This is a genomic window from Micromonospora parastrephiae, from assembly GCF_016802865.1.
GTDB classification, from domain to species: domain Bacteria; phylum Actinomycetota; class Actinomycetes; order Mycobacteriales; family Micromonosporaceae; genus Micromonospora; species Micromonospora parastrephiae.
Map to the genome: position 1 here is coordinate 57,083 of NZ_JAEVHM010000002.1, position 57,277 is coordinate 114,359.

General features: G+C 69.0%; 53 protein-coding genes, 1 tRNA gene and 3 pseudogenes (1 of these 57 only partly in view). 23 read left to right on the plus strand and 34 right to left on the minus strand.

Annotation, left to right across the window (positions count from 1 at the left end; genetic code table 11):
* The first annotated feature begins 209 nt into the window (after positions 1-209).
* Both JNW91_RS01130 and JNW91_RS01135 read left to right on the plus strand, forming a co-directional pair.
* Positions 210-431 carry a hypothetical protein gene (locus JNW91_RS01130; protein ID WP_203173089.1) on the plus strand — a complete coding sequence of 74 codons (222 nt, stop codon included), beginning with the start codon at positions 210-212 and terminating at the stop codon, positions 429-431.
* Between the two features lie 438 nt (positions 432-869).
* Positions 870-1,103, plus strand: a complete 234-nt coding sequence (locus tag JNW91_RS01135; RefSeq protein ID WP_203173090.1) for a holin — start codon at positions 870-872, stop codon at positions 1,101-1,103.
* 62 nt (positions 1,104-1,165) lie between these two features.
* On the opposite strand, the pseudogene JNW91_RS32970 reads toward JNW91_RS01135, so the two are convergent.
* The 4 genes and pseudogenes from JNW91_RS32970 to JNW91_RS01155 form a co-directional block, all read right to left on the minus strand.
* Positions 1,166-1,372, minus strand: a pseudogene (locus tag JNW91_RS32970) (ATP-binding cassette domain-containing protein); the annotation flags it as partial.
* Positions 1,373-1,488: 116 nt separating this feature from the next.
* Positions 1,489-7,677 (minus strand): S8 family serine peptidase, encoded by a 6,189-nt coding sequence (locus JNW91_RS01145; RefSeq protein WP_203173091.1) that lies wholly within the window; start codon positions 7,675-7,677, stop codon positions 1,489-1,491.
* Positions 7,678-7,691: 14 nt separating this feature from the next.
* A complete protein-coding gene (locus JNW91_RS01150; protein ID WP_203173092.1) occupies positions 7,692-7,838 on the minus strand; it encodes a hypothetical protein in 147 nt (48 codons plus the stop codon).
* Positions 7,839-7,919: 81 nt separating this feature from the next.
* Positions 7,920-10,874, minus strand: a complete 2,955-nt coding sequence (locus tag JNW91_RS01155) for an ATP-binding protein (RefSeq protein WP_203173093.1) — start codon at positions 10,872-10,874, stop codon at positions 7,920-7,922.
* A 194-nt stretch (positions 10,875-11,068) separates the two neighbouring features.
* Here JNW91_RS01155 and JNW91_RS01160 point away from each other — a divergent pair, with 194 nt between their 5' ends.
* On the plus strand, positions 11,069-12,334 hold the full coding sequence (locus JNW91_RS01160; protein ID WP_203173094.1) for a prolyl oligopeptidase family serine peptidase: 1,266 nt from the start codon (positions 11,069-11,071) through the stop codon (positions 12,332-12,334).
* Between the two features lie 54 nt (positions 12,335-12,388).
* On the plus strand, positions 12,389-12,913 hold the full coding sequence (gene pyrE, locus JNW91_RS01165; protein WP_203173095.1) for an orotate phosphoribosyltransferase: 525 nt from the start codon (positions 12,389-12,391) through the stop codon (positions 12,911-12,913).
* On the opposite strand, the gene JNW91_RS01170 is transcribed toward pyrE, so the two are convergent.
* The 5 genes from JNW91_RS01170 to JNW91_RS01190 all read right to left on the minus strand — a co-directional run bounded on the left by JNW91_RS01170 (position 12,857) and on the right by JNW91_RS01190 (position 17,703).
* The gene (locus JNW91_RS01170) at positions 12,857-14,122 is read right to left on the minus strand and encodes a DUF418 domain-containing protein (protein WP_203173096.1); all 1,266 of its coding nucleotides are present in this window, start codon (positions 14,120-14,122) and stop codon (positions 12,857-12,859) included. The two genes, pyrE and JNW91_RS01170, sit on opposite strands and share 57 nt — an antisense overlap.
* A 303-nt stretch (positions 14,123-14,425) precedes the next feature.
* Complete coding sequence (locus tag JNW91_RS01175; protein WP_203173097.1) at positions 14,426-14,695, minus strand: hypothetical protein; 270 nt, start codon at positions 14,693-14,695, stop codon at positions 14,426-14,428.
* A gap of 210 nt (positions 14,696-14,905) precedes the next feature.
* Positions 14,906-15,133, minus strand: a complete 228-nt coding sequence (locus tag JNW91_RS01180) for a ferredoxin (RefSeq protein ID WP_203173098.1) — start codon at positions 15,131-15,133, stop codon at positions 14,906-14,908.
* Entirely contained in the window at positions 15,130-16,359 is a 1,230-nt protein-coding gene (locus JNW91_RS01185; RefSeq protein WP_203173099.1) for a cytochrome P450, read from the minus strand. Before JNW91_RS01185 ends, JNW91_RS01180 begins: the two co-directional genes overlap by 4 nt.
* Before the next feature lie 426 nt (positions 16,360-16,785).
* Positions 16,786-17,703 carry an NADP-dependent oxidoreductase gene (locus tag JNW91_RS01190; protein WP_203173100.1) on the minus strand — a complete coding sequence of 306 codons (918 nt, stop codon included), beginning with the start codon at positions 17,701-17,703 and terminating at the stop codon, positions 16,786-16,788.
* A gap of 126 nt (positions 17,704-17,829) precedes the next feature.
* On the opposite strand from JNW91_RS01190, the gene JNW91_RS01195 reads away from it, so the two are divergent.
* Positions 17,830-18,660, plus strand: coding sequence for a TetR family transcriptional regulator (locus JNW91_RS01195; protein ID WP_203173101.1), 831 nt, complete (start codon positions 17,830-17,832; stop codon positions 18,658-18,660).
* Between the two features lie 52 nt (positions 18,661-18,712).
* Here the strand turns inward: JNW91_RS01195 and JNW91_RS01200 are convergent, their stop codons facing one another.
* Together JNW91_RS01200 and JNW91_RS01205 are read right to left on the minus strand one after the other, a co-directional pair.
* The gene (locus JNW91_RS01200; protein ID WP_309244172.1) at positions 18,713-19,318 is read right to left on the minus strand and encodes a GNAT family N-acetyltransferase; all 606 of its coding nucleotides are present in this window, start codon (positions 19,316-19,318) and stop codon (positions 18,713-18,715) included.
* Between the two features lie 269 nt (positions 19,319-19,587).
* Positions 19,588-20,361 carry a hypothetical protein gene (locus tag JNW91_RS01205; RefSeq protein WP_203173102.1) on the minus strand — a complete coding sequence of 258 codons (774 nt, stop codon included), beginning with the start codon at positions 20,359-20,361 and terminating at the stop codon, positions 19,588-19,590.
* 237 nt (positions 20,362-20,598) lie between these two features.
* On the opposite strand from JNW91_RS01205, the pseudogene JNW91_RS34150 reads away from it, so the two are divergent.
* Together JNW91_RS34150 and JNW91_RS01210 are read left to right on the plus strand one after the other, a co-directional pair.
* Positions 20,599-20,676: pseudogene (locus JNW91_RS34150) on the plus strand (HD domain-containing protein); the annotation flags it as partial.
* Between the two features lie 219 nt (positions 20,677-20,895).
* A complete protein-coding gene (locus JNW91_RS01210; RefSeq protein WP_203173152.1) occupies positions 20,896-21,435 on the plus strand; it encodes a hypothetical protein in 540 nt (179 codons plus the stop codon).
* Between the two features lie 422 nt (positions 21,436-21,857).
* Here JNW91_RS01210 and JNW91_RS01215 read toward each other — a convergent pair whose 3' ends face one another.
* Entirely contained in the window at positions 21,858-22,031 is a 174-nt protein-coding gene (locus JNW91_RS01215) for a hypothetical protein (RefSeq protein ID WP_203173147.1), read from the minus strand.
* Between the two features lie 26 nt (positions 22,032-22,057).
* Between JNW91_RS01215 and JNW91_RS01220 the strand changes: the two genes are divergently transcribed.
* Positions 22,058-23,086, plus strand: a complete 1,029-nt coding sequence (locus tag JNW91_RS01220) for a sulfatase-like hydrolase/transferase (protein ID WP_255544912.1) — start codon at positions 22,058-22,060, stop codon at positions 23,084-23,086.
* A gap of 223 nt (positions 23,087-23,309) precedes the next feature.
* Positions 23,310-24,299: a hypothetical protein gene (locus JNW91_RS01225; RefSeq protein WP_203173103.1), complete on the plus strand. Its 990-nt coding sequence runs from the start codon at positions 23,310-23,312 to the stop codon at positions 24,297-24,299.
* An 80-nt stretch (positions 24,300-24,379) separates the two neighbouring features.
* Here the strand turns inward: JNW91_RS01225 and JNW91_RS01230 are convergent, their stop codons facing one another.
* The 13 genes from JNW91_RS01230 to JNW91_RS01280 form a co-directional block, all read right to left on the minus strand.
* Positions 24,380-24,853 carry a DUF305 domain-containing protein gene (locus JNW91_RS01230; protein WP_203173104.1) on the minus strand — a complete coding sequence of 158 codons (474 nt, stop codon included), beginning with the start codon at positions 24,851-24,853 and terminating at the stop codon, positions 24,380-24,382.
* Positions 24,854-24,988: 135 nt separating this feature from the next.
* Positions 24,989-25,465 (minus strand): DUF1996 domain-containing protein, encoded by a 477-nt coding sequence (locus JNW91_RS01235; RefSeq protein WP_309244180.1) that lies wholly within the window; start codon positions 25,463-25,465, stop codon positions 24,989-24,991.
* Positions 25,466-25,500: 35 nt separating this feature from the next.
* Positions 25,501-26,499, minus strand: a complete 999-nt coding sequence (locus JNW91_RS33390; RefSeq protein WP_309244173.1) for a family 16 glycosylhydrolase — start codon at positions 26,497-26,499, stop codon at positions 25,501-25,503.
* Positions 26,496-27,257, minus strand: a complete 762-nt coding sequence (locus tag JNW91_RS33395) for a discoidin domain-containing protein (RefSeq protein WP_309244174.1) — start codon at positions 27,255-27,257, stop codon at positions 26,496-26,498. Before JNW91_RS33395 ends, JNW91_RS33390 begins: the two co-directional genes overlap by 4 nt.
* A 262-nt stretch (positions 27,258-27,519) precedes the next feature.
* On the minus strand, positions 27,520-28,329 hold the full coding sequence (locus JNW91_RS01245) for a DUF1996 domain-containing protein (protein WP_203173105.1): 810 nt from the start codon (positions 28,327-28,329) through the stop codon (positions 27,520-27,522).
* Between the two features lie 259 nt (positions 28,330-28,588).
* A complete protein-coding gene (locus JNW91_RS01250) occupies positions 28,589-30,817 on the minus strand; it encodes a discoidin domain-containing protein (protein ID WP_203173106.1) in 2,229 nt (742 codons plus the stop codon).
* Between the two features lie 229 nt (positions 30,818-31,046).
* A complete protein-coding gene (locus tag JNW91_RS01255) occupies positions 31,047-31,913 on the minus strand; it encodes a sugar phosphate isomerase/epimerase family protein (protein WP_203151169.1) in 867 nt (288 codons plus the stop codon).
* On the minus strand, positions 31,910-32,617 hold the full coding sequence (locus JNW91_RS31595; protein ID WP_309244181.1) for a Gfo/Idh/MocA family oxidoreductase: 708 nt from the start codon (positions 32,615-32,617) through the stop codon (positions 31,910-31,912). Before JNW91_RS31595 ends, JNW91_RS01255 begins: the two co-directional genes overlap by 4 nt.
* Positions 32,524-33,087, minus strand: coding sequence for a Gfo/Idh/MocA family protein (locus tag JNW91_RS31600; protein ID WP_238424055.1), 564 nt, complete (start codon positions 33,085-33,087; stop codon positions 32,524-32,526). Before JNW91_RS31600 ends, JNW91_RS31595 begins: the two co-directional genes overlap by 94 nt.
* Complete coding sequence (locus tag JNW91_RS01265; protein WP_203173107.1) at positions 33,084-33,917, minus strand: sugar phosphate isomerase/epimerase family protein; 834 nt, start codon at positions 33,915-33,917, stop codon at positions 33,084-33,086. The genes JNW91_RS31600 and JNW91_RS01265 overlap by 4 nt, the downstream gene beginning before the upstream one ends.
* Complete coding sequence (locus tag JNW91_RS01270; protein WP_203173108.1) at positions 33,914-34,768, minus strand: carbohydrate ABC transporter permease; 855 nt, start codon at positions 34,766-34,768, stop codon at positions 33,914-33,916. Before JNW91_RS01270 ends, JNW91_RS01265 begins: the two co-directional genes overlap by 4 nt.
* A complete protein-coding gene (locus JNW91_RS01275; RefSeq protein WP_203173109.1) occupies positions 34,765-35,697 on the minus strand; it encodes a carbohydrate ABC transporter permease in 933 nt (310 codons plus the stop codon). Before JNW91_RS01275 ends, JNW91_RS01270 begins: the two co-directional genes overlap by 4 nt.
* A gap of 46 nt (positions 35,698-35,743) precedes the next feature.
* Positions 35,744-37,066 carry an ABC transporter substrate-binding protein gene (locus JNW91_RS01280; protein WP_203173110.1) on the minus strand — a complete coding sequence of 441 codons (1,323 nt, stop codon included), beginning with the start codon at positions 37,064-37,066 and terminating at the stop codon, positions 35,744-35,746.
* A 223-nt stretch (positions 37,067-37,289) separates the two neighbouring features.
* Here JNW91_RS01280 and JNW91_RS01285 point away from each other — a divergent pair, with 223 nt between their 5' ends.
* From JNW91_RS01285 to JNW91_RS33400, 6 genes are all read left to right on the plus strand, one after another.
* Positions 37,290-38,276: a LacI family DNA-binding transcriptional regulator gene (locus JNW91_RS01285; RefSeq protein WP_309244175.1), complete on the plus strand. Its 987-nt coding sequence runs from the start codon at positions 37,290-37,292 to the stop codon at positions 38,274-38,276.
* A 272-nt stretch (positions 38,277-38,548) separates the two neighbouring features.
* Positions 38,549-38,896: an ArsR/SmtB family transcription factor gene (locus tag JNW91_RS01290; RefSeq protein ID WP_203173112.1), complete on the plus strand. Its 348-nt coding sequence runs from the start codon at positions 38,549-38,551 to the stop codon at positions 38,894-38,896.
* Complete coding sequence (locus JNW91_RS01295; RefSeq protein ID WP_203173113.1) at positions 38,893-39,390, plus strand: SRPBCC family protein; 498 nt, start codon at positions 38,893-38,895, stop codon at positions 39,388-39,390. Before JNW91_RS01290 ends, JNW91_RS01295 begins: the two co-directional genes overlap by 4 nt.
* 154 nt (positions 39,391-39,544) lie before the next feature.
* Positions 39,545-40,099, plus strand: a complete 555-nt coding sequence (locus tag JNW91_RS01300) for a dihydrofolate reductase family protein (protein WP_203173114.1) — start codon at positions 39,545-39,547, stop codon at positions 40,097-40,099.
* Between the two features lie 13 nt (positions 40,100-40,112).
* On the plus strand, positions 40,113-40,715 hold the full coding sequence (locus JNW91_RS01305) for a dihydrofolate reductase family protein (protein WP_203173115.1): 603 nt from the start codon (positions 40,113-40,115) through the stop codon (positions 40,713-40,715).
* Between the two features lie 41 nt (positions 40,716-40,756).
* Complete coding sequence (locus JNW91_RS33400; RefSeq protein ID WP_309244176.1) at positions 40,757-40,891, plus strand: hypothetical protein; 135 nt, start codon at positions 40,757-40,759, stop codon at positions 40,889-40,891.
* A 591-nt stretch (positions 40,892-41,482) separates the two neighbouring features.
* Here the strand turns inward: JNW91_RS33400 and JNW91_RS31605 are convergent.
* The 3 genes and pseudogenes from JNW91_RS31605 to JNW91_RS01320 form a co-directional block, all read right to left on the minus strand.
* Positions 41,483-42,202 (minus strand): hypothetical protein, encoded by a 720-nt coding sequence (locus tag JNW91_RS31605; protein ID WP_238424056.1) that lies wholly within the window; start codon positions 42,200-42,202, stop codon positions 41,483-41,485.
* 211 nt (positions 42,203-42,413) lie between these two features.
* Positions 42,414-42,593, minus strand: a pseudogene (locus tag JNW91_RS34155) (helix-turn-helix domain-containing protein); the annotation flags it as partial.
* Complete coding sequence (locus JNW91_RS01320; protein ID WP_203173116.1) at positions 42,583-42,744, minus strand: hypothetical protein; 162 nt, start codon at positions 42,742-42,744, stop codon at positions 42,583-42,585. The gene JNW91_RS01320 and the pseudogene JNW91_RS34155, both read right to left, overlap by 11 nt.
* Positions 42,745-42,855: 111 nt before the next feature.
* On the opposite strand from JNW91_RS01320, the gene JNW91_RS01325 reads away from it, so the two are divergent.
* Positions 42,856-43,935: a helix-turn-helix domain-containing protein gene (locus JNW91_RS01325; protein ID WP_203173117.1), complete on the plus strand. Its 1,080-nt coding sequence runs from the start codon at positions 42,856-42,858 to the stop codon at positions 43,933-43,935.
* Between the two features lie 490 nt (positions 43,936-44,425).
* On the opposite strand, the gene JNW91_RS01330 is transcribed toward JNW91_RS01325, so the two are convergent.
* Positions 44,426-45,553: an FG-GAP repeat domain-containing protein gene (locus tag JNW91_RS01330; protein ID WP_203173118.1), complete on the minus strand. Its 1,128-nt coding sequence runs from the start codon at positions 45,551-45,553 to the stop codon at positions 44,426-44,428.
* 685 nt (positions 45,554-46,238) lie between these two features.
* Here JNW91_RS01330 and JNW91_RS32975 point away from each other — a divergent pair.
* Positions 46,239-46,367 (plus strand): hypothetical protein, encoded by a 129-nt coding sequence (locus JNW91_RS32975; protein ID WP_255544905.1) that lies wholly within the window; start codon positions 46,239-46,241, stop codon positions 46,365-46,367.
* Positions 46,368-46,837: 470 nt separating this feature from the next.
* On the opposite strand, the gene JNW91_RS01335 is transcribed toward JNW91_RS32975, so the two are convergent.
* Entirely contained in the window at positions 46,838-48,037 is a 1,200-nt protein-coding gene (locus JNW91_RS01335; protein ID WP_309244178.1) for a helix-turn-helix domain-containing protein, read from the minus strand.
* 328 nt (positions 48,038-48,365) lie between these two features.
* Between JNW91_RS01335 and JNW91_RS01340 the strand changes: the two genes are divergently transcribed.
* Entirely contained in the window at positions 48,366-49,787 is a 1,422-nt protein-coding gene (locus tag JNW91_RS01340) for a helix-turn-helix domain-containing protein (protein ID WP_203173148.1), read from the plus strand.
* Between the two features lie 3 nt (positions 49,788-49,790).
* Here JNW91_RS01340 and JNW91_RS01345 read toward each other — a convergent pair whose 3' ends face one another.
* Positions 49,791-50,357 (minus strand): NUDIX hydrolase, encoded by a 567-nt coding sequence (locus JNW91_RS01345; protein WP_203173120.1) that lies wholly within the window; start codon positions 50,355-50,357, stop codon positions 49,791-49,793.
* Positions 50,358-50,585: 228 nt separating this feature from the next.
* Between JNW91_RS01345 and JNW91_RS01350 the strand changes: the two genes are divergently transcribed.
* The 3 genes from JNW91_RS01350 (at position 50,586) to JNW91_RS01365 (ending at position 53,287) form a co-directional block, all read left to right on the plus strand.
* Positions 50,586-50,972, plus strand: coding sequence for a hypothetical protein (locus JNW91_RS01350; RefSeq protein WP_203173121.1), 387 nt, complete (start codon positions 50,586-50,588; stop codon positions 50,970-50,972).
* Between the two features lie 1,071 nt (positions 50,973-52,043).
* On the plus strand, positions 52,044-52,400 hold the full coding sequence (locus JNW91_RS01355; RefSeq protein ID WP_203173122.1) for a hypothetical protein: 357 nt from the start codon (positions 52,044-52,046) through the stop codon (positions 52,398-52,400).
* Positions 52,401-53,107: 707 nt separating this feature from the next.
* The gene (locus JNW91_RS01365; protein ID WP_203173154.1) at positions 53,108-53,287 is read left to right on the plus strand and encodes a hypothetical protein; all 180 of its coding nucleotides are present in this window, start codon (positions 53,108-53,110) and stop codon (positions 53,285-53,287) included.
* A gap of 64 nt (positions 53,288-53,351) precedes the next feature.
* Here JNW91_RS01365 and JNW91_RS01370 read toward each other — a convergent pair whose 3' ends face one another.
* Positions 53,352-54,569 (minus strand): COG1361 family protein, encoded by a 1,218-nt coding sequence (locus tag JNW91_RS01370; RefSeq protein ID WP_203173124.1) that lies wholly within the window; start codon positions 54,567-54,569, stop codon positions 53,352-53,354.
* A 260-nt stretch (positions 54,570-54,829) separates the two neighbouring features.
* On the opposite strand from JNW91_RS01370, the gene JNW91_RS01375 reads away from it, so the two are divergent.
* Together JNW91_RS01375 and JNW91_RS01380 are read left to right on the plus strand one after the other, a co-directional pair.
* Entirely contained in the window at positions 54,830-55,744 is a 915-nt protein-coding gene (locus JNW91_RS01375) for an NADP-dependent oxidoreductase (protein ID WP_203173125.1), read from the plus strand.
* Positions 55,745-55,749: 5 nt separating this feature from the next.
* Positions 55,750-56,430, plus strand: coding sequence for a DsbA family oxidoreductase (locus JNW91_RS01380; protein ID WP_203173126.1), 681 nt, complete (start codon positions 55,750-55,752; stop codon positions 56,428-56,430).
* Between the two features lie 684 nt (positions 56,431-57,114).
* Here the strand turns inward: JNW91_RS01380 and JNW91_RS01385 are convergent.
* Both JNW91_RS01385 and JNW91_RS01390 read right to left on the minus strand, forming a co-directional pair.
* A tRNA-Val gene (locus JNW91_RS01385) sits at positions 57,115-57,186 on the minus strand.
* A gap of 50 nt (positions 57,187-57,236) precedes the next feature.
* Positions 57,237-57,277 carry the 3' end of a TIGR02611 family protein gene (locus tag JNW91_RS01390; protein ID WP_203173127.1) on the minus strand. 517 nt of this gene lie beyond the right edge of the window, so only the last 41 of its 558 coding nucleotides appear in the window; its start codon lies off the right edge, out of view; the stop codon is at positions 57,237-57,239.

Consider the following 57,277-nt stretch of genomic DNA (forward strand, 5'->3'; position numbering starts at 1 on the left):
ATCGACAGGGCAAGGCCCCAGAGCCTGTCCTGTCGATCTTGCACTGACGCTGCTCGGACCAGGTGCCCGGACGGCGACGGATGGGGGCGATTCTGCGCGACGATATTGGTCACGCCTGCCGCCGTTTGGGCGACGATCTGTCGATCACATGGAATCTGGCGGACGTGACACTGGCGCCGATGTGACCAACGTCGGATGCCTCTCATCTGGTGTGGCGTGAGGACGTCCCCGCCGTGTTGGCTGCTCGACGCGGGCAGCGTCTTGAGGCGGTCGAACTTTTTGAGTGGGCCGGTGGCGACCTGGCGGACGGCAGCGTCGCTGTTGCTCTGCAATTCCGGGACGGCTGGCTGACCATCTACAACGCCCTAAACGAGAACGGGCTTTCGTTCGGCCACCTTGAGCCTGAATACCGCCGACTCCGTCTGGGATAGTGCGCGCTCCGGCTGCCCGGATTGCAACTCGCCTGCTCGGGCCTTGCTGCCCGTCAACGGTGGTTCCGTATCGGAGGAAACCGGAAGGCACCGCATCTGCGTCGGGACATACGTGGCTGGCCGATGGGACGGCCGCACAGTTTCTCGGTGAACGGGTCTTCCGCGATGGTGCACACCCTCAAGGCGCTGAACACCCTCTCCCGGGCCCGGGCGTGTCGTACGGCGCTGTGAACCTGTCGATGCCGTCCTGCCGAACGCCACGCCGGTCGGCGGACACCTCGCGCACTGCGGCGACTACCTCCTCGCCGGGGCGTCTCGGTCGCTAGCCGGTGCCGTACTGGCCGGCCTCGCCGGACAACGAGGCAAGCACCAACCCCTCCTGAGCAGGCACTCTTGGCACATGGACCATTCCACGAACCTACCCCCGGAGGTATCAACATGTTCACCACGAAGTTCTGGAAGGCCGCCGCCGAGCGGGCGGTGAAGAGCGCCGCGCAGGGTCTGCTGCTCTACTGGGGCGCCGACGTGGTGTTCAACGCCTGGCAGGCGGACTGGGCGGCCGCCGGTGGCATCGCGTCCGGTGCGGCCGTGCTGTCGGTGCTCACCTCGCTGGTCAGCGCGAAGGTGTCCGGGGAGCCGGACTCGCCGAGTCTGGTTCCGGCCGAGCAGTAGCCCGTACGACGGAGCGCCCCCGCTGGCTCCGGCCAACGGGGGCGCCTCGTGACGTCACAGACGGTGGCGCCGGGCACGAATCCAGCATCCTGCAGCATCGCGGCGACCCGGCCGGCGCGGACAGCGTCAGCGGCCAGCTGACCGATCAGGGTCACGGTGCCCGTGTCCGGCGGGGCGAGTCCCAGCATGATCGAAATGGCGGTGGTCGTACCGGCGCCGTTGGGGCCGAGCAGGGCGACGAGGTCACCTGCCTCGATCGTGGGGTCCAGGTGGTCGACGGCCGGGACGGAGCCGGCTCAACAGAGTGGTGTAGTCGCGGTCAGAGCCTCCACGGCAATCCTTTCCGTGGAGGCTCTGACCACTGTTGGCGGATGGGTTGGCTATCTCATAGGCGCGGGTCCTGCTGGACCTTGAGGGCGTTGAGGATCGGGTCGCCCTCGCCGTTCTCGCGGCGAAGCTCGATCTTCAGGTCGCCACCGGCGTGTTCGACGGTGACCGCGTTCATGTCCGCGGTCAGCGCACCCACCTTCGCCTGTACGTCGTGGTCGTAGAGCACGACCTTGCCGTCGGCCAGGACATCGAAGGCACGCTTGCCGGCCTTGACCTTGTCGATCTCCGCGAAGTCGAGGCCGATCCGGTACGTCCCGGCGGGGGCGTTCTTGAACACGTAGCTGAACGTCTCGCCGGTCCGCTGGGTGCGGAACAGCGCGTCGTCCTCGGTGCCGGCGATGTCGGCCCTGGTGGTGGCTGCCTTGCCGCCGACGTAACCCCACGGCCGCGAGCCGAGCCCCTGGTCGGGTGACCAGACGAAGCCGTCGGTGCCGACGTACCCGGATCCGCCGGCGTCGACGCCCTTCCAGTAGGCCGAGGTCGCCAGCCGGACCGGCTTGAGCTGGGCTTCGCCCTTGCCGGCGTTCGACGCCACGAGCAGGTCCCCGACGAGCACGCCGGGCGCGACGCCGGCGTTGTCGGCGATCGCCGTGACCGTGGTGGACTGGCCGACCGCGAGCGTGACCGTGCCGGTTGCGGCCGCGCCCGTGAGGGTCAGCCACGGAAGGTCGGCGGCCTCGTGCCCGCCGTCGCTGGTGCGCTTCTGCTCGCTGACCCGTACCTCGAGCGGGGCGGAGCCGCTGTTGGTCACGGTCACGTCGGCCGTCGCCCTCTGGTCCTTGTCGAGGAGCCAGTCGAGGTCACCTCCGCTGATGGTGGCGACGCCCGTGGTCAACGCCGTGTTGACCACCTCGGCCTGATCCTTCTTGGCGATGGTCACGGGGTGGCTGGCGGTGACGTAGTTCGGCGCCGAGACCTGCACGGTGTTCTCGCCGACCAGCGCCTGGGCCTTCCACCGGCCCTTCTCGTCGGCGGTGATGACCCGTTCACCGCTCGGCCCGCTGAGCGTGACGATCGCGCCCGCGATCGGCTTGCTGTCGTTCGCGTCGGTGACCGTGCCCTCGATCGTGCCCGCGGCCGGGAGGGTGTACTCCAGCCCCAGGCCAGCCTTCAGAATGGGCTGGTCGAAGGAGTACTGGCTCGCGGGGTTGCGGTTCAGGCTCTCCAGGCCGACCGTCGCCGACGACCCTCGGGTGAGGGGGTTGTCGCCGCCGACGCCGTCGCCGTACCCGATCTGGACCCGTCCGTCCGCGATCAGGGTGACCGAGAAGCTCACGCGAGCCGTCCGGTCGCTGTAGAAGGCGACGTTGCGCCACTCGATGACCTGCGCCGCCACCCCGTCCACCTCGGTCGTGCCGAAGTAGATGCCTGCCTCGTCGTCGACGATGAGGTCGTCCCAGAGCGGATAGATCGCGTCGATCGGACCGGGCGACGGCAGTGCGTCGTTGTTCCCCAGCGTGCTGGCGCGGTCGAAGGTCAGCGTGCCGTTCGTCGTCACGCATACCCCGTCCCACGCCGTGTCGTAGAACGGTTGCAGGAAGCTGGAGTCGAACCACAGCACGCCGCACAGGTCATCGCCGTGCCACCCGGACTCCTCCGTGCCCTGGCGGTAGAGCCCGTCGGTCACCTTCAGCGAGTACGACCGACCGGCGGGGGCCACCGGCACGGGGCCCGGCTCCGGCTCCTCGGGCTGGGGCTCCGGCTTCGCCGTGTCGGCGCGTGGGTCGAGCGTCACCCGCAGCGCGGCAATGGTCGGGGCCTTCAGGCCCTTCGAGCCTCGCAGCTCCACGGTCAGCGGACCGCCCTCGTGCTTCACGACGGCGGTGCGCCAGTCGGCGGTGTTCGGCCCCACGGCCGCGGCCGTGTCGTACGCGTACTCCGTCAGCGATCCGTCCACGAGGACGTCGAACACCCGCTTCCCCTTGGCCACCTTCTCGATCTCGGCGAACCCGAAATCGATCGCGTAGGTGCCCTTGGGCGCGTCGGGGAAGCGGTAGAACAGTTGCTTGTCCGACGTGGTGCGCTGCGACTGGAACAGGGCGTCGTCCGTCGTGCCTGCGATCCCGGCCTTCGTGGCGGTGACCTTCGTCTTTCCCTCGTAGCCCCACGCCTTCTTGCCGGCGGGCTGGTCGGCGGACCAGGTGTAGCCGGAGCCGTCGGTGAACGATGGGCCGCCGGCGTTGACGCCGACCTGGTACTTCGTGGTCGTGAGCGTCACCGGGACGTAGGTCTTGGACTGGCGTCCGGAGTCGGACCTCACCACGATGTTCGCGCCGAGGACTCCTGGCTCGGTGTCCTTGGAGGAGATCGAGACCCTGACGGTCGTCGACTGACCCGGGGCGAGGGTGCCGCCGGTCGAGGAGAGCGACAGCCACGGCAGGTCGGTGAGCAGGTCGTCCTCGACGTCGACCAGCACGACGTCGTCGGCGACCTGGTCGGCCGCCCACAGCGCGCCGGTCGAGTCGGTTTCGAGTCCGCCGCCCTGGCCCGCCTTCTGGCCAGGGAACCACCACGCGTTCACCAGCGAGCAGTCGTCGGGGTCGACCTGAAGCAGGCGCGTGGGCCGGTTCGAGGTGAGGTCGGTGTACCAGATGGTGTCGGACGCCTGGTTGTAGGCCAGGCCCATCACCTCGGGCAGCGGCGGGGCGCAGAAGGACAGCAGCGCACCCGCGTTGTCGTGCGACGTCCCGGCGACGGTTCCGATCATGCCGTTGGCCCGGCCACCGACGTAGAACACGTCCTCCGTCGGGTTGTAGGCGAGTCCGGTCAACTGCAGCGTGGACCAGTCACCCTTGATCTGCCGGGTCTCCTTCCCGGTCTTCCGGTCGAAGCAGTGGATGTAGCTGGCCGGGCTGTCCTCCATCTGGCACATCTCACCGGTCTTGGTGTCGAGCGCCATGTCGAACGCCCGGTACGCGGGGTTCCATGACGCGTCGAAGACCTTCCCGGTCGGCTTGCCCGTCACCGTGTAGGCGGTGTTGGTCCGCGCGTTGTAGTCGTGCACCCAGACGTCGCCGTCGTACCCGATCCCGGAGGGTTCCTTCTCCTGGATCGTGCCCGGGATGGCGATCCGGGTGATGACGTCACCGCCGGAGGTCACGCCGACCTTGCCGGCCGCCTCTGCTTCCGCGACCTTCGCCGTCGCAGCCTTGCCGTCGACGTTCGACGGCTTCATGCCGCTCGCACCGGCCCTCCACGCGGTGAGGTCGATCGTGCTGTCCGCACCCTTCCCGGTGCGCGTGGTGGTGCCGGCGGCGTCAAGGTCGGGGTGGCGTGCGGCCTCACCCAGGTTGTACGTGAGTGGGGCGGAACCGTTGTTGGCCAGCGTCAGCGAGCCCACGCCGTTCTGGTCGGTGCCCAACACGGCGTCGAGGCCGTCGGCCTTCAGGCCGGCGACACCCGTGGTCAGACGCGCGTCGATCTTGGCGTTCGCGTAGAGCTTGTCGAGGGAGAAGGGGTATGCCGCGGTCGTGTAGTTCGGCGCGTCGACAGTCATGGTGTAGTCGCCGACCGGAAGCTGGCGATGCACGATGCCGGTTCCGTTGGTCGTGACGGCCTCGACGAGTCCAACCTTGTTGGTGAAGGAGACCTTGGCTCCGGCCACCGGCAGCCCGTCGTTCTTGTCCAGGACTGTCGCGTCGAGGTACCCGAAGTCAGGCATGTCGTAGGTGACGATCATCCCGCCCCGCAGCACCGTGGCGCTGTCGGAGAACCGGATGCCGTCGACACCGGCCCAGCCCTGTATGCCGGTGATGCCGTGCGCGCCGGCGGTCACCGGGTCGTCGGTCCCGATGCCGTCGCCGTACCCGAAGATCACGGTGCCGGAGCGGGTGAGGGTGGCCGAATAGCTAACCGGCTCCGTGTACTCCGACCGGTCCGGATAGGCCCAGAGTTTGGCGTTGCGGAACTCGACGACGAACGCGTCCTCGCCGTTGACCTTGGTGGCGGCCGTGAAGACTCCCCCGCCGGGGCCGAACTCGACGGGGGTCTGGACGTAGAACGGGAAGACGCCCGCACCGCCGCTGCCGGGTCCGGTGGTGGTGTCCGGGGAGATCACGCCGCGCAGGCTGATGCCGAGGGTGTCGTGGCTGCCGTTGTAGAGCGCGATCGGGAACGGCAGCTGCACCGTCGCCCACACGCCACTGGTGAACGTGACCGGGTCGGTGCCGCGCAGGTACTCGCCGTCGGAGACGGCGCAGCTGTAGCCGCCCTTGTCGACGACGAGCCCGACCGGGATCTCGACCGACTCGTTCTGCGCGCCGACGGTCAGCGGGACCGTCGTCGGCGAGAAGCAGGCGTTGGGCTTGACGTTCAGCGTGTACCCGCCCTCGGGGACAGCGCTGATCGTGAACGCGCCGTTGGCGTCCGTGCGTACCGGCTTCAGCGGGGTGTCCTTGACGGAGACGTCGGCGTTCGGGACGGGCCGCTTCTTGTCGTCGACCACCCTGCCGCTCATGTCGTGCTTCGCGGCGGCCGTGAGCGGCAGCTTGACGGAGGTGTCCTGGCCGAGGGAGATCGTGACGTTGGCGGCCGCGGCCAGGTAGCCGAAGACCTTGGTGCTGAGCTGGTAGTCGCCGACCGGGAGGTTCGTGGTGAACCGGCCGTCCTTGTCGGTTCCGATCGAACGGCTGAACGGCCCGCTGATCGTCACCTCGGCGGCGGGGACCGGGGCGCCGTTGGCGGTGACGACACCGGTGAGGGTGCCACCCTTGCGGGGCGCGAGCTCGAGGAGGCGGACGAGGTCGAGCCGGCCCTCGCCGTACTTGTTGTTGATCTCGGCGGTGCCGCCGCACTCGGTGTCGTCGACGTCGACGGCCGACTCGCCGAGCAGGCGGCGGGTCTCCTCGACCTGCCCGACGAGGGTCGGGTCGTAGCTCCACAGCGCCGCGACGGCGCCGGCGACGTGGGGTGCCGCCATCGATGTGCCGGACATCTCGGTGTAGCTGTTGTTCGGGTAGGACGAACGGACGGCGTCGCCCGGAGCGGAGATCTCGGGCTTGATCCGGCCGCCTTCACCCTCGCCCTTGCGGGAGAACGACGCGAGCGTGCCATCCGATGAGTAGGCGCCGACGGAGTAGGCGCTCTCGGCGGAACCAGGCGAGGAGACGGTGTCGCAGGCCGCGTACGGCGTGGTGTTGCCCGATGACCAGACGCTGAAGATGCCCGCGGCGCTCCAGGCCTCGTCGATGGCTCGGAAGAAGTCGTCGAAGCTGTGCTCGACGGTCTGGCCCCACGAGTTGTTGATGACGTGGGGGCGCTTGGAGGGGTCGGGGTTGTTCCCCTGGACGTCGGTCGGGGCGAGCAGCCACCAGCCGGACCGCAGCAGTGACTCGACGCCGGTGCTGTCGCAGCAACCGTTCGTCGCGATCCACTGCGCGTCCGGGGCGACGCCGACGTGGTTGGTGCCGTCGTCGCCGACCATGGTGCCCATGGTGTGCGTGCCGTGTCCGTTGTCGTCGCACGGTGTGCCCGTGCACGTGCCCCGGGTGGCCATCCAGTTGTAGTTGTGGTCGATGGTGCCGTCGGGCTTCGCGCCGCGGTACTGGTGCATCAGGGCGGGGTGGTCGAATTGGACGCCCGAGTCGAGGTTGGACACGGTGATGCCCGCGCCGGTGGCGCCCATGGCCCACGCCTGCGGGGCGTGGATGGCGTCCAGACCCCACGAGACGGTGCCTGCCTCGCCGGTGGCCTTCGGGGCGGTGGGGCGTGCGGCCTGGTCAGTGGGGACTTTCTGGTCCACCGGCTCGATCAGCGCGACCTGCGGCGTCGCGTGGATCTCGGCGACCTGCACCCTCGAGGCCACGTCGAGGGCAAGCTTCTCGGTGCCCCCCTTGACGAGCACGGCGTTGGCGATCGGGTAGGAGGTGTATTTGACACCTGCCCGGTCGAGTTCGGTGGAGACGGATGCCAGGGAGTCCTTCGCCGCTGCGGTCAGCGCGCCGTAGACGAACTGACCACGAGCGGCCCAATCGGCGATCTTCTTCGCTGGCCCGAGGTCGGCTTCGGTCTCGAACGTGATCCAGAAGTCGGAAGCCGGAGACGTACGGAAGCGTTCCTTCAGGCTCGACGCGATCTTCTTGGCGGCCGTGCCGGGATCCGGCTCAGCGGCGGACGCCGGCGATGGCTGGATCATGCTGAGGCCGACCACAGCGGCCAGCGAAGCCGCGAGGGTTTTGAGTCTCATATGGGTCCTTTGGCCTACAGGGGCTGATAGGGGTCGTGGTTCGTCTGGTTGTCGGCACCGTCGGGGGCGTCGGGGGCGCTGACGCGCGGCTCGCGGGACAGCTCGGGTGGTGGCTCGTGCTCGATGGCGGAATCGTCACGCGCGACAGGTCGCTCAGGCATGCATCGCCCTACGGCTATGGATCATGCAGTCATGCTCGGGGGGACGAGTGACCTTCGCTATCCAGCGGATACGTCAATTTTTCACGACGCGTCGTCGAGGGAGTCCTCTTCTGCGAACACTCCGGCCTCCACTGCCTTGACCGCGAGCGCGGTCCGGGAGCTCACCTTCAGCTTGCGCATCGCCGCACGCAGCTGTTGATCCACCGTGGCCGGAGACTTCGCCAGGATCCGGCTGATCTCCCGGTTCGTCTTGCCGGCGACAACCAGTTGGACCACGTCGAGCTCGCGAGGCGAGAGCTGGTCGCCGTACCCGCGTCGGCCGCCGCGCCACAGTCGCGGGACCTCGGCGCCGTGTTCGCGAAGCCGCTGCGCGACACGGTCCGCGTCGCCGCGGGCTCCGAGCCGGAACAGTTTCTCGTACTGTGCCGCCAACAGCTCTCGGCCGTGTTCGAGCTGGCCTTGCGCGATGAGCGCCTCGGCTTGACGCTCGCGGGCGAGCATGGCGTCGTAGGGGCGCGGCAACGCGCTCCAGGCGCGCGCCGCCCGATCGTATGCCGTCGTCGCGCGGGCGTGGTCTCCGGCTGCGGCGAGCAGCAGGGCACGGCATACCGTGAGCGCGGCGCGAGGCGCAGGCGCCGTACGGCCACGCAGTCCTCTGGCGAACTGGTCGCCCAGGCGTGTCGCGGCCTTCAGGTCGCCCGCGGCGAGGTGCGCCTCGATCCGGGCGGGGACGAGATCCGTCGCCCAGACCCAGATGCCTTTTCTCCGGACGGTGTCCATCGGCTCGTTCGTGATCTGCAGCGCCCGGCCGCTGTTTCCGTCCGTCAGCCAGAGTCTGGCCAGCGCAGCGGCGGCCTCCATCGTGTCGTCGGCTGCGCCGAGACGGGCGGACTCCTCGAGGACCAGGCGGAACTGCTCCTCCGCGGCGCGCCGCCGTCCGGCTGCGGCTGCCAGCCGGGCCGCGAGCCGGATGCTGCCGAGGTAGTGCGCCGGCCGGTCCCGGTCGGCGTCGGCGAGTGCCGCGCTCTGTTCCGGGAGGCCCTCCCACCGGCCGGTGAGCCACGCCAGGTTGGCCTGTTCGAGTCGGACGTTGTGGTGCAACCGGGACGCCTGCTCGGTCTCGGCGAGGCGCATGGCCACAGCGAGGTGTTCCTCCGCGTCGGCGTACCGACCCCAGATCAGTGCGCCGGTCCCGACATTCGCGTGGATGCGGGCCACGTCGAGACGCTCCGCCGAGGTCGCGCCGTCGACGGGCAGCTCGGCGACGACGTCCCAGGCCTCCTCTTCGCCGAGCATGAGCAACGCTGCGGCTCGGTTGCCGGCCAGGTTCAGCCGCTCTGCGGAAGAGTAGAATTCGGCGGTGAGTTCGGCGGCGCGATCCAGCCAACGCCGATGGGTCGACGCCGGCCACGGCCCCGCGTAGGCCCAGCCAAGATAGGTCATCGCCCGAGCCGCCTCGACCGGGTCATGGTCGAGGTTGGCCACCGCCTGCTCCAGCTCGCTGAGTGCGGCCTGCGCCTCACCCCCGGTGATCAGGAGCCGGCCCAGGGGGTTGCGAATCTCGGCCTGCTGGCGGGCGGAGAGACCGGGGGTCTCCAGCACCGAGCGCAGGGTACGGATCACCCGGTGGTGGACCTCGTCGACCGGTTCACGACGGCCCAGTGCGGCAACTCCGGCGATGCGCGCGACCCGTGCCCGATCCACCGGCGGCAGCACGGCCCACGACAACAGATCGACCAGCAGGTCGACCGCCTTGGTGTGGTCACCCGAGGCCATGGCCAGATCGGCACTCTGCTCGGCGTACCGCGCCCAGGACTGCGTCTCGCCCGCCTCACGGAAGTGGTGGGCAAGGCGTGCGACAGGCGGCGGGTGGATGTTCTCCAAGGCACGGCCGGCCAGCAGGTGGAAGTGTCTACGGTCGGTCAGTGGGATGGCTTCATGGACAGCCGTGGCGGCCAGCACATGCCGGAATCGCCACTGGCCGCGGTCGTCTGCGTCCAGGACGCCGGCGTCCGCCGCTTCCGCGATGGCGCCTCGACACGCAGCGGGTGACAGGCCGGCGGTCACCGCGATCGTGGCCACCGACGACCGCTCAGCCAACGTGGCCGCGGCTCGCAACACCTGCTGCGCCGGCGGCGACAGACGGCCCACCCGCTCCCGGGTGGAGTCGCGCACCGTCGGCGGCACCCGTAGCTCGCGCAGCTTCAGCCGGACCCACTGCCCGTCGCGGAAGACGAGGTCGGCGCGGTCGCACATGAGGCGAACCGACTCCTCCAGCGCCAGAGGAACGCCACCGGTCCGCTCGTGCATGAACGTCGCGAACTCCTGCGATATCGGGTTGCCGTCCAGCATCGAGGACACCAGCGCTGCCGTGTCGTCGGGTCGCATAGGCGCCAGGGCGATCCTCAGCTGGGTCACACCGGCGGGCAACCGGGACGTCAGCCGCAGCAACAGCGACCCGTCGTCCACCTCCTCCGGCCGATAGGAGATCACGAGGCTCGGCCCGTCCGTTTGCTGACGGGCGGTGACGAACAGTAGGAACTCCAAGGTCATCTCGTCGGCCCAGTGGGCGTCCTCGAGCACGAGAACGTCGACACGCAGAGCCCGCAGCAGCTCGTCCAGGGCGCGGAACAGGCGATGCCGGGCCACCTTCGCATCGTCCAAGGGCTGCAGTGCGGGCGGCAGGTCCGAGGACCATTCAGGGAACAGGGGCCGTAACGCACCCGCGAGCGCGGTGAGCGGCAATCGCGACACCGGGCGGTCGATCCCACGGAACGCGTCGACGATCGGCCCCAAGGTCAGCGACTCGCGAAGCGGTGGGCACACCGAGACCAGGGCGCTGCGCTGGTCCGGCGCCGCCAACCACTCTCGCAGCAGTCGGCTCTTCCCGATTCCCGCCTCGCCCTCCACCAGCACGATCGCCGGTGGCCGGGCCAAGGCGCCCCGTAGCGCCGCCATCTCCCGGTCACGACCGACGAAATCCGGCGTAGATACCGTCGGTGAAGTCCCGTCGTCCTCGGGCGAGGGGTCGAGCATGCGTGATGATCTCCCTTTTCGCTGCTCGGGCGCAAGTACACGGCGGCTGCGATCAGGCAGGGCGTCCTTCCGGTAGCTCCGACGACCTCGGGCGCCCTGATCACCCGTGGCGGCACCGGTTGCCAGCGGATCTCTGCGGCACTAGGTTGAAGTTGTATCGATGAACGTCTACATGACAAGGTACGGGGGCCCGCATGTCCACGTCTGTCACTCGCCGCACCGTCCTGGCCGGCGGCGCCGGTGCCGCCATCGGCCTGGCGCTGCCCGGCCCCGCCGCCCAGGCCGGTGACCACCACCCCACCAGCGTGAGCTTCACCCTGGACGCGAGGACGCTCGACGGCGGTGAGCAGGTCACCTCGGTCACCCTCGACACCAGCCGGCTCGGGCCGATCGACACCGCCGGGCTCACCCCCGGCACGTTCAGCGTGCATGCCAAGGCCACCAGCCCGATCCCGATCGCCCCCGGCGACCTGATCTTCAGCGAGTACGACCTGGACCGCACGGTGACGGCGGCCCGGCTCGACCGGCACGGAAACATCGTGCTGGAGCTGAGCTACGCCGAAGGTCAACTCGGCGGTGGCACCCTCGGCTACATCGTGAGCAGGGGCCGCAACGTTCGGCTGGACCTCGTCTACACCATCAAGCAGAACACCCCGCTCCTCCGGCGCCACGGCCCGCCGGTCACCATCACGCGCTTCGTGCAGGGGCGGCTGTCGAACCCCGAGGTGGACGCCTTCAGCCACCACGTCTCGGGCTCGGGCCTGAAGTACCGGTTGTACTCCCCGGAGCGTTCGCACCGCCACGGTCGGCGGCCGTTGATCCTCTGGCTGCACGGCGGCGGCGAGGGTGCCTCACTGCCCGACGACTACTACGACAACGAGACCACGCTGCGCGCCAACCGCGGCGCGCTCGGCTTCGCCACCCCGGAGGCTCAGCGGATCTTCTCCGGCGCGTACGTCGTCGCTCCGCAGAGCACCTCCTACTGGATGGAGGACGGCCCCCGGTTCGCCCCGCTGATCCGCGAGATCGTCCAGGACCTCGTACGCCGCAAGGGTGTCGACCCCGACCGGATCTACGTGGCCGGTTGCAGCAACGGCGGCTACATGTCCCTGGAGATGACCGTTGCCTATCCCGACCTGTTCGCCGCGTCGGTACCGATCTGCGGCGTCGTCGAGCCGCTCGGCGGGGAGGGCCCGCCGCTGATCACCGACGCGGAACTGGCGGGGATCCACACCCCGACCTGGCTGGTCACCTCGCGCGACGACGACACCGTGCCACCCGAGACCAACACGATCCACGCCCACGACCTCATCCCGGGATCACTGATCACCCTGTACGACCATGTCGTCTGGAACGGCTACCAGTTCCCCGGTCACTGGTCCTGGATCTACGTGGCCCGCAACGACCCGAGCCGCAACGGCACCCACATCTGGCAGTGGATGGCCCGCCGTCATCGGTGATCCGCCGTGCGAGGTCAAGGTTGCTTGATCCGGGCGAGATGCGAGGCTGAGCAGGTGACTAACCAACTCGCGCGCCGCGTCTACGAGACCTGCCATCTCACCGGTCGGTTCCTTCTGCGATCCGGGCAGGTCAGCGAGGAGTACTTCGACAAGTACCTGTTCGAAGGACAACCGGATCTATTGCGCGAGGTCGCCGAAGCGATGGTGGCCTTGCTGCCGGGGTGCGATGTGCTGGCCGGGATGGAGATGGGCGGCATCCCCCTCGCCACGGTGATGTCACAGCTGACAGGGCTGCCCACAGTCTTCGTGCGGAAGCACGCCAAGGAGTACGGCACCAACAAGGCCGCCGAGGGCGGTCCCGTGACGGGCCGGCGTGTCGTATTGATAGAAGACGTCGTGACCACCGGAGGAGCACTACTGGCATCGTGCCGACAGCTACGCTCCATCGGCGCCCAGGTGGAGACGGTGGTCTGCGCCATCGACCGCGAGCAGGGTGGTCGTGAGAATCTGGCAGCCGAGGCGCTACAACTCCGCTCCGCTCTCACCCGCCGCGACCTGGAAGCTTCCCTGATGTCGTGACAGCTTGGGACCTCTAGGGCCAAGCAACCGGGGCCACCGCTGCTCGGTCCAGGTCCGCAACAGCCACTCCATCGGTCCGTACCGGAACCGGGCCATCCACGCTGCGCTGGCGGCGAGCTGCACCGCGTAGATCGCGACCGCGATGAGTACGACGAGCAGGGGTGCCACGGTACCGGCGAGACCCAGCCCGACGCCGGTGAAGACCAGCACGCAAAGCAGCGACTGACCCAGGTAGTTCGACAGGGACATGCGGCCGGCCGGCGCGAGTACGGCGGCGACCCGCCGTCCACGGTGGGTTTGGAAGAACTGGAGCAGGGTGGCGGCGTACGCCGCCGCGAGCAGCGGCGCGGTGAGCACGCCCGCGGTCAGCCCGGTCAGGTTGGCCGTGCCCCCGCCCGATGCGAAGACCACCGCACCGGCCAGGCCGACCGGATAGCCCACCTGCTGCACCCGGCGCAGGAGCTGCCGGTTCCCGACGACGTCGGTGAGCAGCCGGCGCCGCCCGGCCGCGTAACCGAGGAGGAAGGCCGAGAGGGCGAGTGGCCCCTGCACCAGGAGCGCGCCGAACATCGCCGGCAACTGGCGTACGTGCTCGGTGACGACCGAGGCGAGCCCGCCCCGTAGCGCCTCGGTGGACCGCTCCCCCGCCACGAGTGCCGTGGCCGGATCGGTGACCAACTGGGCCCCGCCCGTGGCGGCGAGCGCGAGGACGAAGCCGATCCCGCCGGTCACCAGAACGGCGGTACGCAGCGCCGTTCCAACGGCGACTCCTCGCATGGCGAGCAGGACCAGACCGAGCAATGCGTACGTGGCCAGGATGTCGCCCTGAAACAGCAGCACCGCGTGCAGAATACCGAGCACGAAGAGCCCGACCAGCCGTCGCCGGAACCGTGGGGCGAAGTCGACGCCGCGTCGCGCGGCGGAATCGAGCTGAAGCGTGAAGCTGTAGCCGAACAGAAAGGAGAAGAGCAGGTACGCCTTCATCGTGAAGAGCAGCTCGACCAGCCACCGGACCGCCTGGTCGTCCCACGAGTTGTGCGCGGGATCCGTAACCAGATGGAAGGAATAGCCGGAGGCGAAGAAGGCGATGTTGACGACCAGGATGAGGAGCAGCGCCACGCCACGCAAGGCGTCAACGTCGACGATCCGGGAGAGCGTCCCGGACGACACCCGATTCTCGACGGGCGGGTCTTCGAGGTAAGGATTCATGGCCACCTCCGGGCGGACAGGCGCCGTGCTCGATGCCTTTCCTGCGACGCTAGAAGGCGGTCGATCCAGATCACAGCCAGTGAGCGGGAAGGTCGCCGGTGGGGCAGGCCCTACCAGGGCACTCGTAAAAACGGCCACATCCCCGTTCCAGCGTGCTTCCCGGGGAGTTGCGGCGACCGATGTGTTCGGCCCTTGTTGCTGCGTAGGACGCCACGCTCGCCGCCGCCGGCGACGAGCCGACCACCGTGCGACGCGCGTTTCCGCGCAGCGCCAACTACGGTTGCGCCCGCCCGCGGGAGGGAGTTATCCCTCGGCAGTGGGTCGGCTGTGCACCACCAGCTCGTCGATCTCCAACCGGCCGACGCGCAGCTCCCGCACGACCGCCCGGCGGATCGCCAGCCGCCCGATGGCCAGCGCCCCGACGGCCACTGCCCCGACGGCCAGCGCACCCACGGCGAGGGCGCCGAGCGACGCCGCCCCCGCAGCCCGCGCGCCTGTAGCCGCCGCCCCCGTCGCCACCGCGCCGTTGGCGCGCGTCCCGGTCAACCGCATCAGGCGTACCTCTCGCTTCATCCCCCCATTGTCCGCGTACCGCCGGCCGCCCGCTCCCGACAGGTCCGGATGTCACCGCACCGCACGTACCGCCGGTACCGCCCGCTCCGGTCACCGCCCTGCGGGCCACTGACCCTGTGCCGCGCGGGCTCCGTGGCCGCGTGGCCCGACCGGCTGCCGGCCCACCCCGCCGTCAAACGGCCTGTCGTCCTGTCGGCCCTCGCTGTCGGGTCACTCCTCCGGCGCGATCAGCCGGTCGTCGGTGGCGTCGCGGACCGTGATCGCCTCCACCGGGCACGAGTCGGCGGCGTCGAGGATGACCTCGGCCGGGGCGACGACCTCGGCCAGCGGCGTGGACAGGCCGTCGACCAGGCGGAAGTGCTCGGGCGCGGTACCGGCGCAGATGCTCGTGCCGATGCAGCGGTGCGAGTCCACCCCGATCCGCCATGCGGTACTCACCAGGCCACCGGCATGCCGAGCAGGCCGCGCACCAACATGCCCCGCTTCCACTCGAGTTCGGCTTCCGGTACGGCGAGCCGCAATCCGGGCAGGCGAGTCACGAGGGTGGCGACGGCGACCTGCAACTCCATGCGGGCCAGCTGCGCGCCGACGCAGTGGTGTACGCCGTGCCCGAAGCCCAGGTGCGGGTTCTGCTCGCGGTCGAGATCCAGCCGGTCCGGGTCGGCGAAGACGGTACCGTCCCGATTCGCCGACGACAGCGAGCCGAGAACCGGCTCACCTGCCCGAACCAGCACCCCGGCGACCTCGACGTCCTCCTTGGCGTACCTGGCGAAGGAGGAGCCGACGCCGAGCGGCACGTACCGCAACAGTTCCTCGACCGCGGCCGGCACCAGCGACGGGTCGGCCCGCAGCCGAGCGACCTGGTCCGGATTGTGCAGCAGGACGTAGACGAAGTTGGGGATCTGGGTCACCGTGGTCTCGTGGCCGGCCGCGAGCAGCCCTGCGGCCAGCTCCACCAGCTCGGTCTCGCTGAGCCGATCCTGATTCTCGTCGCGGGCCCGCACCAACGCGCCGAGCAGGTCGTCGATCCCCGGCTCGCGGCGGCGCTCGGCGACCAAATCACCGATGTAGCCCCAGAGATTGTTCAGGTACTCCTGGATCGTTTCCAAGGGCAGGGAGGTGGTCGAGACGATCGCCTCGGACCAGGTGTGGAAGCGGTCGCGGTCGGCATACGGGACCCCGAGCAGCTCGCAGATCACCTGGATCGGCAGCGGCGTGGCGACGTGCTCCACCAGGTCGGCGGGAGGACCGAGCCGGAGCATGTTGTCGACCAGTTCGTCGGCGATCTCCTGGGTTCGGGGTCGCAGCGCCTCTACCCGACGTGCCGTGAACGCCTTCGCCACCAGCCGGCGCAGCCGAGTGTGATCGGGCGGGTCCATGGTCAGCATGCCGCTGTACTGCTGGCGCGGGGTGAGCCTGGGCTCGTCGCGCTGGACGGCCGGGGCGCGGCCGAACCGCACGTCGCCGAGGACCGTGCGGACGTCCTCGTACCGGGTGGCGAGCCACGCCTCCTCGCCGTAGGGGAGCTTTACCCGGGTCATCGGCTCGTTCTCGCGCAGCTCGCCATAGGTCGGATCGACGACGAGGCGGTCGGGCACACTGAACGGGTACGGCCGCGCGGGCGGAACGGTTCGACTCTCGGTGGTCTGCGCGCTCTCCCTCATCCGGATTCCCTTCGTCGAGACGGCGTGATCCTCAGGCCGGCACCACGTTCGTAGCGGCGCCGGATTTGCCAGCGTCGAGGGCTCACGGACAGCACGCATCGACGTTCAGTAATCTGTCGATTTCGGATCGTAGCGGGAGATGTCGAAGATCGCCATGGCGGCCGATCCGCGTCCGTACGCGACAGCGTTCTCGTGGCGAACCGCTTGCGGGGCCTCGTCCTCGACGACCAGCCATTCCCCGCGTCGGTCGTCGCCGCCCGGCCGGCACCACCGTCATACCGATCTTCGGCTTCAAGGTTCGCAAGCCGGAGCCCTCGCAGACCCGCAGCGGGCTTCAGCCCCTGGCTGAGCCACGGCATCAACTCCGCTGCGCCGGATCAACTTCCTTGACCCGGGACATCAACGCGGCCCGGAGGCGACGGGCGCTCAAGGGCGCACGCGGATGACGGTCTTGCCCTTGCGCCGCTCGGTCGGGTTGAGCGCGAGGATGGCGTCGTCGAGAGTCGCGACTGTTCCGATGTGCGTGCGAAGGCGCCCGTCTCGCACCCGGTCGACGATCTCCACCAGCTGACTCGGAACGGACTCGACGACGAAGTCGACCGCCAAGCCGTCGACAGGACGGGCCTCGACGGGTCCGACCACCGACACCAGCGTCCCGCCAGGCCGGATGATGCTCGCCGAGCGCCTTTGGATTTCACCGCCGATGACATCGAAGACCAGGTCGACCCCGCCGATGTCTTCGAGATCATCGTGGTCGAGGTCGAGGAACTCGTTCGCGCCGAAGTCGAGCGCCGCCTGGCGGTCCGCCGCCCGACCGGTACCGATGACGTGGGCGCCGAACTCCCGGGCGAGCTGCGTCACCACTGACCCGACGGCGCCGGCGGCGCCGTGTGCGAGGACGCTCTGCCCCGCCTGAAGACGACCGTGCCGGAACAGGCCCTGCCACGCGGTCAGACCGGAGATCGGCAGGCTCGCACCCACCGTGAAGTCGACGTTCCCCGGCAGCGGCGCAAGGTTGCGTGCCTCCACGGCCGCGTACTCAGCCAGCGTTCCATCCCGGTGCCAGTCCGTGATCCCGAACACCCGCTGCCCCAGCGATAGTCCCGTCGTGCCGTAGCCGAGGGAGGAGACCACGCCGGCGAACTCGTGGCCGATGATCGCCTGGGCGCGATCGTGACCGGAGCGATCGACCCATGTCGAAGGCCATTCCCACTCCGCGGGGACGAAGCCCGACGCGTGGACCTCAACGACGACATCATTGATCGCCGGCGTCGGCTCAGGCCGCTCCGCGAGTGTGATCCCGGCTGCTTCCGCGGCTTGATCCATCGCGACGATTGCCCTCATGGGTGCCTCCTTGTATTTCGTGCTCGCCGGCTCTGCACGCCGCTTTCTGGGCCTGTCAGCCCAGTAATGGCAGTCAACACGGCGCGAAGTGGGCTGTCAAGCCCAGTCTGCGTTATCGTGCGTGTCATGGAAGCCACAACGGCAGCTCGGGTACCGCAGAAGCTCACGGGCAAGGGGCAGGCGACCCGAGCCCGCATCCTCGAGCACGCCGCGGAGCTCATCTACACCAAGGGCGTCCACGCGACGAACAACGAGCAACTCCGTCGCGCGGCAGGCATCAGCGGGTCACAGCTCAACCACTACTTCCCGACCAAGGAGAGCCTTGTCCTCGCGGTCATCGAGTGGCAGGCCGAGCGCGTCCTCGCGTTCCATCGCAGTGAGCGTTTCACCCACTTTGAAACCCTTGACTCCCTTCGGGAATGGGCGGGCTTCTACATCGCCTACGAGCGCTCCTACCGGGAAGGTTGCAGCCTCGGCTCGCTCGCCAGCGAGATCATCAAGACCGACCTTGACGTTCGCACGGAACTCGCGAACGCGTTCGAGCAGTGGAGAGACATCTTCCGAGATGGACTCGAACGTATGCAGAGGCTCGGCCGGATCAGCGTCGAGGCGGATCCCACCCGACTGGCCTATCTCCTGCTCTCCGCCTTTCAGGGCGGCATGCTCCTCGCCCAGGTCGCCCGCGACGTCGCCCCACTGAAAGACACCCTGCGGGCAGCCATCGACTACGTGCAGACATTCGCGATGCCCCCTGCTGGCGCACTCGAAGATCACACTGAGGCCCAGCGCAAGCAGCCCGGCCGGCCCCGCAAGCTCGACCCCAACCAGTTCGCCACGGCCCGGGCCGCTCTCGCCGCCGGCCAACCGGTCGAGCAAGTCGCTGCGGCCTTCGGCGTCAGCCACGCCACCCTCTACCGCCACCTCGCCGAACACGACAACGAACACACTTCGCCCTGAGCAGCAGCGACCAGGGCTGGCCGTGCTCGTTCTGCGGCTGGTTACACGATCCTTACCGGCACTCCACCGATGGCTGCGCAACGGCGGCGGTTTCCGAACCCTCGGCGAAGTCTGCTAGGTCCATCGCGTAAACGCGGACCTGGCGGCCGGTGTCCGGCTGCACCGTCTCGCGCTCCAGCGACATGCCCAGCTTGACCATCACCCGCGCGGACGCCTCGTTGCCGACGATGTGGATGCTGACCAGCCGCCGCAGGGCGAGCCGGGCACGAGTGTGGGCGACAACGGCCTGGGCCGCCTCGGTGGCCAGCCCCCGACCCCAGTACGCGCGGCCGAGCCGCCAGCCGATCTCCACGGCCGGCATGACCTCGGGCAGGAAGGTCGGCACCGCCAGTCCGGTGAAACCGGCCAGCTCGCCGGTCTCCTTGATCTCCACCGCGTACAGCCCGAAGCCGTGCTCGTCCCAGTGCCGCTGATAGGTGGCCAGACGCTCCGCGGTCGCGGCCCGGTCCAGGGTGCGGCCGTCATGGATGTAGCGCATCACCTCGGGCTGCGCGTTGACCGCGGCGAACCCGTCCAGATCATCGCTTCGCCAGCGGCGCAACAGTAGCCGCGGAGTCTCCAGGGACGTGGCATCAAGGGAGCTTGTCGGGTCAGGCACGTCCCCTTCGTAGCATTTCGGCGCCCAGGGGGCGATGGATAATCCGGTTGGGAAGCTGCCGGTGAACCGGCCAGGAAGGTGCGATTCGGTCGGGCCAGGTGCGGACGTCGCCAGCGGTTGCCGAGACGTGCAGGTGCGCGTCCGGCAGGACCCTGGCCAGCCCGGCGACGCCGCTGCCGGGGTGCGGTAGCGAAGCCGCACCCCGGCAGGGACGCCGATCGGGACTGACATCATGACGACAGGTGTCGAGAGCCTCCCAGGGCTCCAGGTCAGCAGCCGAGCCGCTTACTCGACAGGGCGATGTCGTCGATCCAGAGGTCGAACTCGTCCGGTGTCGTGCCGCCCTGGTAAAGCTGCCAGCCGATCTTCACCGTGTCGACCGTCGGCAGGACGAAGGGAACATCGTTGCCACCGTGGTCGCTCGTGGAGGCGGTCAACTCCGGGTTCGCCACGCCGTCGATCCAAACCGCGACGCGGTTGTCCGCCGCGTCGATCTTCCACTCGAAGCACTGCCAGGTGTCCTCGGCGACCGGGGCGGACTCCCGCCAGTTGGTCCAGTCGCCGGTCGGACCGCCGTCGGCGCCGACCCCCCAGAAGGTTCCGGGGACCGTGGGCGCGTACTGGCCGCCGACCGGACGGACGACCTCCGCGCTGCCGGTGCCGGTCGCCTCCACCAGCGTGAAGTGGGCCCAGTCCGGGGCCGTGGGGAAGGCATCGACGCGCAGACGCATCCGGCCGTAGAAGCGGTTGCCCGGCGCGGCGAAGTCGTCGACGCGCAGGAAGGCACGTCCGTTGTCAACCGTGTGGATGTGCAGCACCTGGTTGCCACGACGGGCACGTTCGACGGTGAGCGTGCCGTGGCGGGTGTCGACGCCCCACTTCAACGTGCTGGGTCCCCCGGGAGGCAGTCGCTCGAAGTCCTCACAGAAGAGCAGGCCACGGGGGCACGAGGGCGGGGAGGCCCCCGCCGCGCCGGCAGGAATGCTGCCGACTGCGGCGCCGAGGATCAGGGCGGCGCTGAACACCGCGAGAGATTTGCGCATCGTCATCCTCCAAGACGGCTGGTCTCCACCCAGGGGTCGGGCCAGCAGGAACTTTCCGGCCATCCGACGCTGCGGTGCTCCCGCTCGCACCGCTGCGGCGCGGTTGCCTCCGCCTGCGGCGATCCGAGCTATTCCGGCACGACCGCATCAGCTCCGGTTGCATTGATACACGTGACTATATGCGAAGGCGTCTGCATGGGTCCGTCCCGCTCCGGCCACGGATTACGCTGCCGGCCACGAGCGGCGCTCAGGACCGCCAGCGCCCACCGCCTTGCCGACGCCGCCCTCAGCGGACAACCCCTGGCCTGGCTCACCCGTTACCTCTTTGATCGTCCCAGCCGGGGACCCTCGGTCGCTCGGCCCGGTATGACTTCCTGCCCCTGTCGTTCGGATGATCCGGAGGGTGTTGTCGCCGGGTCGGGTGGCGTCGGCGGACCGCTGATAGTGACACGCCACCCCTGTTGGGATAGGTCTCTTCGTAACGTGGCTGCCGGCAGTCCGACGCCCGGACCAGCGGGCGACGGTCCCCGCTGGGTGGCTCTGTCCGCGTCGGATGCTGTCATCGTTGCTGTCGACAGCTCAGGCACCGACTTCAACCACCCGCCGTGCGTGGGCCTGCCGCTCGCGCGTTTGTCGGATAGCTTGTCCGGTATGGACATCGGCAATCATCACCGTCGAGCTGCTACTGGCAGCTCTCCGGACGAGAGTGCTTGGGTCTCGTCCCGGCCACCCCTGCCGGTGCTCATCGCCGCACTGCTCGTTACCGCTGGCGCACTGGTGCCACTCGGGTTACTCGTCCTGGTGCTGACCGAGTTCGAGGCCCGGAATCTGGTGCCAGTGCTACTGCTCGCCTTGGTCGGCGTGGGTGTCTGCGCGTCAATCGGGTACGGGCTGTGGCGCGGCTGGCGTGGGTCTCGGATCGTGGCCGTGGTGCTCGGCGTGCTGGTTCTGCTATCGGGGCTGAATTCGCTCGGGTCCAGCAACTCCGGATTTCTGCCGATAGCGTACGGCGCATTGGTGGCGCTGCTCGTGCTGGTTCCCGCCTCCGCCCGCGCCTGGTTCCGTCATTCCTGACGCGCCCTTCAACATGGGATAGGCCCGCACCTGCCAGTGCTGCGCGCAGGGCAAGGGCGCCGCACGGCCCAAGGAGAAAGGCCCCTGCCGCGCCCTCGGCCGCTGCTGTCAGGCCGTCCCGTCGACGCGCACGGTGAGGCGATGCTGGTATCGAACCGTGCGGAACAGGACGCCGCACCCGCTCTGACCTGGTAAACGTGGAGCCGCAGGCAGGGGTGGGCGCAGTTGAGAAACGTTCGATGCCGTTGGGCACAGGTCAAGGCCGTTCAGGGCACCCCGTTGCTCCCAACCTGCTCCCCCAAAACCGGGCTCGCGGTAGCCGGCGGCGTATGCGGATCCGGTGGGCGGCGCCCCGACGTCTTGAGCGCCGTCGGCGCCGGCATCGGCGGTTGGGCTGGTGTCGCGCTCGATAGCGGACGGATCTATGCCGGCTCGCGCACGCCGCCGGCGTTGCCACCGTCGTCTGGCGTCGGTTCGGCCGGGGCTTCGGGCAGTTCATCCTGCGCGCCAGGCAGAAGGACGCCCGCGTCGTCGGGCACCGGTTCACGCGGGTCGATGGGCGGATACTGTTCGGGATCGAGATCCGGTCCAGTCATCAGGCGAGTATCCCTCGTCTTCCGGACTGCCGCTCGTCGGGCCCGCGAGCCGGGCGGCCTTCCCCTCGCCTTCGGAGTACAACTACGACCTCAACGAGAACCACACCGTCGTCCACTACGGCAACCAACCGGCCGACTACCTGACCAACGTGCTGTCGCGCAAGGGCAAGGACTTCATCCAGCGTTCGGCGGCCGCCAACACGCCCTTCCTGCTGGAGGTCTCGACCTTCGCCCCGCACAGCCCGTTCACCCCGGCCGATCAAGACCTCGCCGACTTCCCCGGCCTCACCGCCCCGCGCACCGCAGCGTACGACCGACTGCCCACCAACCCGCCGTCGTGGCTGGCCGGCAACGGGCCGCTGAGCGCGCAGGAAAAGAGCACCCTGGACACGAACTTCCGCAAGCGTGCCCAATCCGTACAGGCGGTCGATCGACTGATCGGCAACTTGCGCGCCCAACTCACCACCAGCGGCATCGCTGACAACACCTACGTGGTGTTCAGCTCCGACAACGGCTTTCACATGGGCGAGTACCGGCTGACCGGAGGCAAGCAAACCGCCTTCGACACCGACGTGCGGGTCCCGCTCGTCGTCGCCGGGCCGGGCGTCGTCCCCGGATCGCAGCGTGCCGAGATCGTGCAGAACATCGACCTGGCACCAACCTTCCAACGCATCGGCGCCGCCGACGTCGGCGCGCACGTCGACGGGCGCAACCTGCTCCCCCTCGCACAGGGCGACCCTGCGCCGAACTGGCGTACCGGGGCGTTGATCGAGCACCACGGGCCCAACCAGGCGGCTGATGACCCCGACGCCCAGGACCTGCGCAACGGCAGCCCAGTCACCTACGAGGCCCTACGAACTGCGACCTACACCTACGTCGAGTACTCAAACGGCGAACGGGAGTACTACAACCGGACCGTCGACCCCCACCAGCTCGACAACATCGCCGCCGGGCTCTCGGCCACGCGACTGGCGGCGCTGCACGATGCGCTTGCGGCGTACGTCGCCTGCCACAGCCACTCGGCGTGCTGGACGGCAGGTCACGTGCCGGCCTGACGGCGCGCCAACGCAACGGCCCTGACCTGCGGCCTCGCGCTGTCGCAGGTCAGGGCCGGCAACGACGAGTTGGCCACCAAGGCGCGAGACGCATCAATCCTGCGGACTCACGTTCTTCCCCGCTGGACCGACGTGCCGGATCGACTTTTGCTGAGTCGGGACCGTAGCTGCTTGGCAAGGCGAAGAAATGAGGACCAGCACGCGGGCCATAAGATCTACTTCTATGGTCCGCACCACGCCTCCGCGTCCCCTGGACATCACCGCGCTCTTCCCCGAACTGCGGGAACATTCCATCACCGCTACCCGCCTGCATCCCCGACCCGGCGCTCCGACCGTTACGGACAGCTCGGTCGGCGGACCGCTGCTGTGGCCGGCGGACGAGGTATGGCCGGTCTGCGACGACGCCGGGGCGCACGAGCCATGGAACCTGACCACCCCGGCCGCCCTGCGCCGCGGGCGGGAGATCCTCGCGACCGCAGAAGCCCGGGAGCCGCTGCCGGGCGGGGACTTCTTGACTGCGCAGGAGCGGGCCGAGCTCGATGCTGCCGACGCTCTGGACTTGGACGACCTGATCGAGGACCCCATCCCGTTGGTCCCGGTCGCGCAGCTGTACCGCCGAGATGTCCCGGACTACGCCGGTCCGGACGGCACCGACCTGCTCCAGGTGCTGTGGTGCCCGGTGGACCACTCGGACCGGCACTACAGCCCTCGCGTCTTCCTCTACTGGCGCGACAGTTCCGCCGTCGGCCCGCTGCTCGAAGCGCCTCCCGAGCCGCCGGTGATCAGCGACATGTACCTGCCGGTTCCGTGCGTGGTGCACCCCGAGCAGGTCCGCGAGTACCAGTACGTCGATCTGCTCCCCGATGACCTACGCGAGCGGCTCGACGAGTGGGATGACGACGAGGACGAGAGCCGTCCCCACTATCGGAGCGACTTGTCGCTGGCGCCGGGATGGAAGGTCGGCGGGTACGCGAACTGGTCACTGAGCGATCCGTACCCGATGGATTGTGCTGTCTGCGGGACCACGATGACCTTGATTCTCACCGTGGATTCGGGCGACTGGAACGGCATGCGTTGCAGCTGGCGCCCGTCCGAGGAAAACCCGACCGCGTCCCCAGACACCGTCGGCGTGCAGATCGGGCGCGGCTACTCGCTGTACACCTTCCGCTGCCCCGAATCCTTCGATCACCCCCCGGCCACCGCAATGCAGTGACGCGGCCACCACCCGCGGTCGCCGCCGGCTCCCCGGCGGCGACCGCTCGGTGCCACCGGCGTCCGACGTGGCGGACAGGGTCACGGCGTGGGCGTCGTCCGCCTGAGCCAGCCGAGTTCGGTGACCCGGGTCTGCCGCATCCGCTCCGCGAGCCGCCGGGTCTCCGGATCGGCCCCGTTGGTTTGTTCGGCGTCCGCGAGCCGCTCGCCCTGCTCCACGTGCTCACGCAGGGTCTCCCGCACGGCGCGGTCGAACGCCGCGTCGCGCAGTGAGCGCAGCACGACGAGGTCGGCCGGGATCACCATGCCGGGCAGATCGTGCCCCTCGTGCTGGTTGACCGCCGGGAGCCCCGCGCTGCCCCGCAGCCGCCTCAGGTCGTCGAGCTCCGCGCGCCGGCCCGCCGCGATCCGCCCGGCCAGGTCCCGGATCCGCTCGTCCGTGGTCTGCCCGGGTACGAGGTCAAGCGCCTTGAGCACCTGTTCGTTCATCGGGATCATCAACTGGATCCAGGCCGCGTCGGTGCCGCCGAGCGTCGCCGTGGCCGGGGTCGACACGACGGGGGCCGGCGCGGCCCTTTCCGTGGCCGGCCCGGTGGCGCAGCCGGCCGCCGGCACGAGGGCGAGCAGCAGCCCGGCAAGCAGGGCGGACAGCCTCGCGCCCGGTGCCGGGCCGGCGAGGAGGTACGACCGTCACGGCGTCCCGCTGACGCCGCACTTGATGATCGGGCGGATGCAGTCCCGTACCCGGCGCTCCATCTCCGCCACCGGCCAGGCGTTGAAGAAGTCGCCGTGCATCGTGTAGCCGGCACCGGACGCGAGCCGGAAGCGGGCAGGGTCACCGTTCGCCGGGTACCGGATCACCTGGCGCAGCTTCGGCACGGGCACCGGGTGGCTGGCCGGGCAGTCGTTGTTCACCGGGTACGCCATGTGGCTCTGGTGGTTGGCCGAGTCCAGGTTCACCCCGTCCCAGCACTGCGGGAAGTCCAGGTACGACTCGATCATGCTGCCGGCCGGACAGCTGACGAAGTTCTTCGACGGGGGTACCTCGCCATGGTGCAGGCAGGACCATCGGGCGATGCTCTGCTCCGGCGCGGTCGCTTGGCGTTCCCGGCGACGATGCGCAGACCCAACGGCAGCGGCTGGCGCCCGCGAGCCGGTGTCGGAGATGTTGGCAGGGACATAAGGACTTCTTCCGGGCCGGGCTACTGGTAGACGCGGACGTAGTCGACGAGCATCCGCGACGGGAACGGCGTGGTGCCGTCCACCGGTCCCGGGAAGTCGCCGCCGACGGCCAGGTTGAGGATGAGGTAGAACGGGTGGTCGAAGACCCACGGCCCACGGGTCGACTCGACCGTGGCCTTGCTGGCGACGAAGACCGTCTGCCCGTCGATCTTGAAGGTGATGCCGCGACTGTCCCACTCGGCGGACCAGACGTGGAAGCCGCCGGAGAGGTCCACCCCGCCCGGTGACGGGTACTTCTGTCCGTACCCGTTGCCGCCGTTGTAGGCCGGCGCGTGCAGGGTCGAGTAGGCCTCCAGCGTGTTGCGGCCGAGGACCTCCATGATGTCGATCTCCCCGTTGTACGGCCACGGCCGCCCGGTGAGGAAGTCGGCGCCCATCATCCAGAACGCCGGCCAGAGCCCGTTGCCCTTCGGCACCCGGATGCGGGCCTCGATCCGGCCGTACTGCACGTGGAACTTGTTGCCGGTGTTCATCCGGTGCGAGGTGTACGAGCGGCCGTTGACGGTTTCCCGGCGGGCCTCGATGACGAGTGAGCCGGCGCCGTCCAGGCTGGCGTTGTCGTTGTTCGTGTAGTACTGGACTTCGTTGTTCTGGCCGGTGCCCGGATCGATCGTCCACTTGGCAGGGTCGGGCTTGCCGCCGACGGCGCCGTTGAACTCGTCGGCGAACACGAGCCGGGTGGCCGGGAACGTCGGGTCGGGAGGCATCGTCGGCGGCGGGGTGGGGTTGCCGCCGGTGCCGTACACCTTGAACTCCCACAGCGAGTACCCGTACTGGCTGCTGCGGGCGGTGCCGTACATCCGCACGTACCGACCGGTGCCGGTCACGTCGATGGTCTCCTTGAAGCCCTTCCCGGTGGTGGTCGAGTAGACGGTGGTCCAGGTGGACGCGTTCGGCGAGACCTGAATCTGGTACGACCTGGCATACGCGGGATCCCACTGCAGCACGACCTGGGTCACGGTGGCGGTGCGCCGAGGTCGACGTAGATCCAACCCGGGTCGACCCAGCCGTTGGTGGGACTCGTCGCCCAGCGGCTCGCCGGGTCGTGGTCGAACGCCTTGTCTGGCGTGCAGCCGAAGCACGCGCCGTCGTTCTGGCTGGTCGACGCGACCGCCGGCTTGGCGTACGACAGCAGCGTCGCGCCGCCGGGCGGCGGGGTCGTGGGCGGCGGGGTCGTGGGCGGCGGGCCGGTGCTGCCGTAGACCTCGAACTCCCACAGCGACACGCCGTACTGGGTGGCGCGCTGGGTGGTGTTGACCCGGACGAAACGGCCGGTGCCGGTGACCGCGAGGTCTTGGACGCCGCCCGTGCCGGCCGTGGTGGTGTGGATCGTCGTCCAGGTGTCGGTGCCGGTGGGCGATGTCTCGATGGTGAACGCGCGGGCGTAGGCGGCCTCCCAGCGCAGCACCACCCGGCTGACGGTGGCGGAGACACCCAGGTCGACCCGTAGCCACTGCGGGTCGCTGAACGCGCTGGACCAGCGGGTGCCGGCATTGCCGTCGACGGCCGCCGAGGCGGGGAACGCCACGGACTCGGTCGACGAGGCGGTGACCGGCCGCCCCTGCGACAGCAGCGCGTCGGCGGCGTCGGCGGGCGGCGCCAGGATCGCCAGGTACGCGCCGAGCAGCAGGAGCAGTGCGCTGCCGAGGGCCGCGAGGCGGCTGCCGCGCCCGGCTCGAGACAACGGGGTGAGGGACGGGGGGAGAGTCCGATTCATCGGTACTCCTTCGGGGTGGCGGCGGCGGGACCGACAGCTCACTGCTTCGGGCCCAACTCGCAAGAGAGCGCTCTCCGACGTAAGTCACTCTCAACCCTGCCGACCACGGATGTCAATGGCGTTTGATTGATCAGCATGAATACGGTGACGGGCGGCGGATGGTCGGGGCGCCGGGGCCGGCCCGCTACCGGACGCGGCCGATCGTGGCCGGGCGACCCCCGCTCGACACCGGGCACCGGCCACGATCGACGCCATCTGACCGCTACGGCTTCTTGGGGTCCTCACCGTAACCGTTGCACTGCCGACCCCCATTGATGCAGTAGGCCACGACATAGGCCTGGCGGGCGGCATTCCACCCGTTCATGAAGTCGTAGTGGAATGAGTAGCTGGCCCCCGAGGAATATGCCAGGCCGGCGGTGCTGGTGCCCGCCAGCTTGTACGGGAGCTTGATCTCCAGCATCGGCAGCGGGACGGGGTGGTCGGCCGGGCAGATCCCGCTCACCGGCCAGGCCATGTGCGACTTGTGGTCGGGCACGTCCAGGTGCACGCCGTCCCAGCAACTCGGCGCCTTGAGGCGCACGACCAGGGACGACCCGGAGGGGCAGGAGGCCGGCCAGTCGTTGCCCTTGTAGCCGGTGCACGACCAGCTGCCCCCGAAGTGCGCCGCGTCCGGCGTCTTCACGTCCCCCACGAGCAGCTTGAACCCGGCCGGGAACGGCTTGACCGTGCGGTAGTCCTTCACCCCGGCCTTGTAGTACACGGTGACGATGCTGTTCGGCACCGGCGCGCCGTTCTGCGACAGCGTCGGGAACCAGTAACCGGACGCGTCGAGGGTGTCCTGACAGGACGTGGCACCACCGACCAGGGACTGCGGGGTGGAGTTGGCGTTGGTGGTGGGGTTGCCGATAAACGTGTGGTTGTGCGACGCACCGGGCAGACCGGGGAAGACGATCGGGTCGTCGCTGAGCCGGTGATTGACGTCGCAGTTGGCGTGCGCCTCCTGGTACTGCGCGAAGGGCGGGTCGTCCGCCGCGAACGCCGTTCCGTTTCCACCGACCGCGGCGATTACCACGACACTCAGGAAAACCGCGGTGAGTGGCCTGGCCACAACTCTCCGACGCCCTCCCGAAACGGCTCTGAACAAGAGCAACCTGAGGCTCATCTGATCTCCTTTGGACGTAGGAACGAGCATCTATTTCCAAGAAGCTAACAATGGCCCGAGATTGAAACAATTGGTTGCCATCAGTTTGCCAAAAGGGCTGGCCGACGGTGCCGCGTAATAACCCGCACAGAATGTCCGGCCGACCCGGGTCGGCCGGACATTCGATGATTCACGGGTAGCTGATCACGTTGTGCGGAGTCACGGAGGACGGCAGGGCCGCGTCACCGGTGTCGTTGATGACGTGGGTGATCGAACCCTTGCCCAGGGACACCGTCAGCACGTCGTGGAACCTGACGTTGGGATTGACCGGAACCTCGAAGGAGTGATAGGCGGCGATGGACGGGTCGGCGGTGAACACGCAGTAGCTGCCGAGCCCCCAGGCCTCGTGGCTGGTCACCGAGTTGGCCACCTTGTAGGCGGCGTAGCCGGTGATGCCGTCGTGCGACCAGGCTGCCGCGCTCGGAGGGTCGTAGGGCAGTTCGTTCTGGAAGAAGATGGTCCGGCCGCCGTTGCCGTTCCAGATCACGTTGTACTTCTGGAAGTGCTCGACGAACAGGCCGAGCGCGGTGACGTCGGCGCCGTTGACGACCAGGCCGGTGTCGGACGGGTTCGTGGTCCACCCGGCCCCGGCGCCGTGGTCGGCGCGCCAGGCCCAGATGTGGTCGATGATCGTGTTGTTGCTGTTTACCACCAGGGCGTTGGTGACGGCGGCCGGGCCGGTGCCGCCGACGCGCAGGAACACGTCCTGGAGCGAGATCGGACTGGCGGCGTGATCCGCGTTCGCGCCGCTCTGGCCGACCTGGAGCAGCGACGGCGACCGGGTGGTGCCGGCGTCGAAGAGCAGCCCGGCCACCTTGACCCCGTTGACGTCGGCCACGTTCATCGCGGTGACCCCGTTGTCGGCGACGAGGGTGGCGAAACCCAGGCCGAGGACGACGGTGTCCGGCCGGGTCACGTTGATGGTCTGGCCGACGTGGTAGACCCCCGGGGTGAAGAGCAGGTTCAGGCCCTGCGCGAGCGCGCTGTTGATGGTGGCCGCCGAGTCGCCCGGGTGCGCGACGTAGAACTGGGTCAGCGGCAGCGACGTGCCGGCGGTGTTGCCGGCCGCCCAGGTGACGCCGGAGCTGTTGGTACGCAGGGACGGGACGAACACCCGGTAGGCGCCCGACGAGTCCGTGTACAGGTAGGGCTTCTCGCGGCTGACCGGGGTCTTCGGCACGACGGTGTAGGGCGGCGTTGGGAACGTGTTGGCGGGCGCCCCGGCCACACCGGAGAAGACGACGTTCCAGACGCCGCCGTTCCAGCCGCCGACCTGACTGTCCCGGGTGTACCACTGCTGCTGCGAGCACGGGCTGACCGTGCCGCTGATCCGACTGTCGGCGATGTACCCGCCGCTGGCCCACCCGCAGTTGGGCGAGGCGAGGGTCATTCCGCCGTGCACGTCCATCCGCCGGAACGGCGCCGCCTGGGCCACCGCCCACCGGTCACGGCCCGACACCGGAGTGATCGACATGTTCTCCGCCGAGCGCCAGAAGTTCTGCGTCGCGTTGCCGGCCATCCAGCCCGCGTCGACGGTGACGTCACCGTTGATCCGAACGTCGGCCGGGTTCTGCCCGAGGCCGGCGATCGAGGTGTAGAAGCCCAACTGGGCGTTGAGGCCGGTGTACGAGCCGGGCTTGAACAGCAGCGCGTACCGCTGCGTGCCGAACTGGTTTGTCTCCTGCGTGGCGAACACCTGGTCCAGCTTCGACTGGATGCTGGACGACGACATCGACGGGTCGAACACGATGACGTTGGAGCCGAGGTCGCCCCCACCGGGAATGGGCGGGCCGGTCGTGGGCGGTGGGGTCGTGGGCGTCGACACGCTGTGCACCACCAGCTCGAAGATCGAGTATCCGTAGCCGGTAGCCCGGGTGGTGCCGTACACCCGCAGGAAGCGGCCGGTGCCGCTGACCGGGATGGTCTGCGTGCCGCCGCTGCCGGCGGCGGTGGCGTAGAGCGACGACCAGTTGCCGACCCCGTCGGGTGAGACCTGGATCTGGAACGCCTTCGCGTACGACGTCTGCCAGGTGAGGACGACCTCGCAGACATCGGTGCTGGCACCGAGGTCCACCTGCAGCCACTGCGGGTCGCTGAACGCGCTGGACCAGCGGGTCGTGGCACTGCCGTCCACGGCGTTGGCCGCCGACAGCCGGCTGTTCTCCACCGACGACGCGGTGGCCGGCCGGTTCAGCGCGACGTTGGCGGTGCCGCAGCCGGCTGCGGCGGCGGTGGCGGTGGCGGACGGGGTGGTCACGGCGAGGGCGTAGGTGACGGTCACGGCCAGCCCGGACACGGCCGCGGCGAGCGCGGACCGGCGTCTGCCGGTCCGGCTCGCCCTGCTGACGGAGCATTGCATGACATCTCCCTGATGGGGTCAGGATGGAAGCCACCGCCGACGGCCAGGCGGCGGTGGCTCCGTGGGGACGGGTACCGAGGGGCCCTGGACGATGGCCCACGGATCGCGCACCAGTGGCGGTTGTCTGGACACTATGGGCGCCACCACGGCCCGACAATCGGTTGCCAACATTTGCCAGACTCGATCGATACCGGAACCACAGAGCATGAATTCCCGTCAATTCACGGAATCAGCGTCCCGCCTTCTCCGCGCGTACCCGAAGGTCCAACTCCCGAAGGTAGGCCAGGTTGTCCCGGGTCCGCTGAGCCAGCGGCACGGCGGTGGAGAAGTCCTCGACCGTCACCCACCCGTCGTAGCCGACCCGGCGCAGCGCGCCGAGATAGGCCGCCAGGTCGGCCTGCCCCTCCCGCAACGGCGCCCACTCGGCCGACCAGCGCGGTCCCCCGTCGTCCCGGGTGCCGCTCACCCGCCACGCGACGTTCTTCACGTGCACGTGCGCCAGGTACGGGCCGAGCAGCTGGAAACCGGCCAGCGGATCCTCGAACCCCTCGATGGTCAGGTTGCCGATGTCGTGGATGACCCCGGCATGCTCCGGCGGCAGGCCGTCGAGCAGGCGCATCGCCGCCGACGCCGAGGCGACGATGGTGCCGTGGTGCAGCTCGACCAGCGCGGTCACCCCGTGCTCCGCCGCCCTCCCGGCGATCCACGCCAGGTCCCGGCGGGTACCGGCCATCAGCTCCCGATAGTCGCCGCTGCCCAGTTGCGGCATGGTCACCCGGACCCGCTCGGCGCCCAGCGCGGCGGCTGCGGCCAACACCCGCTCGACGTTGCCGTGGTCGGCCGCCGGCACGTACGCCCCGAGCCCGGACAGCGCCAGCCCGGCCTCGCGGGTGATCGTGGCGATCCGGGTCAGCTCACCCTCCAGCCCGGTCAACGGGACGGTCGCCCGGTTGCCGGCCCAGAACCCGGGCGGTCGGGCCGGTTCCTGGTCGGTGACCCGCCACTCGACACCGTCCCAGCCCTGCGCGGCCAACTGCCCGACCGTCTCCTCCGGCGTCCAGTCCGGCGTGGACGCCGTGAACACCGACCACCTCATCGCGCCACCCCCGCCCCCAGGACGGACGACACCGTGGCCGCGGAGCCCTCGACGGCGGCGAGCACGTCGTCGAAGTCGCCGGCCAGCACCGCCGGCACCGACACCGGCCGACGCAGGTGCGCCGAGAGGTAGACCGCCTTGACCACGGCGACGTCGAGCAGCGCCTCGACCGCCGTGACCCCCGGTCGCCGGCCGCCGAGGATCGCCTCGACCGTGTCGTGGTACTGCCGCAGGTGCCCGGTCACGAAGGCGTCGTCGGGCTTGGTCGCCCCCCGCAGCTGCGACGGTGGCACGGCGTCGCCGGACCGGTCGGGCCCGTCGGCGTACGCGGACGGGTCCGGGCCGTCGGCGGTGTGCAGGTATTCCAGCTGGTCGTCGTGGATCACCGCGGACCCCTGCGAGCCGTGCACCTGCAACCGCACCCCGAGGCCCGGGTACGCCGCGGTGGTGGCGTGCAGCACGGCGAGCGCCCCGTCGGCGAACCGGATCGCCGCCACGGCGACGTCCTCCACCTCGACCCGCTCGTGGGCGAGGACGCCGGTGTAGGCGAACACCTCCTCGGGCCGGCCGAACAGCCACAGCAGCAGGTCCACGGTGTGCACGCCCTGGTTTATGGTGGCGCCGCCGCCGTCCTGCTCCCAGGTGCCGCGCCAGCCCGCCGAGTCGTAGTACCGCTGGCCCCGCCACCACGGCACGCTGGCCACCGCCGAGGTGAGCCGCCCCAGGTCGCCGGCGCGCACCCGGGCGCGACCGCGACGCTCGCCGGGTCGAACCGGTGCTGGCAGACCACCGCGCAGACCTGACCGGCCGCCTCGGCGTCCGTGGCGACCCGGGCGATGCGGCGGGCCGCCGGCAGGGAGGCATCGAGGGGCTTCTCGACGAGCACGTGCACGCCGGCCGCGAGGGCCTCCTCGGCGAGGTCGGCGTGCGTACCGCTGGGCGTGCAGACCACTACCAGGTCCGCCGCCTCGGCCGCGAGGGCCTCGCCCAGCGAGGCGTACCGGGCCGGCGGCGGGGCGCCCTGCTCGCCGATCCACCCGGCGAGCCGGTCGTTGGCCTGCGGGTCCGGGTCGGCGAGCGCGGTGAGGCGCAGTCCGGGGTGCCGCAGGATCGCCCCGGCGTGGGTGCGGGCGATGACCCCGCTGCCCGTGATCACGACGTTGAGGACGGTCATCGAAGATGCACTCCTATCGAGGCGGTGAGGTTCACGAACGCGCGCGCCGCCCGGCCGAACTCGGCGGGGCCGGAGAATCCGCCGAGTTCGTGCTGGCTGGCGAGGTGCGGTTCGAGGGAGGCGAAGCCGGCATAGCCGTCGTCGCGCAGCGCGGTGAGCGTCCGCAGCAGCTGGCCGTCGCCGTGGCCGGCGGGCACGACCTCGGCGCTGGCCGCGATCGCGTCCTTGACCTGCAGGTACTCCAGGTGCGGGCGCAGCAGCGCGTACCCGTCGTCGTAGGGCCGCACCCCGACCTGCACGAAGTTCGCGTTGTCCCAGGCGACGCGCAGCGCGGGCGAGTCGACCGACTCGACGAGGTCGGCGACCCGCCGCGGCACATCGCCGTAGATGTCCTTCTCGTTCTCGTGCAGCAGCACGACGCCGGAGTCCTCGGCGAGGGCCGCGAAGGCCCGCATCCGCGCCAGCACCGCCGCGCGGATCTCGGCCGGGGCGACCCCGGCCGGGCGGTAGAACGAGAAGATCCTGACGTACCGGCTGCCCAGCCGGTGCGCGGCCGCCACGGCGGCACGCAGCCGGTCGAGCTCACCGCCGTCCTCGGTGGTCACGTCGACCTTCCCGACGGGCGACGCGACCGCCGAAACCGCCATGCCGCGCGCGTCGACCGCCTCCGCCAGGGCGTCCAGTTGAGCGTCGCCGAGCTCCACCACGTTGGTGCCCCACGCGCTGCGCACCTCGATGTGCCGGGCACCGAGGGCACTGAGCACCGCGAGCTGCACCGCCGGGTCGGGATCGATCTCGTCGCCGAAGCCGGACAGCGTCCACGCCGTCACTTCACACCTCCCGCGGTCAGCCCACTGACGATGTACCGCTGGAAGGCGAGGTAGAGGGCGACCACCGGGGCCGCGCAGACGAGGGCGGCGGCCATCATCTGCCCGTACGGCGGGATCGCCCCGCCCTCCTGCGCCGCGCCGAAGACCTGCAGCACGACCGCCGCGGTGCGGGTGTCCACGTCGGTCATGACCGAGGCGAACAGCACGTCGTTCCAGCCGAGCAGGAACGCGAAGATCGCCGCGACGACCAGGCCCGGCCAGCTCAGCGGGATGACGACACGCAGCAGGATCTGCCAGCTCCCGGCACCGTCCACGCGGGCGGCCTCGATCAGCTCGCCGGGCAGCTCACGCAGGTAGGTCACCATGATCCAGGTGGAGAACGGCAGCCCGAACGTGAGGTAGGTGACGACCAGCGACCACCGGGTGCCGATCGTCGGCACGCCGAGGCTGCTGCCGATCGTCGCGAAGAGCACGAAGACCGGCAGGAGCAGCAGCGTGCCGGGGATCGACTGCATGCCCAGCAGCGCGCGCAGCACGGTGCGCCGGCCCCGGAACCGGTGCCGGACCAGGACGTACGCCGAGAAGACCGCGACCGCCGCGCAGGTCACCGCCACCGTGCCGGCGACGAGCAGGCTGTTCGCGAGCCCCCGACCGAGCGGAACCGTCGACCAGATCCGGACGTAGTTGCCGACGCTGACCCGCTCCGGCCAGAACTCACCGGCGGCCACGGCCAGGTCGGTGTTGACCGAGGCGAGGAAGACGTAGCCGACCGGCGCGCCGACGATGGTCAGCAGGAACACCGTCAGGCCGATCTGTAGTGGTCGCGGCAGCAGGCGAAGCACGGAGTTCATGCGGTGGCCTCCGGCTCGTCGAGTCTGACGGTGCGCAGATAGACCAGCAGCGGGACCAGGATCAGTACCAGCGAGATCACGGCCATCGCCGCGCTCAGCCCGAACCGCAGGTTCTGGAAGCTCTCCACGTACGTCAGCACCGGCAGCACCTCCACGTCGTGCGGGCTCGGGACGCCGAACAGCACGAACGGCAGGGTGAAGCTGTTCACCATGTGCAGCAGCGAGATGATCGCGGCGAGCGCGACCGGGGGGCGCAGCAGCGGGAGGATGACGTGGCGCAGCTTCGCCCGCCACTGCGCGCCGTCGAGCGCGGCGGCCTCGTGCAGGCTGTCGTCGATTCCCTGCAGGCCGGCCAGGGCGAGCAGGTAGACCAGCGGCCAGCCCGACCAGGCCTGCACGACGATCAGGGCGAGGTAGCTCTTCGGCCCGTTCAGCCACAGGCCGCCGGCGATGCCCAGGGTCGCCAGGCCCTGGTTGGCGACCCCGTCGGGTTGCAGGATGATCCGCCAGATGGTGCCGACGACGAAGGCGGGCAGCACGTACGGGATGAGGTAGAGGGACCGGACCAGCGACCGCCCGCGGAACGGCAGGTGGGTGGTCAGCGCGGCGGCGACCCCCAGCGGCAACGCGAGCAGCGTCGCGATCACCGCCGCGGACCCGCTGACCCAGATGGCGTGCGGCAGGCTGGTGCGGCCCACCGCCTCGACGTAGTTGCCGGCGCCGACGAACGGCGCCGACAGCCACTGCCGGAAGGTGTACTGGTCGAGGTCGAGCAGCGACATCACCAGCGCGACGACGAACGGCACGACGATGACGGTCAGGGTGAGCAGGCCGCCGGGCGCGAGCAGCCACACCGCGGCACCGCCGGCGGTCGCGCCGCGACGGCGGCGCGGCGGGGGACGGGCGAGCCACCCCGGCCCGGCGCGCATCGCCGGTGCCCGGAGCGTCCGCGGTCGCTGGGTCGTTGACCGTCATCTACTTCGCCTTGTCCAGCGCGGCCTGCGCCTCGGACTGGCCCTGGGCGAGCAGGGCGTTGAGGGACGTGTCGTCGACCTTGCCGGCGGCGAGGTTCGGCACCGACTGGACGACCACGTTGACCAGCGCGAGCTGCACCTTGCTCCACCCGCCGTGGAACGGGGTGCCGTGCGCCTTCGAGGCGGAGTCCACGATGGCCGCGAGCGCCGGGTCGGCGACCAGCCGGTTCGCCAGCTCCGCGTTCGTCGGCAACTCGCCGAAGGTCCGGTAGTAGGCCTCCTGCGACTCGGCGGTGGTCAGCATGTTCACCAGGCGCAGCGCCAGGTCCTGGTTCTTGCTGTACTTGGCGATCACCAGGTTGTCACCGGAGAGGATGCTGGTGGCGCCGACGCCGCCCGACGGCAGGCTGGTGGCGCCCGGCGGGACGGTCGGCATGACGGCGTAGCCGTACTTGCCGGCGACCGCGGACTTGTCCAGCGTGACCTTCGAGGTCGCCGAGACCATCGGCAGGAAGGCGGCCTTGCCGGCGCCGAACGCGGCGATGGCCTGGGCGTTCTTCCAGCCGGTCGCCGCCGGGTCGACGACCTTGTCGGTGGCGAGCCAGCCGAGGTACGTCTGGTAGGCCTTGACCGTGACCGGATCGGTCAGCCGCGCCTTGCCGTCGGAGACCAGCGGGTTGCCAGCCTGGATGCTCATCGCCCAGATGAACTTCCACGGGTCGAAGCCGTCGCCGTAGGCCACGGCCAGGCCGTACCTGCCGGCACCGGTCAGCTGTCTGGCCTGCTGCCGCAGGCCGTCCCAGGTGCTCGCCGGCTTGTCGATGCCCGCCGCGGCCAGCAGTTCCTTGTTGTACGCCATGACGAACGGGCGGCTGGTGAAGGGGATGCCGACCTCGTGCGTGGCGTCCGGGCCGGAGATGCCGAGGGTGGCCGGCAGGAACCGGTCCCGGCCGCCGATCTTCGTCCACTGGTCGGCGGTGAGGTCGACGAAGGCGCCGGTGGAGTATGCCGTCGGGGTGAAGGTGGTGCCGAGGGCATAGATGTCCGGCCCCTGCCCGGAGAGCATCGATGTCTGGATCTTGGTGAGTTCGTCGGTGGGGCTGGCGAAGGTCTCGAACGTGACCTTCGCCCCGGCCTGCTGCTGGAACTTCGCCGAGACGTCGGCGAACCACTGCTTCTGCTCCGTGGGATAGATCGAGTTCGCCCCGATGAGCACGTTGAGCGTCCTGCCGTCCTCGGCGGAGCTACCGGGGTCGCAGGCGGTGACGGGTATGGCGACCGTGGCGGCCAGGGCCGCCGCGAGAAGTCCACGGCTGGCGTTCATCTCTGCTCCTTGGGTGGTGGCTGTCCGGAGAGGAATGGTGTGGAGAGGCACATAGCCAGACGCCAGGGAATTCCCCCGGTTCGATGAAGCGTGCGAGGGAACGTAACAACCATGGAAACCGGGTGGCAACCGATTGCCATTAATTGCCATCGATGCTCTGCTGATGTGCATGAACCCCGAAGGCGTGCCCTCTCCCCGTGCGGCGGTACGCCGGGAGGGCCGCGTGACCATCAACGACATCGCTGCCCTCACCGGCGTTGCCGCCTCCACCGTGTCCCGGGCGCTGAGCCGGCCCGACCGGGTCAACCGGGTCACCCGGGAACGCATCCAGGCCGCCGCCCGCGAGCTGAACTACGTACCCAACACCCAGGCGCGGGCGCTGTCGTCGGGGCGTACCGAAACGGTCGCCCTGCTCGTCTCGGACGCGACGAATCCGTTCTACTTCGGACTGATCCGCGGCGCGCAGCAACAACTGCGCGCCGCCGGCCACGCCCTGCTGCTGATCGACACCGAGGACTCGGCCGAGCTGGAGAACCATCTGCTGCACAAGGTGCGCCGGTCGGTCGACGGGGTGATCCTCGCAGCCTCCCGCCTTCCCGAGCAGACCCTCTCCGTCATCGCCGCCGAACTGCCGGTCGTCACCGTCAACCGCAACGTCGCCCGGGTGCGCAGCGTCGTCATCGACAGCCCGGACGGGGTGATGCAGGCCGTCGAGCACCTGGTCTCGCTGGGCCACCGGGCGATCGCGTACGTGGCCGGACCGCCGTCCTCCTGGGCCAACGAGGCCCGGTGGCGGGCGATGCGGACCGCGATGGCCCGACACGGCCTCACCGCGGCCCGCGTCGGCCCGTTCGGCGTGTCCCGCAGCTCCGGATCGGTCGCCGCGGACGCGCTGCTGAACACCGGCGCCACCGCCGGCGTCACCTTCAACGACCTGCTGGCGATCGGCATCCTGCGGCGGCTGGCCGAACGCGGCGTCGACGTCCCCGGCGAGATCAGCGTGGTGGGCTGCGACGACATCTTCGGCGCCGACTTCTGCAGCCCCCCGCTGACCACCCTCACCGCGCCGATCGAACAGGCCGGCCGGGTGGCGGTGTCAATGCTGCTGGACCACCTTGAGCACCTGGGGGAAACGGCGTCCCGTCAGACCGTGCTGCTGCCCACGCACCTGACCATCCGGCAGTCCAGCGGGCCGGCCCCGCGCCGGTGACCACTCGCCGGGCCGCCTCTCCCGGACGACCAGCAATAGCCCGTATCAGAAGGCACGGGTCCACGTCGCGGTGGTACGTGTCCCGGTGCCCCTCGCGCGTCAGGGCACGGGCGCCGAACGCCGACAGAGGCCACCCGGGTGTCCACCACGAGGCTTGACGCCAGCCTCCGAAGACGACGCCCGGCGTCCGGACACGTGTGACGTGCCTTGACAGGATCAGCTCCACCTGACATGGTCAACCATATCGTTGATAAAGCAGCAGGTTGATAAAGATGCCGATTGACAAGAGGGACGATGGACAGCTCGACCGAGCGTTCGCCGCTTTGGGCGATCCGGTGCGGCGGGCCATGGTCGCGCGGCTGTCGCGCGGCGAGGCGACGGTCAACGAGCTTGCCGAGCCGTTCCCGATCACCAAACAGGCCGTGTCGCGGCACATCCAGGTGCTCGAGGCGGCCGGATTGATCACCAGGAGCCGGGACGGCCAGCGGCGGCCGTGTCGCCTGGACCCGGCGGCGCTCGAGGCGCTGACGAGCTGGATCGACACCTACCGACTGGCTACCGAGGCGCAGTACCGGCGCCTCGACGACGTCCTCGACACGTTGAAGGAGCAGCGGAGATGAACTCGACGACGATTACCGCCCAGCCCGGCACCCCCTACGTCGACGTCGTGCGCGAGTTCGACGCGCCGCCGGAGCTGGTGTTCCGCGCACACACCGACCCGGAGCTGGTGGCGCGCTGGCTTGGCCCACGCGGCATGCGGATGGAGGTGGTCGAGCACGACGCGCGGGCTGGCGGCGGCTACCGCTACGTGCATCGCGGCAGAGAGGGCGAATTCCGGTTCCGCGGCGTGTTCCACACGGTCGTGCCGGACAAGCTGATCGTGCAGACCTTCGAGTACGAGGGCACGCCGGAACACGTCAGCCTGGAGACGACGCGGTTCGAGGACATCGACGGTCGGACCCGGCTGACCAGACGCAGCGTGTTCGGCTCGGTCGAGGAACGCGATGCGATGGTCGCGTCCGGCATGGAGAACGGCGTGCGCGACTCGATGGAACGACTAGCCGAGCTGCTGCGACCGGGACGGGTGATCGTGGACAGCTCGAATCCGAGATGACGGCGTACGCGCAGCACCTCACCTACCGCGTCCTAGCCGACAACTGACGCCGACACCGCCATCCACCGAACATCTTGTAGCCCAACCGCGGACACCATCCCGACTTCGATCCGGGATGCGACAAAACCAACACGAGCAACGAGAGGCAGCATTCATGCGAGACGTCATTCTGTACATGTCGATGTCGCTGGACGGGTTCGTCGGCAGCGACCGTGAGCATCCGGGGATCGCGGTCCCCGGAGGCGATGAACTGAAGCAGTGGAAGCTCGACCGCATCAGTCGGGCCGGTGCTCACCTGATGGGTCGCATCACGTACCAGGAGATGTCGTCGTACTGGCCGCGGTCCGACGACCCGTACGCGGCGCCGATGAACGACATCCCCAAGGTGGTGTTCTCGAAGACGCTTAGCGACGCCGAGGCCAGCTGGCCCGAAACCCGGGTCGCGCGGGGCGAGCTCACCACCGAGATCGCCGCCATCAAGGCCGAGCCCGGCCCGGACGTGATCGTCTGGGGTGGTGGCCGGTTGGCCGGCGCGCTCGCCGCGGCCGACCTGATCGACGAGTACCGCCTACTGGTCCAGCCGCTGGCCCTGGGCCGCGGACAGGCCCTGTTCGGCCAACTACCGCAATCGCGGCGCCTGGACCTCGTCGAGACCACGCCGTTCCCCAGCGGCGTCGTCGTCCACATCTACCGACCCCAGCACTCCTGAGAAGGGACACTCCATGGGCAAAGTGCAGGCGCAGGCGAACATGTCTCTGGACGGGTACGTCGCCAAGCAGGACAACACCATCGGCCGGTTGTTCGACTGGCTGCAGAACGGCGAGGTCGCGATGCCGACTTCGGCTGGGGACTTCACCCTCCACCTCACCCCGCAGAGTTCGGAGCACATGCGGCGGTGGGTGTCCTCGCTGGGCGCGCTCGTCTGTGGCCGGACGCTGTTCGACGTGGCGGGCGGCTGGCAGGGCCGGCACACCCTGGACGTCCCTGTTGTCGTGGTGACGCACCGAATCCCGCAGGACTGGGTTGACGCGCACCCCGACGCGCCGTTCTCGTTCGTGACCGACGGGGTGGAGGCCGCGATCGCCCGGGCCCAGGAACTCGCCGGCGACGCGGTCGTCGCCGTCACCGGGGGAACCATCGCCCGGCAGTGCCTGGAGCTGGGACTGCTGGACGAGGTGGCCATCGACTTGGTGCCGGTGGTGATGGGCGCGGGAAACCGGCCCTTCTTCGGCGAACTCTCCTCCGACGATGTCCTGCTCGGCAACCCGACGGTCTGCGTCCAAGGCGACCGGGTCACCCATCTCGTGTTCCCGGTGCTGCGGTGACCCTTCTTACCGGGTTCTCCTCCTGGTCATCGTCGTGAAACTTGATCGTGACGCCACTCGGCCTACGGATCGTCGACTGGGCGTGGGCGACCAAGGCCGCCGCATGGGTCGAACTCGCGTTGCTCGTCCCATGGCTGATCGGCAGCGGCCACAGCGCCGAACAGGCAGAAGAGTAGCTATCCCAGCTTCCCGCATGGACTAGGACGGACCGTCAGGTTCTGGACAACTTCGCGTCACAGAACGCAACAAAGTGGGCCGCAAGTCCCGACAGAGCACCGAGCTCTGGGTACACGACCTCGCAGTGTGGACCGGCGAATGGGCCAACCATCGGACCCCCGGCCACCAGTCAACCCATGAGCCATAACCCGGAGGCACCCTCTCGCCACGCGGCACCGGCAGCGGTCGGCCCAACTACCAGCCAGCAAGCCCGCTCGGAACCGCAATCAGGTCACTCAGCCGGGCGGTCCATGACGGTCCCGAACCCGGAACAAGCCGCACTGTTTCCCCGTCTGCTCCCAATGTAAGCGGCACTTAGGGCGAAGCCCGTTACCGACCACTCCGGTAACGGGCTTCTGACCTGCATGAACTGAGAGTGGGCGATGCTGGTATCGAACCAGCGACCTCTTCGGTGTGAACTCTCGGCAAGCAGATCGGATCGGCCTTGATGCGAGGTCATGTGGCCCGCTGAGGCGCCTCTCGGCTCGGTCCGGCTGGCACGGTTGCTGTACTTCGCTGCTGTACTTCTGACGCCCTGGGGGCATCCGCACTCAAACCAGGCCGAGGCCAATGGCGAAATCGGTGATCGTCGTAGGCGCGTCTGCCCGTTGGGCAACCTCGGTGACGACACGCCGCGCCGCCGGCCGGTGCCGTATCTCCGATGGTGCGATGTTGTCGACCAGCAGCAGGCTTCGAGCCGCCGTGATCACGTCGCCGAGCTGAAGGTACGCGCGAGCGACGTCGACGAGGTGCGCAGCACGATGCTCAAGCGGCAACCATCGCCATCCCTCTCGTTCGACGACCTTCTCGTGCTGCGTAACCGCGCGCTTTCCGTCGCCCAGCTCGATTGCTGCGGCAACTCGGGCCAGATCAACGGCCACAGGCCCGAAGGCGGTGTGATGGTGATCGTGTCCATCGCCCACCCGCACAGCCATCTCCGTCGCCTCGTTCAGCAGGCCAACAGCGTCGCGGTCGTTGCCCGCTCTGGCCGCTGTTAGGGCAGCCTGCACGAGCAGCGATCCACACAGGGACAGCTCCTGCGGTGTGCCGTCGTTCGGATCCGCTGGAGCAATGCGGTACGCAGCGCTCAGCATTACCGACTTCGCCCGAGCCGACGCGCGCAACACCTGGCCGAGCTGCACCGCCGCACAGGCCAGTAGCACCGGATCACCGATGGCAGCGGACATTGCCCGATCGGCAGCCAGCCAGGCGAGGCTTGCCTCGTCCAGCTTCACCAGCAGCGCCGCCGTCACCCGATACGCCTCCACCACGGCCGTACGGTCAGCGCCCGACTCCTGTGCTTGAAGCCGTTGAACACCTGTCAACAACGCTGGCAGCTGCTCAATCAGCTGCGGATACCGTGCGTGCTGGTAGGTAGTCCACGCGTGCCCGATCGCCCGGCCCAACTGATCAGGTGACGCATCCCGGCAAGCAATCGGGTGGCTGCTCGCCATCCCGTACGTGGACAGGGCCGCCCGAATGAAGAACCGCGGCGACCTCCCGGATCGTCGAAACCCGCTCCAGTGACCGCACCCCGCGCTCGACCTTGTCCACCCAACTCTTGGACTTCCCCAGTCGATCCGCGAACGACTGCTGCGACAGCTTGCGCCGTGCTCGCAGGTAAGCTATGCGCCGACCGATCGGAACCGAATCACCGGTCACGACGCCACCGCCGATCCGGCACCGCACGCGTCGTTTCCTCCACCGGAATGCGCTCCGCCTCGGCCTGCTCCAGAATTCGCTTCCTGGCTGCTTCCTGCTCCGCAGCCTGCACCCGCTCGCCTGTCCTGTCGCCTGCGGCGTTGTCACTCATCCCTGCCTCCGCAGTGCTTCCGCTCCTGCCTCATGTGGGATCTACTCTGGTGACCGCGCGGCTACGCTCGGAAGCACCTCGATGCTTTCAGGACCTTTCACAGGGGATCCGATGGATGACCTCGGTGCGCAATTGAGGCAGGCTCGGCTTGAGGCCGGCGTGACACTGGCCTCCATCGCGGCCCGTACCTGCTACTCGGCCTCGCATCTCAGCAACGTCGAAGCGGGACGCCGGACCGCGACGCCGGACATTGTGCTCGCGTATGCGCGAGCGTTGGGAGAAGCCGACGTGAGACGCAGAGACCTCCTCGCCGCAGCCACCATCGGCCCGATCGCCGCCAACGACTTGATCCGTAACGGCTTCACCGCCGCCCTCGCCGGGCACCGCGACGACGTCGATCGTTGGCGTGACCGCGTCGACCAGTACGGCCGCGAATACATGGAGATCGGCGCGGACTCCCTTCAAATCAGGCTCGCCAACGACCTCGTCGTCATGCAACAGCAGCTCGACAGCCCGATCATGTGGGCCACAGCAGCCCGCGCCCTGACCACCTACGGAAAGACGACGAAGGATCCCACCGAGGCCATCGGCTGGTACGACACCGCCCGCGTCACCGCCGACCGCTCCAACGACCTCGCTGTCCGCGTCTGGGTACGCGGTCGAGCCGCCATCGCCCTGGCCTACGAGGGCGCCGCACTCCCCGTCGCACAGCGCTACGCGGACGAAGCCATTGGCCTGTCTGACCGTCCGTCACTCGGCCAACTCCAAGCGCTGATGGCCCGCGCCCACATCGCCGCCGGACGAGGCGACACCGCCGCAGCGATCGCCGCCGACGAAGACGCCCAACGGATCTTCGACCACACCGCCTCACCCGACGACGAGACCTCCGACGCCGCCGTGCCCGCCTGGCGCATGGCGACCTTCCGATCCATGCTCTACGCCCGCCTCGGGCTCATCCATCGCGGCGAGCAGGCCCAGATCGACGCCGACCGTCTCCGGCCCGCCTCGCTGACCCGCTTCGCCACCCATGTCGAACTTCATCGCGCCCTCATGATGGCCAAAGCCGGCGACGGACCCGGCGGACTGGCACACGCCCGACGGGCATGGGCTGCACTACCGACTAACCGCCGCTCGCAAACCCTCGGCCTCGTCCTCCTTGAAGTCGAGAGAGCCGCGGGGCAGCGACGCTGAACCAGCGAACGACCCCTCGTTTGTAAGCTCTGTGCACCTCGTCCGCGCTCGTTCGGGACCGGCTGCACGCTCGAAGCTTCGTCAATGCCCGCACTCGTCAGCGCGCTCGCGTCCGGCGCGGTTGCTGTCAGCAATGTTGTCGACAGCCATCTCGCAGGCGACGCCGGACGACCCCCGCCGGGGGGGGATGCGGTGTCAAGCTGTCGGCCGCCGCCAGCCGGTGGCAAGCCGCGTCGGCGAGCAGGTAGCGAGCGCCGTCGGTTCACGTTCGGGGTCAACCCGCACCGGTGCTCGTGCTGCCTTCTTGCTGCCTCGCTGCCTGACGCCAGCTCTTAAGATTGGTAAAGATGACCGAAGCGCCCGGAGGATCCCGGGCGCTTCGTCCGTTAGCGGGCCTGCGGGGGGCCTGACCAATACCCGCTTGGTTAGGCCGGTTCGCCACCCAACAGTTCGACTGGCCGTTCGTCTACAGTCCTCCCCGGTCCGGCGCTCAGATGGTCGGGAAGAACCAGAGGATATCGTTCAGGCCGTTGGCGTTCGACACGACGATGTCGTCCCGCCCGTCCCCGGTGAAGTCATCCACCACGGGCGCGCCGGGAATACCGGGCGTGGCCAGGGTGATCGGGGCCTGGAAGGTGCCGTCGCCGTTGCCGAGCAGCACCAGCACGCCGTAGTAGCCGCCGCCGAACGCGAGATCCGCGCGACCGTCGCCATCGAAGTCACCGGCGGCGGCGGTCCGCTCACCTTGCCCGAAAGCGAGCGTGCGCTCCTCGGTGAAGGTGCCGTCGCCGTTGCCCGCCAGATAAAGGGCGTCGCCCCACTCGGATCCCGGTACGAGCGCGTCGACCCGACCGTCGGTGTTGAAGTCGGCGAGCATGGCCGGGCTGCGGGGAGTCGGTAGTTCGTGCCACACCCCGGGCGCGAAGGTGCCGTCGCCCGCGTTCAACCAGGTCACCACCCGGCCATAGCCGCCGCCGGTCGCCACCAGGTCGGTGTGGCCGTCCCCGTTGAGGTCTGTCCCGGCCAGCCCGTCATTGGCAGTCGGCTCGGCCGCTAGAGTCGCCCCCGGTGTGAACCGGCCCCGTCCGTCATTGCGCAGCACCTGGACCTGCTCTCGCCCCGCGAGGGTCAGCGCCAGGTCGACGTCTCGGTCACCGTCGAGGTCGGCCGGCACCAGGTTTCGGGGGATGCTGTTCGGGGCCAAGTCGATCACCCGGGGCGCCCTGAACCGGCCGTCGCCTCGGCCGAGAGCGACCACCACCTGATCGAAATCGATGTCGACGACCGTGGCGACCAGGTCCCGCCGGCCGTCACCGTCAACGTCGGCGATGGCCACCGACCGCGGCGCGCCGCCGAGGGCCACCACGGTCCCGGCCCGGAAGCCGGTCGCCCCCTGGCTGAGCAGGATCGAGACCCTGTCCGCGTCCGTCTGCGCAACCGCCAGGTCGGGCCGCGCGTCGCCGTCGAGGTCGCCGGTGGCCATGGCGCCCGGCACGGCGCCCGTCGCCACGTCGACCGGCGGGCCGAAGTTGGCGGTCCCGGCGGTGGCGGCGGCCGGGGTGACGGCCGTCAGCAGGGCGACGGCCAGACAGGGCACCCCGAGGGTACGAAATCGCATACGTGATCCTCCCGTGTAGACCCGGACCGGTCCGTTCCCGGCCTGGGCAGGGACCAGCCTCGCGCGCGGTGGGATAAGGCCGGGTTAAGCCTGAGCTAACGCCCACAACGAGGGCCTGGCTCGGACGGAGTCCGCCCAGGACCGCTCGTGTGAAGCGGCTGACGGGAATCGAACCCGCACTCTCAGCTTGGGAATCCGGTTTGAGTGGCGGCCCACGGGCGTCGTGCCAATGGTCACGGGAGCATGGACGCGGCGGCTAAGCGCTGCGGCGGGCCTCCGCTCGCCGTTGTCGACCGCTGCATCGGGCACGGATCGGGCACGGTTCCCAGTCAGGCTGAGGCTGGAACCCTGAACCCCTCTCGCCTGGCATCGGCCATATCCAATTGGACGGATCGGTCGGCTGACGTGGGCGAAGTCTTCCGTTGACTTACAGCGGTTGACGGCACTTGTTGGTATCAGTTGCGCCCGACGATCTTCGCGGCCGTCGTCCGTTGCCTCTGCCCGCGCGGCAGGCCGGCACCTACTTGAAACACCAATGATCCCGGTGACCGTGCCGACGAGGCCACTGACGGTCGCCAGCTTCGCAGAGGCCCCGGTCCAGATGCCCTTGGACTTCTCGCGCCAGCCGAGAGACCACCAGTCATGCCCGAACTTCTGCCACTTGTGCTGCCGAAGGTGACAGCCCATGACCAGGCCGGTCGAGTTGTTGCGGCAGAACTCCACAGCGCCGCCGCGCTTCCGGTTGATCGCTCCGCAGTACACCGGAGCCTGGAACAGCACGAAGAGGATCAAGAGGCCGATGAGAACCGCGTAGATGCCGGGACCAAACGCGTTGCTACCAAGGGACAGGGGGAGTACAGCCAGGACGCCGTACCCCCAGTACCGCCAGAGGCTCGGCTTGCTGCGAGATGCCATGACTGCGAAGGGTACCTATTTGATCGCGGTAGGTGAAGATCCTTGCATCGGCAGCTTGGGAGCCCGTGCATGCGACGTGATGCCTGGTGGGAAACCAATGAGTACTTCCGGCCGGGATCTGTACTTTGCTGCTGTACAGGCAGCAAGAAGGCCACCCCCAATGAATGGCAATGACCTTTGACCTGCACAAACTGAGAGTGGGCGATGCTGGTATCGAACCAGCGACCTCTTCGGTGTGAACTGTCGGCGAGCCGGTTAAATCGGGCTCGACACGAGGTCAGACGGCCTGCTGACGCGCTTCTCGGCCTGGTTCGGCTGGCACGGTTGCTGTACTTCGCTGCTGCACTTCTCTGCCGCATGGAATACCGCTCAGCCCACCCCGAGCGTGGCGGCGAGCTGGGCGATCGTGGCCGGGGCGCGGGGGTGACGGGCAACCTCGGCGACGACGTCCCGGGCGGCGGGCCGGCACCTGATCTCGGCCGGTGCGGTGCGCTCGGCCTCGGTCAGCACGCGGGCGGCGCTGCCTGTATCCCCGGCCTGCAGGTAGGCACGCGCGACGTCGAGCAGGTGCGCGGCGCGGTGTTCGGCGGGTAGCCACCGCCAGCCGCCCCGCGCGGTGGCTTTCTCGTGCCAGGCGATCGCCTCCTGGGTGTCGCCGATTTCGACGGCTGCGGTGGCGCGGGCCAGGTCGACAGCGGTGGGACCGAACCCGGTGCGGTGGTGGTCGTACCCGTCGCCGACCCGCTCCGCCATACCGGCGGCCTCGTCGAGCAGCTCGCCGGCGGCGGCCTCGTTCCCGTCCTGCGCCGCCGCCAGGCCGGCTTGGATGACCAAGGCTCCGCACAGGGACAACTCCGCAGGCGTGCCGTACTCGATCACAGGCGGAGCGATCCGATACGCGGCACCGAGCGTCACCGACTTCGCCTCCCGCGCCCGGCCGAGCGCGCGCAACACCTGCCCAAGCTGCACGCCCGCGGCGGCCACCAACTCCCGGTCACCGGTGGCGGCGAGCATCGCCCGATCCACGGCCAACCAGGCCAGCTCGGCGTCGCCGAGCTTGACCAACAGAGAAGCGATTATTCGGTACGCCTCGACGAGCGGCACCCGACCCGCCACCGACACCTCAGCATGGGCGCGCAGCGCACCGGTGAGCAGGTCCGGCGCCAGGTCGACCACCTGCGGATAGCGGGCGTACTGGAACGTCGACCACGCTAACCCCACATCCCGCAGCATCCGGTCCACCGGCAATATCGGGCTGCCTGCCGGCCTGCCCAACGGGATCTCGTAGCGGGACAACGCTGCTCTGATCCGCTCGACGCCGTCGACGCGACTTGTTGACTGGACCGGCGCAGCGTCCTGGCCGACAAGCGCGGCGGTGTCGATGCGGAGTACCCGCGCTATTTCCTGAAGTGTCGACAGCTTGTCCAGCCGCCGAACGCCGCGTTCGACCTTGTCGACCCAACTTTTCGACTTGCCGAGCCGGTCGGCGAACACCTGCTGCGACAGCTTCCGCCGACCCCGCCAGTACGCCACCCGCCGCCCGACCGGCAACAGCTCAACGCTCGCCACGACGCCACCGCCAATCCGGTTTGGCTCGCGTGATTTCCTCGACCGGAATCCGATCCGCCTCCGCCTCGGCCAGAAGCCGACGCTTCGCCGTCTCCCGCTCCGCCGCCTGGATCTGTTCGCCCCGGCTGATCGCCGGCTCATCGCCCTTACTCGACACGTCACACCCCCACCACCTCAGGTGACGGAGAAGCTACGGAAAGCTATAGACAGGCCCCATGGCCAGCGGTCATGTCACGGTGACATGGGACGGCTCGACCGGCGCGGATAGTCGCCCTACGCTCATCACTCGAACACCATTAGTAGTCGGAATGTGACGCTGGGAGCCGCCGTGCTGCTCGATCCACTGCGAATACCGGAGACCGTGTGGTCGCACAGCGAGGTACTCACCGCTCTGGCCACCCGGGACATCGGCGGGCTGTTCCATTGGATCAGCCGCCTCACCGGTGCGAGTCAGAGCCGGATCGGGGCCGCCGTCGGCTTGGAACAGGGCTACGTCAGCCGGGTCATGGCCGGACGCAAGGTCACCTCGATCGACCTCCTGGAGCGCATCGCCGACGGATGCCGGATGCCCGATCAGGCACGAACCACGATGGGCCTGGCATCCCGACAGGCCGCGCCGCCGGCCGATCCCGGCCGGCTCACCCCCGATCGGCCCAGCGAATCGCCGGTCAACCGGACCTGGAAGGACGACGTACGCAGTGCCGCAGAGCTTTGGCGAGGTGACGTGAACCGTCGAGACGTACTCCGGCAGGTGGCCTTCAGCTCCGCCGGCTCCACCCTTCCGGCGTTGCGCTGGTTCACGGCCCCCGATCCGGCCCCGGTGACCCAGCCCGGCCGTGATGCCGTCGGTCAACCGCAGATTGACACCATCCGCGCGATGACCGCGACCTACCGCGGGCTGGACAACCAGTACGGCGGCGGGCACGCCCGCGACACTGTGGCCCGCTACCTCCATCAGGAGGTGACTCCGCTGCTCACCGACGGCCGGTACGACCACCCGATCGGTCAGCGGCTGCTCAGTGCCGCTGCCGAACTTGCCCAACTCGCCGGCTGGCAGGCGTACGACACCGCCGAACACGGCATTGCCCAGCGTTACCTCACCCTCGCCTTGGACTTCGCCCACGCCGCAGGAGACAACGGCCTCGGCGCGGAGATCCTCGCGGCGATGAGCCACCAAGCCACCTACCTCGGCCACACCACCACCGGCCTCGACCTCGCCCGCGCCGCCGGCCGGACCGCCCGCCGCGCCGGAATTGCGGTCCTGATCGCCGAAGCCCATGTCATGGAAGCCCACGCCCTGGCCCAAGCCCGTGACGAACGGGCTTGCGCCGTCGCCCTGCACCGGGCAGAACAAGCCCTCGACCGGGCCGACCGCAGCGCCGACCCGCAATGGCTCAGCTATTTCGACGAGGCGTACCTGGCGGCCAAGTTCGGCCACTGCTTCCTCGCCCTCGGCCGCAACACCCACGCCGAACGCTTCGCCGCCCGATCCCTCCGCATGGACAACCGATACGTACGGGGCAGAGCCTTCAACCTGGCCCTGCTCGGCAGCGTCCACGCCCAACAGGGCGAACCCGACCGAGCCTGCGCCATCGGCGCGGAAGCCTTGACCCTGACCACCCAGCTCCGCTCCGCCAGAGCCGTCCGCTACCTCCGCGACCTGCAAGGCCAGCTCGCCCCACACCGGCGACTACCCGCCGTCCGGCACTTCACCAGCCGCGTCGACGCCACCCTCGGCCCTCGACGCTGACCCTCACAGCTCTCCCTTAGCCTTACGCGCGACCAACTCCAGCACCGCGATTACGGTGCCGGCACCGACGATCTCGCCCCGAGCCACAAGCTGGTACGCCTCGTCGAGCGGAACCCAGGCAATCTGCTCAGCTTCGTTCACGTCCACGGGCGCGCCGATGCGCTCGGCCTGCCGGGCGAGGAAGAGCAGATTCTCTGCGTCGGCAGTGCCGACCCACGGTTGGAAGGACAGCAGCGGCTCAACCCCCCGAGGGCGCCAACCGGTCTCCTCCTCGACCTCCCGCATCGCACAGACCGCCGGCTGCTCACCCTCATCGACGTAACCGCCGGGCAGCTCCCACACCCAACGGTCGAAGACGAACCGGTGCCGCCGCATCAAGAGCAGGTGCTCCTGGTCGTCGACCACCGCCACCATGGCCGACCGGGGAGCACGGATCACGTACTGCTCGAACCGAACCCCGTCGGGCAGCTCGACCTCCGCGATACTCAGCCGTGCCCGGCGTGTGTCGTCCACGACCCGCTCGCCGTGGATGGTCCATCTGGTCAACTCCGTCGCCTGCTTCTCCACCACCCCGCCAGTATCCGCACCGACTCCCTCACCATGCTCGACAGGCAGCACCTGCTGGCCGACCACCCGATCCCTCGCTTGTAAGTTCTGGGCGCTGTGTCCGGCAGGGTTCGTCCGCGTCCTCGGGCAACTGGCCGCGCCCGGCCACCGCTGGCCGCTCTCGTCCCGGCCGGTTGTTGTCGCCGTTGCTGTTGACAGCTACCCGCTGGCAAGCGCCTGCACGATGGACCGGTGACGACTGCCTCTGCCGTCCTGGCCCTCGTGGGGCTTGCCATCGAGATTTGCGGCCTCCTCTGGATCATCGCCGTCGCCATAGCGACGAGCCGGCGGCTGCGGGAGGACATCAGACTCATCGAGTGGACGACGTATGAGAGCGTCAAGCGCCAGAGGGCCGGCGAGGACTCAAAGGTGGTAGACGCCTGGCGAGCCGCCGAACTGGCCAAGCGCGGCATCACACCGGACACCATGAACGGCCACGAGCCATACACCCTCCGTCGTGTCCTCGCTGCCATGGCATCAGGCGAGGCAGGGTCATTCGTCGGAGGCGGTGCCCTCATCCTTGTAGGCACGCTTGTCCAGGGCGCTGGGCGCATAGCCCAGCTGGTCGCTGCCCTGTAGAGGTCGCCAACCACTTAGTTGAGTCGAAGCGGAATTTAGGCGCTGAAACTCAGGTAGGCGCGAGCCATCGGGTCACTGTGTCGGTGAAGACCACCTGATATGGAAGACCTCGTAGATCTTCTGCGGTCACATCCAGGCCGCGAGCCCGAGCCAACTCGGCCAGCCACGACCAAGGATGTTCCTCTGCGGACTCTTCGGCGTCGTCGGGGAGCACGGCGTTCAGAACGTTCGGGGTGATGCTTTCCCGAGTCTCGACGAGCGGAGCGACACCACCCGGAACGCCGGTTGATCTAGCAGTGAGAGTGAACCCACGATCCGCGTGCAGGAGCACGCGCCGACCGTCATCCAGAATCGCGAGCTCACTGACGATGAAGTTCCGGGTACTCGCATTCTCGGGGTGCTCCCCTCGGAGATCGCAGCTGGCAACTAGGCCAACGATGCGACCGGGCTCGACCGGGGGAAGATTTTCGGGAGCACGGTAGGCGCCCGGGTACGGGCGCCAACCGGCTTGACTGCTGCTCACTATCTGACTCCCGAGAATCCCGTGATCGTTCCGGCTGTATCTAACTAAACCGTGTCACCTGATCACCGGTTACGGTCGTCGCCCGGACGGCGGCAGCTTGCGATCAGGGGCTACACGCGCGGTTCACGGCACCCCCGAAGTACCATCCAGAAGGGTCGGCGACACCGATCAGATCGACATCAGTAGCACCCTCCAGCCGACGGTCGTGCTGTTTGAGCAGTTGGTCCTCGCGTTAGATCTGCGGCCGGATCCGCCTCCTGCGAGGTAGTCGCCCGAGCCCGAGGCAACCGTCAACCACCGGCAACCGAGAGAATCGCACCAGTACGCCTGCAGTTGCGTAGGACACTGATTGTGGTGACGGCCGTGATCCTCGGGCTGGTGTCGGCGAGCGGGCCGGCGGCGGCGCAGCAGCGGCCACGAGGGATCCCTGACCGAGCCATGTTGCAGCCGGACGATCTCGGCGGGGCGCGCCGGGGCCGGTGGAGGACGGGCTGGTGTGGTCGCTCCTACCCCAGCCGTGCGCGGACACGCCGGTGCCGCAGCCTGTCGTGAGCCGCACTGAGGCAGGCGATCTCGGTACCCGATTTCGGATCTACGAGAACGCCGCCTGGTACCGCGGCGATGGGGCACACGCGTACATCACCGAGCTGAAGGCGCAGCTCGCCCGGTGCGGGGCGGGCGGCGACGAGGAGGGCTTCGACCCGCTCGCCGAGGACCACCTCGGGCCGGACACGGTGCTGTTCCTCGGCACCTACGACGAGGGCGACCGCTACGTCGGCTATGTCGCCGCCGCGGTCGGCCACTACGTGGTGGTGGTCATGATGTCGGACTCGTACCTGGGGGCGGCCGATTTGACCACGTTGAACGGGCTGGCCAGTGCCGCGATGAGCCGAGCGGCGGCGTGACGCGGGGAGGCCGGCCATCTTGAGAGGGCCGACCTCTGGCCATCCGAGTCCGGCGTTTCGAGGGGAAGTGACGCGACGTTGCCGTAGAAGCGGTGGGGGCCGCTGATCACGCGCTCAAAGGTGTGAAGGTCGAGGGGTTCGGTTAAGTAGGCGTTAGCGTAGGCGGCGTAGCTGCTCAACACATCCGCGTCAAAAGTGGAGGGCCCGGAACGACGGCCGGCTTACGGTCCAGGTGCTGGGACTGAGACTCAGTCCGTTGACGTGGAGACCTGAACTCCTGACGGTCTGCATCATCGACGCCGAAGTTTTCGATGCGGTCCTCAAGAACATGGTGCGAAAAGGACTGAAAGGAACTCTCGTCGTCGGTCGCGAGGGACAGGGCCTGCCGTTCGACCAAAAGACTGGTGCTTGACCCAGTGTGATCCCAGCCGCCTCGACGTGCAGCGAGCCGCCCGTGTCGACACCTCCAGGTTGGCCAAAGGGGTCACCACAGAGGACGCGCTGTTCACGGCGTCGCGAGTGGGATCGGTTTCTCAGATGACGGAACTGCGGCGGACTTCAGCAAGCTCACCCGCAACGCTCCACATCGATTTACAGCACCTGCAGACGCAGCGTTAGGCAACCCGAGACGCCCGCCGGCACCAGCCACCCTGGGAACAACGCCGCCCGACCACTTCGCCCCTCACTGGGAGGTCACACCGTGCCCCTTGACCGCATCACCACAGGTCGTCAACGGACTGACCGACAGCCCGATCCCGTACGTCCCCCCGCTCGGTTGGGTGGCGGTGCTCGGCGGCACGACACTGCTGGCGCTGGCAACCACGGTGTGGCCCGTCCGACGGCTGCTCAGCGCACCTCCGATCCACAACATCGGTGTAAAGGAATAAGTCGAACACCGGCAACCGTGCCGCCTTCGTGGGCGTCGCGGAGGCGGCACGGTCGCCTGGCGTCTCAGCTACGGGTGGACCCGACGTCCTCGGGCGGCACCAGGATCATCCGGCGACGCCAGGCAGCGAGGATCAACACGCCTCCGGCCGCCAACGCCGTCATGCCGATCCCGCCGACCAACCCGGCCCGCGGTCCGGTGACCGGCAACCCGCCGTCACCGCCACCGCCGCCGCCACCCTTCGCGGCCAGCACCACGGCGAACCCGTCACGATTGTCACCGGGGTCCACGTCGGCCACCCGTACGGCGACGGCGTTCGCGGGCAGGTCGGTTCGCGTAGGCGTGGAGCGGTTGGTCGTCGACTGCTCGGCGAGGCCCTCCACCCGCACGATGCCGCCCTGCAACGTCGCCGGCGCGCTGGCGGATGACGCAGTCGTCACCAGGTTGTACAGCTCGACCGCCGAGTAGATCGTGTCGTTCGGGTCGGTGTCCTCGGCGGCCGGAACGAGTGTGAGGCGCTGGTAGGTGCAGACGGCCGATCGCCCGGCGTCGGCGAGCACACACTGTTCCGGCTGCCTGGTGAAGGTCACACCCTTGGGCAGACGCAGCGTGACCCGCACTCCGCTGACCGTTCTCCGGCCCTGGTTGGCGACGGTGTGCCACACGGCGCCCGTCTCACCCGGGTACAGCGTCCCGGTGGGCGTCGGCATGCCGTCGGCACCCATCCGCACGGACTGCTGCACGTCTCGAGCGACCAACGAGAGGTCCGCCTTGGGCTCGTCGACCAGCGTCAGCGGAAACGATCTGGTGTTGTCGGCCGGATTCGCGTCCTCGTCCGGCCGGATGCGAACTGACGCTTCGAACCTGCCTTCGTAGGGCGTCGTCCCGTAGACGAGCGCGTCTATGGGGACGTCGATGGTTTCGCCCGGCCCCGGAATCAACTCCGGCGACAGTCGGCAGTAGAACCCGCCGAAATCACCGTCGCACTCCCCCACACCACCCCCGGAATGCCACAGCAGAGAGACCGGTATGGGGTCAGGGCCCTGCGGTGGCTGACGGACATGGACGACGACGTCGCTCGGGGTCTCGTCCCCCAGGTTGCTGATCTTCAGATAGACAACCTTCCTCTCGACCCCCAGCGCGATCCGTGTCCCGGACGCGTCGACCGCGAGGTCTGGACCTTCCTTCGCCGCCTCGGCGGGGGCGGCGAGGACAGCCAACCCGACGAGGAGGAACAGCGCGGCGGCAACAGTTCGCAACAGCCGCCGACGACCAGAGCTCATGGCAGCACCCTTTCAGCAAGCGCGGACAGTGTGGTTGGGAACACTATCGGCGATCGACCCTGACCACTTCGACCTCTACTGGGAGGTCGAGGCGAAGACGGCGAGCTGCTCAACCGGTCCCGACGCGTCGAGCACGACTACCCGCCGTGAACCGGTCGTCCCGTGGGAGCTTGACCTCAAGCGCGCTTGAGGTTGCAGGCTAGGCCTGACGGTCCCCGGCCTGGTGGGCCGGCGCTGGAGTGCCACGCGAGAGGGGATCCATGAGGGCAGCGGCGTTCCATACCTTCGGTGGTCCAGAGGTGCTGGAGGTTATCGAGGTAGCCACGCCCGTGGCTGCTCCGGGAGAGGTTCGCGTCCGAGTCGAGGCCGCAGGCGTGCAGGCGTACGACTCCGCGGTACGGTCCGGCTGGACACCGCCGGGTCAGACTGTACGGTTCCCGCAGATCGTCGGCAACGACTTCGCCGGTGTCGTCGACCAGACCGGCGCCGGCGTCACCGACTTTCGAACAGGCGACGAAGTGCTCGGCTGGGCCGTGCTCGCCAGCTGCGCCGAGTACGTCGTCGTCCCCGCCGGGCAGATCGTGGCCAAGCCGGCCGGGATGCCCTGGCCGCAGGCGGGCACCCTGTCGGCGTCGGCGCAGACCGCGCACACCGCGCTGGAAGAGCTGAAGGTCAGCGCTGGCGATACCCTGCTGATCCATGGTGCCTCCGGCGGCGTTGGAACCGTCGCGGTGCAGCTGGCCCTGGCCGCGGGTGCGCAAGTGATCGGCACGGCCAGCCCGGAGAACCACGACTACCTGCGCTCACTGGGCGCCACACCGACCAGCTACGGCGACGGACTGACCGACCGCGTGCGAGCCCTGGCACCGGGCGGTGTCGACGTCGCCCTCGACGCCGCGGGCGGCGCGGCCCTGGACGCCTCCCTCAAGCTGGTCACCGACCGGGACCGGATCGGCACGCTCGTGGACCTCGCCCGGGCGGACAAGCTCGGCGTACGCCCCCTGCGCAGCCAGCGCTCAGCCCAGCGGCTACAGGCGATCACCGACCTGTACCGCACAGGCCGGCTGATACTGACCGTGTCGGAAACCTTCCCCCTGGACCGGATCGCCGACGCGCACCGCCGGATCGACACCGGCCACGCCCGCGGCAAGACCGCCGTCCTGCTCCGGGGGTAAGCGGCGTGCTGATCGAAGTCTTCTACGACGTGCTCTGCCCATGGTGCTACATCGGCAAACATCGGCTGCAACGGGTCCTTGCGGATTTCCCCGGCCGAAACGAGGTTCAGCTGCGGTGGCGCAGCTACCAGCTAGCACCGGACGAGGGGCGAAGCCCTGGCCCGACCGCCGCCGAGGCGATGGCCTCCTGGACCCCACCAAACCAACTACCCGGGCGGCTGGCCCTGATCGCGCGGCTCGGCGCGGACCTGGGCCTGGCTATTGACCTCGACAAGGCCCGTCCCGTCAACACCTTCGACGCGCATCGCCTGACCCACTTCGCGGCCGACCACGACCGGTCCCGAACGCTGGTCGAGGCGCTGCTGCGGGCCTACCAGACGGACGGGCGAAACGTCGCCGACCACCTCGTCCTGCTGGAGTTGGCGCAGGAGGTGGGCCTGCCCGAGGATGAGGCAGGCACGGTGCTGGCCGGTCACAGATATGCCGACGCCGTCACCGCGGATCAGCGCCGCGCTGCCGAGTTGCGGGTGAGTGGCGTACCGACACTCGTCATCGACGGCGGCCGACCGTTCTCGGGCATGCAGCCGCCGGAGGTGATACGCGGCGGGTTGGACCGGGCCGCCCACACATTGGCCGACGCTGCGTCCGGCATCGCCAACCTCCACAACATCATCCTCACCGGCTGACCAACGGCCCCGCACCAGGCAACGCCTTCACCCAGTTACGAGACGTCCCTTTAGCCTGAGCGCTGGACGATCATCATTCGCGAGCACGGGCCGACCAATCAGGGTGCACGCACTACCCGCTCCGGCCGCGGACCCACGATGGCGAACACGGCCGACAGGATCTACGCCCGCGCCTGGACCGCAACTGCCGTCTAATGGCCGCACCTGGTGCTCACCTCTGTTCTAGACACCATGGACGGTTCACGCTGCGGCGCTCCCACTCCGCGCCCTCATCCTCGAACGCGCAGCACATCGAGGAGGAGATGACCACGATGCACAATGCGAATCAGCGGGTGTCCCCGATCAGCCAGAGCGGGCCACCCCTGGTTCGTTATACCTTGCGCCGAGCCCGTCTCGGACCTTTGACCGGCCGATTCAGGTGCCACCGCGCGGCCAGGGCACCGCAGATCACCTGGCTGCAGGGCAGCCACGAGGCTCTGTTGTCGCAGCCCTCATGATGCTGCCGGAGCTTGCATTTGAACGGAGGCGGTCGAACGATCGAGGCATCGGACTGCCTGTCGCCGCCCGCAGGACTATCCAACCAGAGCCGCTGCTCCCAATCTGCTCCCAATGTAAGCCGCACATGCAGCAAAGCCCGTTACCGGCTACTCCGGTAACGGGCTTCTGACCTGCACAAACTGAGAGTGGGCGATGCTGGTATCGAACCAGCGACCTCTTCGGTGTGAACGAAGCGCTCTCCCACTGAGCTAATCGCCCTCAGCGCCGCTGACTCTACCCGATCGTGGAGCCGGACCGGAAATCCGGGGTCAGTGCGTCGCGAGGTAGTGCATCACCTCGGCCACCACGT

Bases quoted from the DNA above. Each gene is read 5' to 3' on its own strand.
- JNW91_RS01215 (WP_203173147.1), bottom strand. From the start codon at position 22,031: ATGACTGGACCGGATCTCGATCCCGAACAGTATCCGCCCATCGACCCG.
- JNW91_RS01160 (WP_203173094.1), top strand. From the start codon at position 11,069: ATGTCCACGTCTGTCACTCGCCGCACCGTCCTGGCCGGCGGCGCCGGT.
- JNW91_RS01195 (WP_203173101.1), top strand. From the start codon at position 17,830: ATGGAAGCCACAACGGCAGCTCGGGTACCGCAGAAGCTCACGGGCAAG.
- JNW91_RS01300 (WP_203173114.1), top strand. From the start codon at position 39,545: ATGCGAGACGTCATTCTGTACATGTCGATGTCGCTGGACGGGTTCGTC.
- JNW91_RS01275 (WP_203173109.1), bottom strand. From the start codon at position 35,697: ATGCGCGCCGGGCCGGGGTGGCTCGCCCGTCCCCCGCCGCGCCGCCGT.
- JNW91_RS01280 (WP_203173110.1), bottom strand. From the start codon at position 37,066: ATGAACGCCAGCCGTGGACTTCTCGCGGCGGCCCTGGCCGCCACGGTC.
- JNW91_RS01375 (WP_203173125.1), top strand. From the start codon at position 54,830: ATGAGGGCAGCGGCGTTCCATACCTTCGGTGGTCCAGAGGTGCTGGAG.
- JNW91_RS01145 (WP_203173091.1), bottom strand. From the start codon at position 7,677: ATGAGACTCAAAACCCTCGCGGCTTCGCTGGCCGCTGTGGTCGGCCTC.
- JNW91_RS01155 (WP_203173093.1), bottom strand. From the start codon at position 10,874: ATGCTCGACCCCTCGCCCGAGGACGACGGGACTTCACCGACGGTATCT.
- JNW91_RS01205 (WP_203173102.1), bottom strand. From the start codon at position 20,361: ATGCGCAAATCTCTCGCGGTGTTCAGCGCCGCCCTGATCCTCGGCGCC.
- JNW91_RS01150 (WP_203173092.1), bottom strand. From the start codon at position 7,838: ATGCCTGAGCGACCTGTCGCGCGTGACGATTCCGCCATCGAGCACGAG.
- JNW91_RS33395 (WP_309244174.1), bottom strand. From the start codon at position 27,257: ATGAATCGGACTCTCCCCCCGTCCCTCACCCCGTTGTCTCGAGCCGGG.
- JNW91_RS01255 (WP_203151169.1), bottom strand. From the start codon at position 31,913: ATGAGGTGGTCGGTGTTCACGGCGTCCACGCCGGACTGGACGCCGGAG.
- JNW91_RS01270 (WP_203173108.1), bottom strand. From the start codon at position 34,768: ATGAACTCCGTGCTTCGCCTGCTGCCGCGACCACTACAGATCGGCCTG.
- JNW91_RS01170 (WP_203173096.1), bottom strand. From the start codon at position 14,122: ATGAATCCTTACCTCGAAGACCCGCCCGTCGAGAATCGGGTGTCGTCC.
- JNW91_RS01330 (WP_203173118.1), bottom strand. From the start codon at position 45,553: ATGCGATTTCGTACCCTCGGGGTGCCCTGTCTGGCCGTCGCCCTGCTG.
- JNW91_RS01135 (WP_203173090.1), top strand. From the start codon at position 870: ATGTTCACCACGAAGTTCTGGAAGGCCGCCGCCGAGCGGGCGGTGAAG.
- JNW91_RS01305 (WP_203173115.1), top strand. From the start codon at position 40,113: ATGGGCAAAGTGCAGGCGCAGGCGAACATGTCTCTGGACGGGTACGTC.
- JNW91_RS01175 (WP_203173097.1), bottom strand. From the start codon at position 14,695: ATGAAGCGAGAGGTACGCCTGATGCGGTTGACCGGGACGCGCGCCAAC.
- JNW91_RS01370 (WP_203173124.1), bottom strand. From the start codon at position 54,569: ATGAGCTCTGGTCGTCGGCGGCTGTTGCGAACTGTTGCCGCCGCGCTG.
- JNW91_RS32975 (WP_255544905.1), top strand. From the start codon at position 46,239: ATGACCAGGCCGGTCGAGTTGTTGCGGCAGAACTCCACAGCGCCGCCG.
- JNW91_RS01225 (WP_203173103.1), top strand. From the start codon at position 23,310: ATGGTCCGCACCACGCCTCCGCGTCCCCTGGACATCACCGCGCTCTTC.
- JNW91_RS01290 (WP_203173112.1), top strand. From the start codon at position 38,549: ATGCCGATTGACAAGAGGGACGATGGACAGCTCGACCGAGCGTTCGCC.
- JNW91_RS31600 (WP_238424055.1), bottom strand. From the start codon at position 33,087: ATGACCGTCCTCAACGTCGTGATCACGGGCAGCGGGGTCATCGCCCGC.
- JNW91_RS01325 (WP_203173117.1), top strand. From the start codon at position 42,856: ATGGATGACCTCGGTGCGCAATTGAGGCAGGCTCGGCTTGAGGCCGGC.
- JNW91_RS01190 (WP_203173100.1), bottom strand. From the start codon at position 17,703: ATGAGGGCAATCGTCGCGATGGATCAAGCCGCGGAAGCAGCCGGGATC.
- JNW91_RS01295 (WP_203173113.1), top strand. From the start codon at position 38,893: ATGAACTCGACGACGATTACCGCCCAGCCCGGCACCCCCTACGTCGAC.
- JNW91_RS01250 (WP_203173106.1), bottom strand. From the start codon at position 30,817: ATGCAATGCTCCGTCAGCAGGGCGAGCCGGACCGGCAGACGCCGGTCC.
- JNW91_RS01320 (WP_203173116.1), bottom strand. From the start codon at position 42,744: ATGAGTGACAACGCCGCAGGCGACAGGACAGGCGAGCGGGTGCAGGCT.
- JNW91_RS01185 (WP_203173099.1), bottom strand. From the start codon at position 16,359: ATGAGGGAGAGCGCGCAGACCACCGAGAGTCGAACCGTTCCGCCCGCG.